Annotated in this window: 51 protein-coding genes and 1 tRNA gene; 21 read left to right on the top strand and 31 right to left on the bottom strand. The window is 39.3% G+C overall.

Features of this window, described 5'->3' with window-relative positions; all coding sequences use genetic code 11:
- The 5 genes from AWW67_RS02555 to prmC form a co-directional block, all read right to left on the bottom strand.
- Window positions 1–567 (bottom strand): hypothetical protein (locus AWW67_RS02555; protein WP_141655365.1); only part of this gene is annotated, 567 nt, incomplete at its 3' end.
- Window positions 564–932: a BlaI/MecI/CopY family transcriptional regulator gene (locus tag AWW67_RS02550; RefSeq protein WP_062300035.1), complete on the bottom strand. Its 369-nt coding sequence runs from the start codon at window positions 930–932 to the stop codon at window positions 564–566. The genes AWW67_RS02555 and AWW67_RS02550, both read right to left, overlap by 4 nt.
- 73 nt (window positions 933–1,005) lie before the next feature.
- Window positions 1,006–2,238 carry a DUF4934 domain-containing protein gene (locus AWW67_RS02545; protein ID WP_062300033.1) on the bottom strand — a complete coding sequence of 411 codons (1,233 nt, stop codon included), beginning with the start codon at window positions 2,236–2,238 and terminating at the stop codon, window positions 1,006–1,008.
- A gap of 63 nt (window positions 2,239–2,301) precedes the next feature.
- On the bottom strand, window positions 2,302–2,988 hold the full coding sequence (locus tag AWW67_RS02540) for an alpha/beta fold hydrolase (RefSeq protein ID WP_062300031.1): 687 nt from the start codon (window positions 2,986–2,988) through the stop codon (window positions 2,302–2,304).
- Window positions 2,985–3,845 (bottom strand): peptide chain release factor N(5)-glutamine methyltransferase, encoded by an 861-nt coding sequence (gene prmC, locus AWW67_RS02535; RefSeq protein WP_062300029.1) that lies wholly within the window; start codon window positions 3,843–3,845, stop codon window positions 2,985–2,987. The genes AWW67_RS02540 and prmC overlap by 4 nt, the downstream gene beginning before the upstream one ends.
- Window positions 3,846–3,978: 133 nt before the next feature.
- Here prmC and ribD point away from each other — a divergent pair, with 133 nt between their 5' ends.
- Both ribD and msrC read left to right on the top strand, forming a co-directional pair.
- Window positions 3,979–5,007, top strand: coding sequence for a bifunctional diaminohydroxyphosphoribosylaminopyrimidine deaminase/5-amino-6-(5-phosphoribosylamino)uracil reductase RibD (gene ribD, locus AWW67_RS02530; protein WP_375596902.1), 1,029 nt, complete (start codon window positions 3,979–3,981; stop codon window positions 5,005–5,007).
- 53 nt (window positions 5,008–5,060) lie between these two features.
- Window positions 5,061–5,543 (top strand): free L-methionine (R)-S-oxide reductase MsrC, encoded by a 483-nt coding sequence (gene msrC, locus AWW67_RS02525; protein WP_053222140.1) that lies wholly within the window; start codon window positions 5,061–5,063, stop codon window positions 5,541–5,543.
- Here msrC and AWW67_RS02520 read toward each other — a convergent pair.
- From AWW67_RS02520 to AWW67_RS02500, 5 genes are all read right to left on the bottom strand, one after another.
- The gene (locus AWW67_RS02520; protein ID WP_053222139.1) at window positions 5,540–6,202 is read right to left on the bottom strand and encodes a phosphatidylserine decarboxylase family protein; all 663 of its coding nucleotides are present in this window, start codon (window positions 6,200–6,202) and stop codon (window positions 5,540–5,542) included. The genes msrC and AWW67_RS02520 overlap by 4 nt on opposite strands.
- Window positions 6,203–6,217: 15 nt before the next feature.
- On the bottom strand, window positions 6,218–7,495 hold the full coding sequence (locus AWW67_RS02515) for a Glu/Leu/Phe/Val family dehydrogenase (RefSeq protein ID WP_053222138.1): 1,278 nt from the start codon (window positions 7,493–7,495) through the stop codon (window positions 6,218–6,220).
- 88 nt (window positions 7,496–7,583) lie between these two features.
- Complete coding sequence (locus AWW67_RS02510; protein WP_062300025.1) at window positions 7,584–8,396, bottom strand: phosphatidate cytidylyltransferase; 813 nt, start codon at window positions 8,394–8,396, stop codon at window positions 7,584–7,586.
- 2 nt (window positions 8,397–8,398) lie between these two features.
- Window positions 8,399–8,599 carry a putative signal transducing protein gene (locus tag AWW67_RS02505; RefSeq protein WP_053222136.1) on the bottom strand — a complete coding sequence of 67 codons (201 nt, stop codon included), beginning with the start codon at window positions 8,597–8,599 and terminating at the stop codon, window positions 8,399–8,401.
- Window positions 8,596–9,606: a CPBP family intramembrane glutamic endopeptidase gene (locus AWW67_RS02500; RefSeq protein ID WP_062300023.1), complete on the bottom strand. Its 1,011-nt coding sequence runs from the start codon at window positions 9,604–9,606 to the stop codon at window positions 8,596–8,598. Before AWW67_RS02500 ends, AWW67_RS02505 begins: the two co-directional genes overlap by 4 nt.
- A 35-nt stretch (window positions 9,607–9,641) precedes the next feature.
- On the opposite strand from AWW67_RS02500, the gene dusB reads away from it, so the two are divergent.
- Both dusB and AWW67_RS02490 read left to right on the top strand, forming a co-directional pair.
- Entirely contained in the window at window positions 9,642–10,640 is a 999-nt protein-coding gene (gene dusB, locus AWW67_RS02495; protein WP_062300022.1) for a tRNA dihydrouridine synthase DusB, read from the top strand.
- Entirely contained in the window at window positions 10,637–11,527 is an 891-nt protein-coding gene (locus AWW67_RS02490) for a DMT family transporter (protein WP_062300020.1), read from the top strand. The genes dusB and AWW67_RS02490 overlap by 4 nt, the downstream gene beginning before the upstream one ends.
- Here AWW67_RS02490 and AWW67_RS02485 read toward each other — a convergent pair.
- The 3 genes from AWW67_RS02485 to AWW67_RS02475 all read right to left on the bottom strand — a co-directional run bounded on the left by AWW67_RS02485 (window position 11,514) and on the right by AWW67_RS02475 (window position 16,816).
- Window positions 11,514–12,356 (bottom strand): endonuclease/exonuclease/phosphatase family protein, encoded by an 843-nt coding sequence (locus AWW67_RS02485; protein ID WP_062300018.1) that lies wholly within the window; start codon window positions 12,354–12,356, stop codon window positions 11,514–11,516. The genes AWW67_RS02490 and AWW67_RS02485 overlap by 14 nt on opposite strands.
- A gap of 174 nt (window positions 12,357–12,530) precedes the next feature.
- The gene (gene pafA / locus AWW67_RS02480) at window positions 12,531–14,162 is read right to left on the bottom strand and encodes an alkaline phosphatase PafA (RefSeq protein ID WP_062300041.1); all 1,632 of its coding nucleotides are present in this window, start codon (window positions 14,160–14,162) and stop codon (window positions 12,531–12,533) included.
- An 11-nt stretch (window positions 14,163–14,173) separates the two neighbouring features.
- A complete protein-coding gene (locus AWW67_RS02475) occupies window positions 14,174–16,816 on the bottom strand; it encodes a WG repeat-containing protein (protein ID WP_062300016.1) in 2,643 nt (880 codons plus the stop codon).
- Window positions 16,817–17,148: 332 nt separating this feature from the next.
- On the opposite strand from AWW67_RS02475, the gene AWW67_RS02470 reads away from it, so the two are divergent.
- A complete protein-coding gene (locus AWW67_RS02470; protein ID WP_053222131.1) occupies window positions 17,149–17,343 on the top strand; it encodes a helix-turn-helix transcriptional regulator in 195 nt (64 codons plus the stop codon).
- A 53-nt stretch (window positions 17,344–17,396) separates the two neighbouring features.
- Entirely contained in the window at window positions 17,397–17,900 is a 504-nt protein-coding gene (locus AWW67_RS02465; protein ID WP_062300015.1) for a DUF4920 domain-containing protein, read from the top strand.
- 69 nt (window positions 17,901–17,969) lie between these two features.
- Here the strand turns inward: AWW67_RS02465 and AWW67_RS02460 are convergent, their stop codons facing one another.
- The 4 genes from AWW67_RS02460 to lepB all read right to left on the bottom strand — a co-directional run bounded on the left by AWW67_RS02460 (window position 17,970) and on the right by lepB (window position 22,496).
- Window positions 17,970–18,986, bottom strand: coding sequence for a DUF4407 domain-containing protein (locus tag AWW67_RS02460; RefSeq protein ID WP_071387035.1), 1,017 nt, complete (start codon window positions 18,984–18,986; stop codon window positions 17,970–17,972).
- 565 nt (window positions 18,987–19,551) lie between these two features.
- Window positions 19,552–20,799, bottom strand: coding sequence for a M14 family metallopeptidase (locus tag AWW67_RS02455; protein WP_062300012.1), 1,248 nt, complete (start codon window positions 20,797–20,799; stop codon window positions 19,552–19,554).
- A 57-nt stretch (window positions 20,800–20,856) separates the two neighbouring features.
- Window positions 20,857–21,303, bottom strand: a complete 447-nt coding sequence (locus AWW67_RS02450; protein WP_062300011.1) for a hypothetical protein — start codon at window positions 21,301–21,303, stop codon at window positions 20,857–20,859.
- Window positions 21,303–22,496: a signal peptidase I gene (gene lepB, locus AWW67_RS02445; protein ID WP_062300040.1), complete on the bottom strand. Its 1,194-nt coding sequence runs from the start codon at window positions 22,494–22,496 to the stop codon at window positions 21,303–21,305. The genes AWW67_RS02450 and lepB overlap by 1 nt, the downstream gene beginning before the upstream one ends.
- A gap of 188 nt (window positions 22,497–22,684) precedes the next feature.
- On the opposite strand from lepB, the gene AWW67_RS02440 reads away from it, so the two are divergent.
- The 4 genes from AWW67_RS02440 to AWW67_RS02425 all read left to right on the top strand — a co-directional run bounded on the left by AWW67_RS02440 (window position 22,685) and on the right by AWW67_RS02425 (window position 25,511).
- Entirely contained in the window at window positions 22,685–23,320 is a 636-nt protein-coding gene (locus tag AWW67_RS02440; RefSeq protein WP_062300009.1) for an ABC transporter ATP-binding protein, read from the top strand.
- Window positions 23,317–24,570: an ABC transporter permease gene (locus AWW67_RS02435; RefSeq protein ID WP_062300008.1), complete on the top strand. Its 1,254-nt coding sequence runs from the start codon at window positions 23,317–23,319 to the stop codon at window positions 24,568–24,570. Before AWW67_RS02440 ends, AWW67_RS02435 begins: the two co-directional genes overlap by 4 nt.
- A 1-nt stretch (window position 24,571) precedes the next feature.
- Complete coding sequence (locus AWW67_RS02430; RefSeq protein WP_053222123.1) at window positions 24,572–25,033, top strand: hypothetical protein; 462 nt, start codon at window positions 24,572–24,574, stop codon at window positions 25,031–25,033.
- 70 nt (window positions 25,034–25,103) lie between these two features.
- A complete protein-coding gene (locus AWW67_RS02425) occupies window positions 25,104–25,511 on the top strand; it encodes a hypothetical protein (protein ID WP_053222122.1) in 408 nt (135 codons plus the stop codon).
- Window positions 25,512–25,513: 2 nt separating this feature from the next.
- Here AWW67_RS02425 and AWW67_RS02420 read toward each other — a convergent pair whose 3' ends face one another.
- Genes AWW67_RS02420 through AWW67_RS02410 form a run of 3 tightly spaced genes read right to left on the bottom strand, consistent with a single transcriptional unit; the run spans window position 25,514 to window position 27,164 of the window.
- Window positions 25,514–25,972 carry a c-type cytochrome gene (locus AWW67_RS02420; protein WP_062300006.1) on the bottom strand — a complete coding sequence of 153 codons (459 nt, stop codon included), beginning with the start codon at window positions 25,970–25,972 and terminating at the stop codon, window positions 25,514–25,516.
- Entirely contained in the window at window positions 25,969–26,613 is a 645-nt protein-coding gene (locus AWW67_RS02415) for an SCO family protein (RefSeq protein ID WP_053222120.1), read from the bottom strand. The genes AWW67_RS02420 and AWW67_RS02415 overlap by 4 nt, the downstream gene beginning before the upstream one ends.
- A 5-nt stretch (window positions 26,614–26,618) precedes the next feature.
- On the bottom strand, window positions 26,619–27,164 hold the full coding sequence (locus AWW67_RS02410; RefSeq protein WP_053222119.1) for a CopD family protein: 546 nt from the start codon (window positions 27,162–27,164) through the stop codon (window positions 26,619–26,621).
- A 130-nt stretch (window positions 27,165–27,294) separates the two neighbouring features.
- Here AWW67_RS02410 and AWW67_RS02405 point away from each other — a divergent pair, with 130 nt between their 5' ends.
- The gene (locus tag AWW67_RS02405) at window positions 27,295–27,762 is read left to right on the top strand and encodes a nuclear transport factor 2 family protein (protein ID WP_053222118.1); all 468 of its coding nucleotides are present in this window, start codon (window positions 27,295–27,297) and stop codon (window positions 27,760–27,762) included.
- An 11-nt stretch (window positions 27,763–27,773) separates the two neighbouring features.
- Here the strand turns inward: AWW67_RS02405 and AWW67_RS18945 are convergent, their stop codons facing one another.
- The 7 genes from AWW67_RS18945 to pgi all read right to left on the bottom strand — a co-directional run bounded on the left by AWW67_RS18945 (window position 27,774) and on the right by pgi (window position 33,329).
- A complete protein-coding gene (locus AWW67_RS18945) occupies window positions 27,774–27,935 on the bottom strand; it encodes a hypothetical protein (protein ID WP_176699984.1) in 162 nt (53 codons plus the stop codon).
- 220 nt (window positions 27,936–28,155) lie between these two features.
- Complete coding sequence (locus tag AWW67_RS02400) at window positions 28,156–28,554, bottom strand: hypothetical protein (RefSeq protein ID WP_053222117.1); 399 nt, start codon at window positions 28,552–28,554, stop codon at window positions 28,156–28,158.
- 64 nt (window positions 28,555–28,618) lie between these two features.
- The gene (locus AWW67_RS02395) at window positions 28,619–29,728 is read right to left on the bottom strand and encodes a glycoside hydrolase family 113 (RefSeq protein WP_062300002.1); all 1,110 of its coding nucleotides are present in this window, start codon (window positions 29,726–29,728) and stop codon (window positions 28,619–28,621) included.
- A complete protein-coding gene (gene lipB, locus AWW67_RS02390) occupies window positions 29,725–30,447 on the bottom strand; it encodes a lipoyl(octanoyl) transferase LipB (protein WP_062300000.1) in 723 nt (240 codons plus the stop codon). Before lipB ends, AWW67_RS02395 begins: the two co-directional genes overlap by 4 nt.
- A gap of 36 nt (window positions 30,448–30,483) precedes the next feature.
- Entirely contained in the window at window positions 30,484–30,672 is a 189-nt protein-coding gene (locus AWW67_RS02385) for a hypothetical protein (RefSeq protein ID WP_053222114.1), read from the bottom strand.
- A gap of 13 nt (window positions 30,673–30,685) precedes the next feature.
- The gene (locus AWW67_RS02380; protein ID WP_062299998.1) at window positions 30,686–31,675 is read right to left on the bottom strand and encodes a type I phosphomannose isomerase catalytic subunit; all 990 of its coding nucleotides are present in this window, start codon (window positions 31,673–31,675) and stop codon (window positions 30,686–30,688) included.
- Window positions 31,668–33,329, bottom strand: coding sequence for a glucose-6-phosphate isomerase (gene pgi, locus AWW67_RS02375; RefSeq protein WP_062300038.1), 1,662 nt, complete (start codon window positions 33,327–33,329; stop codon window positions 31,668–31,670). The genes AWW67_RS02380 and pgi overlap by 8 nt, the downstream gene beginning before the upstream one ends.
- A gap of 65 nt (window positions 33,330–33,394) precedes the next feature.
- Here pgi and AWW67_RS02370 point away from each other — a divergent pair, with 65 nt between their 5' ends.
- Entirely contained in the window at window positions 33,395–33,739 is a 345-nt protein-coding gene (locus tag AWW67_RS02370; RefSeq protein ID WP_053222112.1) for a YraN family protein, read from the top strand.
- Window positions 33,740–33,750: 11 nt separating this feature from the next.
- Here the strand turns inward: AWW67_RS02370 and AWW67_RS02365 are convergent, their stop codons facing one another.
- The 3 genes from AWW67_RS02365 to AWW67_RS02355 form a co-directional block, all read right to left on the bottom strand.
- Window positions 33,751–34,578, bottom strand: coding sequence for a toxin-antitoxin system YwqK family antitoxin (locus AWW67_RS02365; RefSeq protein WP_062299996.1), 828 nt, complete (start codon window positions 34,576–34,578; stop codon window positions 33,751–33,753).
- Window positions 34,579–34,705: 127 nt separating this feature from the next.
- A tRNA-Asn gene (locus AWW67_RS02360) sits at window positions 34,706–34,779 on the bottom strand.
- A gap of 94 nt (window positions 34,780–34,873) precedes the next feature.
- A complete protein-coding gene (locus AWW67_RS02355) occupies window positions 34,874–36,124 on the bottom strand; it encodes an NRAMP family divalent metal transporter (protein WP_062299994.1) in 1,251 nt (416 codons plus the stop codon).
- A gap of 203 nt (window positions 36,125–36,327) precedes the next feature.
- Here AWW67_RS02355 and AWW67_RS02350 point away from each other — a divergent pair, with 203 nt between their 5' ends.
- The 3 genes from AWW67_RS02350 (at window position 36,328) to amaB (ending at window position 40,089) form a co-directional block, all read left to right on the top strand.
- Entirely contained in the window at window positions 36,328–36,753 is a 426-nt protein-coding gene (locus AWW67_RS02350; RefSeq protein ID WP_053222419.1) for an Hsp20/alpha crystallin family protein, read from the top strand.
- Between the two features lie 156 nt (window positions 36,754–36,909).
- Window positions 36,910–38,397: a trypsin-like peptidase domain-containing protein gene (locus AWW67_RS02345; RefSeq protein WP_062299992.1), complete on the top strand. Its 1,488-nt coding sequence runs from the start codon at window positions 36,910–36,912 to the stop codon at window positions 38,395–38,397.
- A 141-nt stretch (window positions 38,398–38,538) separates the two neighbouring features.
- Complete coding sequence (amaB, locus tag AWW67_RS02340) at window positions 38,539–40,089, top strand: L-piperidine-6-carboxylate dehydrogenase (RefSeq protein ID WP_062299990.1); 1,551 nt, start codon at window positions 38,539–38,541, stop codon at window positions 40,087–40,089.
- Between the two features lie 181 nt (window positions 40,090–40,270).
- On the opposite strand, the gene AWW67_RS02335 is transcribed toward amaB, so the two are convergent.
- Window positions 40,271–42,028, bottom strand: a complete 1,758-nt coding sequence (locus tag AWW67_RS02335) for a tetratricopeptide repeat protein (protein WP_062299988.1) — start codon at window positions 42,026–42,028, stop codon at window positions 40,271–40,273.
- A gap of 165 nt (window positions 42,029–42,193) precedes the next feature.
- Between AWW67_RS02335 and AWW67_RS02330 the strand changes: the two genes are divergently transcribed.
- The 6 genes from AWW67_RS02330 to AWW67_RS02305 form a co-directional block, all read left to right on the top strand.
- On the top strand, window positions 42,194–42,883 hold the full coding sequence (locus AWW67_RS02330; protein WP_062299987.1) for a Fe2+-dependent dioxygenase: 690 nt from the start codon (window positions 42,194–42,196) through the stop codon (window positions 42,881–42,883).
- 36 nt (window positions 42,884–42,919) lie between these two features.
- Window positions 42,920–44,023 carry a type 1 periplasmic-binding domain-containing protein gene (locus tag AWW67_RS02325; protein ID WP_141655364.1) on the top strand — a complete coding sequence of 368 codons (1,104 nt, stop codon included), beginning with the start codon at window positions 42,920–42,922 and terminating at the stop codon, window positions 44,021–44,023.
- A gap of 1 nt (window position 44,024) precedes the next feature.
- Window positions 44,025–44,954, top strand: coding sequence for a methionyl-tRNA formyltransferase (locus tag AWW67_RS02320; protein ID WP_062299983.1), 930 nt, complete (start codon window positions 44,025–44,027; stop codon window positions 44,952–44,954).
- Between the two features lie 204 nt (window positions 44,955–45,158).
- Window positions 45,159–45,767 (top strand): phage tail protein, encoded by a 609-nt coding sequence (locus tag AWW67_RS02315; protein WP_053222101.1) that lies wholly within the window; start codon window positions 45,159–45,161, stop codon window positions 45,765–45,767.
- 23 nt (window positions 45,768–45,790) lie between these two features.
- Complete coding sequence (locus AWW67_RS02310) at window positions 45,791–46,399, top strand: phage tail protein (RefSeq protein ID WP_062299981.1); 609 nt, start codon at window positions 45,791–45,793, stop codon at window positions 46,397–46,399.
- A 120-nt stretch (window positions 46,400–46,519) separates the two neighbouring features.
- A partial coding sequence (locus tag AWW67_RS02305; protein ID WP_141655363.1) for a beta strand repeat-containing protein occupies window positions 46,520–51,943 on the top strand: 5,424 nt, incomplete at its 3' end.

Here is a 51,943-nt window from a genome sequence, read left to right as displayed (position 1 = left end):
TTGTTTTAAATGTAGGTTTTCATGTTCCTGAATCACAATCCATTCTGATTCAGAATAGTCTACTGACTCTGGAATGAAAATCCATTTCCAGAAGGAGAAAGGGTACTTTACTGAAGGATGGCTGATTACGTTCTTGCCTAAATCTCGCATTTCCGTACCTGTTAATCGCCAATAGGTGAGTTTTGCTAATTCGCTAAAGAAGACTAAAAGGCTTATAGCCACTCCTGTTAAATACACCCACCAAATAATATCTGAAGTGCTGTTTACAGAGGAGGTTTCGGTGACTAGGGCTTCTCCCGTTTTAGTTGACTTAGATGCAACTTCAGCCACAGGAGAAATCAATGATTCATCTAGTTTTTGGAACACTTGAGTAGTAGAGACAGGCTTTTCGCTGGCACTGAACTTTATCACAGGCCAAAGTAGGGCTGCTACTAAGACCGATAAGAGCAATGCTCGTTTTAGATGAAACTGAGTATTATTTCGGAACAAGAAAAAATAAACACCATACAAGAGGCTTAATAATAAGCCTGCTTTTAGACTCCAGATAAGAATAGGGTTCCACATCATTTCTGTTCTTTATTTTTTTCAATTACATCAATTATCTCATCGAGCTCTTTCAGGTCAATGTTCTTCTTTTCGGTAAAGAAGGAAACGAGTTTACTTAAAGAGCCTTCGAAATATTTACCTACCACATTGCTCAAAGCAAATTCACTGTAGGCCTCTTTGCTGACAAGGGGATAGTAGCGCTTGCTGTTACCGAGTTTTTCAAAATCGACAAAGCCTTTTTGTTCGAGCACGGTGAGTACGGTAGCCACGGTAGTGTAGCTTGGCGGTGTACCTTCAAACTGATCCAGAATTTCACGAGTAAAGGCCTTTTCTAGCTGCCAAAGCAACTGCATAACCTTTTCTTCGGCCTTAGTAAGTTCTTTCATACTATAAACATAGTAAATAAACTAAATAAATAGTAATACTTCTATAAAAATAGTAGAAAGAAATTTGGAGGGTCTATTTTAACTTGGCAATCATGACAATAGGATTGTCTTCGGGCTCAATGTTCTGGAGCGCCTGTAGGTTTTCAGGAAGAGAAGCGATTTTGTCGGGGTTGTTCTGAAACCATTCGTAGACTTCTTCAGCCGTGATTAGGCCCAACATCTCACCCTTTTCATTGATAGAAGTGGGGTAAAAGGGTACAAAATTATCAATGTCGTTTGTAAAGCCAGTCTTCTTATCACTGGTTGAAGGGTCGGAAAGAAAAGCTTCTTTCGTTTTTCGGTTGTAATATCCGTAGGCCAATTTTTCCTTAAAGGAAACATAATAGAAAACAAAATCTGGGCTTTGCAGAGTCTTATAAGGGAACATATATTCACTTCTCTTTTCACCTAAATTTTCTTGTTCAGCATAGGGTGGACTGAACTCCCCCAATTCATAGAGAATAGCTGGTTTCAAAGTGTCAACACCTACATTGAATACTGTATCATTGAAATTCTCTTTGAAGAATAACGCGTTATTGTAATTGTGGAAATCGGCACTTTCGATACTAATTCCATTTTTTCGTTTCTCGTAACTCTGGTGGTTTGGATATATTTTCAATACCTCACCATTAAAGTCATAAACTACTAACTTATAAGGTTCATTACCTTTGATGTTCATGAAATAGCCCACACCGAGTTCATCATCAATGATACCTTGTGAAGTGATTAAGCTCATGTCCATAAATGAAAGAGAAGCGAGCGCTTTGTCGAGCCCCTCTACTTTTGGTCCAGGAATAGTGTTCTCTAAAAGCCCATCACCTAAAGAGTATTCATACAAATCAAAACGCTTCCCTCTGGCATAAACTGTTTTATTCTTTGCATTAACACCGAGATCATAAAGCGCACTGGAAAAACCTTCAGGGTCGTCTCCTTTGTGGCCAATATCTTTGAGGTAAGTTCCTGTTTTCCTATCAAACAACGAGATTCGATCAGTCGACTTCATTAGAATCATTGAGTCTCCTAGTGTGCTTTTGAGGTAAATTGATTTATAAAAAGTATTCTCACTGGTCTCTAATCGAATGTATTCAATGTCTGAAGCAAAATCACTGATATTGATTGGTGCAGCATTGCTGTAGGCTTCTACCAAATTAATAGTGGTAAGGCCAGTCTCGATCTTCTTCTCCTTGCTACAAGAAAAAAGAGTCAAAAGGACTATGAATACGGTAAGAAAGGGAAAACCAGAGCTGATTAACTTAGATTGGGACATATAAAGATTATATCTAGATTAGAAATAAACTCTAAAGATATAAATTAATCCCTAATTCACTACTTAGATCAAAGTATTCTTAATAATTTCATATAGGGTGTCTAAATCCACTTTCTCCAAAGGGTGTGGCATATTGGGAATAGAGATAAACTTTCCGTTGGGAAGAATTGTAGCCACATTTTCACTTTCTTCTTTGCCTACCATAGTGTCATCAGCACCCAATAGAATTGTTACTTGATTGGTGATTAAAGGAAGATTTTCCATAGTGAGCAAAGGCTCATCGCCCAGTTCTAGCATCATGCCTGCGGTTTGCCAAATCACCTGTTTCCATTGCTTTTTACCATGACGCTCTTTCAAAAGCGCAGCATATTGCGGCACTTTCTCCTTCATTAACTCTGGGTTCAAGCGTGCAGTTTCTTCTTCTGCACCTTCAGCTGTCCAGGTTAATTTAGTGCCAAGGGTGACGATTTTACCTATCAAGTTCGGCTGAGAAGCCGCCAGATAAAGTGCCACATAACCGCCCATGCTGTATCCAAAAATATCTGCGCCTTCCAATTTGTGCTTGGTAATAAAGGCTTGGAGTTCTTCGGCAAAAACTTCGATTCCAAAGCCTTCTTCATTTACTGGTGCACCGCCATGCCCAGAGAAATTGAAAGCATGTACTTCAAAATCGCCTTTTAGATTATTTGTAAGGACTTCAAACATTGAGGCGCTACCAAGCGCACCGTGTAATAGAATCAATTTTTTCATTTCGAATATTTTTGTGCTTGTAGCATTCTATCTTTTCCTTGTAAATCTTTTTTGAGGAGCACTTTAGTAAAACCAATCTCCTCCACCAGTTTAATCATTTCTTCCCCAAATCTTTCATGAATTTCAAAGTAAAGCATTCCGCCAATCTTCAAATGCAGGAAGGCTAACTCGGCTATTCTTCTATAGAAAATCAACGGATCGTGGTTTTCTACAAAAAGTGCCAAATGTGGTTCGAAGGATAATACATTCGAGCTCATTTCGGCCTTATCACTTTCAGGAATATAAGGCGGGTTACTGACCACTATATCCAACAGATCAAAAGGAAAGTTGTTTTCAAGAATATCTAGATGCCGAAAGTCGACTTCAACTCCATTTTGTTTGGCATTCGCTTGCGCCAGTGTGAGAGCTTCTTCACTTATATCAACAGCAGCTACTTGCGCGTTTGGTATTGCCTTTTTTAGCGCAATTGGAATACAGCCTGTTCCGGTACCAATGTCTACAATGGAAGGGGCTTCAACCGTATTCACCGTCACAATCCAATCTACCAATTCTTCTGTTTCTGGTCGAGGAATTAAAGCCCGTTCATCTACCAGAAGTTCGCAACCATAAAACTCTACACTTCCTATAATATGCTGAATTGGCTTGTGTTGATTTAGTTCATCAATCGATTTTGCTAGGCCTTTTTCAGAGCCTTCAACCAACGAAAACTCATCATTCAAAATGATCGCCATTCTATCTAAACCATAAAAGTGACTTAGAAGTAAATTGGCCATGTTGGTGGCTTCACGTTCATCATAAACACCACTGAGTGCGTTAACAATAGATTGAATTTTAGCTTTGGGTTTTTCAAAAGGCATAAGCAAAAGTAGTGAGAAGGATTTGCATGTGGGTTAGCCAACCCTCCAAAAGTTGTCAACTAGCATTTGGAAGGTTTAGTCAATTAAAATAGGGGAACAAGGAATAGTATTACGCATTCGCTAAATTGCGCGGGTGAATAATGAGCAAGATTTGAAGTGGATGCAGCGTGCATTGGACTTAGCCGAATTGGGGCGAGGTCATGTTAGCCCAAACCCTATGGTGGGCTGCGTAATTGTTCACAATGATAAAATTATTGGTGAAGGCTATCATCAAAAGTATGGCGGCCCGCATGCCGAAGTGAATGCCATTAACGCTGTAGCCAATCTTGATCTGCTTTCTGAAAGTACTTGCTACGTTACTCTTGAACCTTGCGCACACTTTGGCAAAACTCCGCCCTGTGCCGATTTATTAGTGGCTAAAAAGGTGAAGAAAGTTGTCATTGCTTCAATGGATACTAATCCATTGGTGGGAGGCAAAGGTGTTCAGAAACTTAAAGATGCGGGAATAGAAGTCAGCACTGGAGTTTTAGAATCAGCAGCAAAAAACCTGAATCGAAGGTTTTTTACCATGATTGAAAAAAAGCGACCCTATATTTTGCTTAAATGGGCGCAAACGGCTGATGGTTTTATTGCTCGCAATAATTTTGATAGCAAGTGGATTAGCAGTGAACAATCGAGAATGATGGTGCACCAATGGCGGGCTGAAGAAGATGCCATTTTAGTGGGCACGAATACCGCATTGCACGATAATCCCAAATTAGATGTTCGCGATTGGCATGGCGAATCACCACTTCGCTTAGTGATTGATAAACATTTACGATTACCCACCGACTTTAACTTGTTTGATAGAAGCCTACCAACCATTGTGTATAATTTGAAAAAGACAGAAGAAAGTAAAAACCTCACTCTTGTTAAAATTGGAGAGAAGGACTTTCTTCAAAACATGTTGGCTGATTTGCATGAGCGCAAAGTGCAATCTGTTTTGGTGGAAGGTGGAAGTTTCTTGCTCAATTCTTTAATGGCTTTGGGCTTATGGGACGAAGCCCGCGTGTTCGAATGCCCTGTGTTATTCAATGAAGGCATTATGGCGCCAAGTTTAAAAGATGCACCATCGGAAACAATTCAGCTACAAATCGATGTGCTTAAAATTTACCGACATTAAGGAACCAACATTCACACAATTCTCTTTTAAATTCGCAATTCAGAATTAAAATTATGGCCGAAGAACTTATCATCTCGAACGACTTAAGCAAAGCAGAAAAGTACGAATCGCTTATTCCGCAAATTGAAGCCTTGGTTACTGGCGAACCAGACCAAACAGCCAATTTGGCCAATATTGCTTCGGCCCTAAAGTATGGAATGGGCTTCTTTTGGGTAGGTTTCTACTTGGTAAAAGGAGAGGAATTGGTATTAGGTCCCTTCCAAGGTCCAATAGCGTGTACTCGTATTCGTAAAGGAAAAGGAGTTTGCGGAACCAGTTGGGAAAAGGCTCAAACCATTCTTGTTCCGAATGTAGATGAATTCCCCGGTCACATTGCTTGTAGTTCGGCTTCCAAATCGGAAATCGTATTACCAGCCATGAAAAACGGGGAAGTCAACTTAATTCTTGATGTGGACTCTGATCAACTCAATGATTTTGATGAGGTAGATCAAGTACATTTAGAGAAGTTAATGCGGATAATTGAAGGCTTAATTTAAGCCAACTCCGCAATTACGGTTTGTCCGCCTTGGGTTACTTGTCCAATCTCAACTTTTACCACAGCATCTAGCGGTAAGAATAGATCGACTCTTGACCCAAACTTGATAAAACCGAATTCCTTGCCTTGAATCACAGATTGATTTTCTTTTACGTAGCACTTAATTCTACGGGCAGCTGCTCCGGCAATCTGACGGATTAGAATTTCTACTCCTTTATGGATTTCATAAACAAGTGTAGTTCTTTCGTTTTCAGTGCTTGATTTTGGGTGCCAAGCCACTAAATATTTGCCTTCGTGGTATCTGAAGTACTTGATAAGGCCAGTAACAGGATTTCTATTTACGTGCACATTAATTGGCGACATAAATATAGATACCTGAATTCTTTCCTTTCCTTTAAAGTATTCGTCTTCGGTGGTTTTTTCAATTACCACCACTTTTCCATCAGCAGGAGCTAGAATTTGCTTTTCGTTGATTTCAATTTTTCGAGATGGATTACGGAAAAACTGAAGGAAAAACAGGAACAGAATTAAGCTGACGGCACCAATAATTCCGATCCAAGGGCTAGGGATGTTCAGCAAAAAGAACAAGCCTAAATTTAAACCTAGTAATATGGAAAAGAGCACCGCTAGCAGTGCTCTTCCTTCTTTATGAATATTCATTAACTAATTTTCTGGTTAGAAACCACCTCTATACTTATAGGTAGAAGCAACTTTATCAATGGCTACAATGTAAGCCGCAATACGCATTGGTACATTATATTTAAGCGATGTTTCATATACTTTGTCGAAAGCATCTTTCATAATCCTGTCAGACCTTCTGTTTACTCTTTCGCGCGTCCACTTATAGCCTAAACGGTTTTGTACCCACTCAAAGTATGATACAGTTACACCACCAGCGTTCGCAAGAATATCTGGAGCAACCATAATACCTTTTTCGTTGATAATTTTATCTGCTTGGGCAGAAGTTGGTCCGTTAGCACCTTCAACAATAAGTTTTGCCTGTACTCTATCAACGTTACCTGAATGGATTACATCCTCTACAGCAGCTGGAACAAGAACATCTACTTTTAGCACTAGCAAATCAGAAGCATCGTCCATTAGCTCAGCGCCTTTAAAGCCTTCTAATGTACCATTATTGCTATCGCGATAAGCCACAGCAGCTTTGATGTTAATTCCTTTTTCGTTGTAGTATGCGCCAGAAATATCACTAATCGCAATTACAGAAGCTCCTCTTTCTTCAAGAAGTAAAGCTGCATGAGATCCTACATTTCCAAAACCTTGAACAGCTACAGTAGCGTGATAAGGGTTGATGTTTAGTTTTTCCATAGCGGCCAAAGCAGAAACCATTACACCACGTCCTGTGGCTTCGGTTCTACCTAAAGAGCCCCCAAGTACTAAAGGTTTTCCAGTTACCATGGCATTTACAGTCATACCATGAGCCCTAGAGAACTCATCCATCATCCAAGCCATTTCTCTTGGTCCTGTACCCATGTCTGGTGCAGGAATGTCTCGGTCTGGACCGAAAACATCTAGCATAGCATTGGTATATGCTCTGGTTAATCTTTCGATTTCACCAGCAGACATCTCTCTCGGATTACATTTGATGCCGCCTTTGGCACCACCATACGGGATGTCTACAACAGCACACTTCCATGTCATCCATGCCGCGAGTGCTTTTACTTCGTCAATGTGTACATCCATGGCGTATCTAACACCGCCTTTTGATGGGCCTAGGATATTCGAGTGAATTACCCTGTGACCCTCAAAAACACGAATAGAGCCATCATCCATAGTGATTGGAAGTGTCACAGAGACTTGTTTTGTAGGAGATTTGAGCACGTTATATACTTGCTCGTCCAATCCAAGTGCTTCAGCAGCAATGTTGAATCTGGACATCATTGACTCGAAAGGATTAGCCTTGTCCTTAATCGGAGCCGGTTCAATGTAACCCATAGAGAAATCTATCTTTGTTTAAAAACTTGGTCAAAATTAAGGAAATTTTAAAGTAATACGGTCTATTACTTGATGCTTATTTAAGATATTATGTGATGACCATCAAGTATAGCGTAACGAACGGAAGCGCGAACAGTAGTCCATCAAATCTATCGAGAAAGCCGCCATGCCCAGGAAGTGCGCTCCCAGAATCTTTAATGGCTAAATGGCGCTTAAATAGCGACTCAATTAAATCTCCATAACTACCAAAAACACTCACGATTATCGATAAACCAAACCACTCAATTGTGGTAAGATCGGTAAAGTATAAACTCCATATATAGATAATTCCTAGTGAAATCAGTACTCCACCAACGGTGCCTTCCCATGTTTTGTTTGGAGAAACACTCTCGAATAACTTTGTCCGCCCCATGCTTTTGCCCACAAAATAGGCTCCGGAGTCGTTTGCCCACTGGGCAATTAGCACGCCTATGATTAAGGCATATTCGTATGATTCATTCTTAAACACAATCAAATTGGCCATGCTTAAAGGGAAAGCAATATATATTACCCCAAATAAAGTGAGCCCTAATGAAATGATAGGTTGATGCGTTTTTTGACGATAAAGGGCAAACATGAAACAGATCACTAATAAGGAGGGTAATAACCATAAGTATTTAGTGTCTAGTTTTCCCGCAGTGGAAAGGTGTACTAAAACAAAGAGGCAAATACTAAAAAATGAACCCCATATTTTAAATGGTGTATTGCCCGAAGCGACAATAAGACCATAAAACTCTCTAAGTGTGAGAATCATGATGCACAAAAAAATCAAGGCAAAGGTCCATGAACTAAATACTATACCCGCTATTATCAGAGAAACTCCGAAAATGCCAGTGATAATCCTTAATAAGAGATTACTCATGATTAAAAGTTCAGGTCGCCTATAATCTTTAAGGCTTTGATCACATTAGATTGCTCCACTTTCACTTCTAGATTTCCGAAATGATAGGAAGAATCCTTTTGGTTAAGCAGCACTGCTTCAATGTTGTTATCTATCAACACGTCTTTCACAATCTCGGCTTGGTGCGGCATATTAGTTTTGAAAACGGTGTTCCAATTGCTCATCTAACTGATTTTGGTTTAAGATAGTAATTTCTGAATACGAACAGCAAAAAGGAAACGACTATCAGCGCTATTATTCCCGCATAACCGGGTAAAGAATCAGTTTCGTCAGGGTTAATATCTGTTACTTCTGTTTGATACATGTAAGCTACAATAAGCGCAAAGCCATTATTTGCGATGTGGGCAATAATCGGATACCACAAATTTCCAGACCAGACATATAAGTAACCAAATAGCGCTCCAAGGATCATACGTGGGAAAAGGCCATAGAACTGCATGTGTATAGCAGAAAATAAGAAAGCCGAAACCCAAATGGCGACATGTGCATTTTTAGACCATCGGTGCAGTGAGTTTTGCAATAAACCCCTGAAAAGAAGCTCTTCGCCTATTCCAGGAAGAATAGCCACTACTACAAAAGCCAAAAGGAATGTACCGAAGCTGTCGAAGGTGGTAAACATCTCAGTAGTTTCTTTCAGTGAGTCTTCCATCTGACGGGCGAGTCTCTCGAAGCCTGCCATAAATTCTGGAAGTTGAATATTTTCGTTCCATTCAATAATGTAACCATTAACAAACACAAAGGCGATGGTAACAAAAACAGCTAGAGCTAGAGGAAGAGATTCAGTTTTGGATTCACCAAAAACAACATTCATTGGTTTTCGAGCTAGGTTTTTCATATAAAACCAAGGCACCAAGAAAGTAAATACTACGGTATAAAGTGATTGTGAAATTAACAATTGCGATTGGCCAATCAGCTCAAAGAGTGCTTCGGGGTTCGATAAAACCTCAGTTCCTCCACCATTAATTAATACAAAAATTATTACTGCTATGGTGGCTGCAAACTGACCCACGAAAAAACCTGTAAATAACAGGCCCAGAACTACCCAAAAAGTCTTTTGAGGGTTTTCGTTATAAGTGGTTACGGTATTTAATTCTCCGTTTTCGAACTCCTTAATTACGTCTACTCTTTCTCCTCTCAAGGAAATATTAATCCCGTTGTCGATTCTCGCCATAATGACGTAAATTTACGCGATTTTTCGAAACGGGCATGGTTAAAATTGGGAACATAGAATTAGGTGAATTTCCGTTGCTTTTGGCACCAATGGAGGATGTTAGCGATCCACCATTTAGGGCTGTATGCAAAGAAAACGGTGCAGACCTGATGTTTACTGAATTTATTTCTTCTGAAGGGTTAATTCGGAATGCGGAAAAAAGTGTGCAAAAGCTCGATATCTATGATTACGAACGCCCTATTGGGATTCAGATTTTTGGAGATAAAATAGAGTCGATGCGCGAGGCAGCTTCTATTGCTGAAGCAGCTCAGCCCGAAATGGTCGACATCAATTACGGTTGCCCGGTAAAGAAAGTAGCTTGTAAAGGAGCTGGAGCTGGTATTTTGCTCGACATTCCTAAAATGCAGCAGATGACTGCTGAAATTGTGAAACAGGTAAGTTTGCCAGTTACCGTAAAAACCCGACTAGGTTGGGACGATTCCACCATCAGAATTTTGGAAGTAGCCAAAAGACTACAAGATGTAGGAATTCAAGCCCTCACTATTCATGGTAGAACCCGTGCGCAGATGTACAAAGGCGAAGCAGATTGGACAAAAATTGCAGAAGTAAAACATCATCCTGATATTCATATTCCGATTTTTGGAAACGGAGATATTGATTCGCCAGAAAAGGCATTGGACTATAAAAATCGCTATGAGCTTGACGGTATCATGATTGGTCGTGCGGCCATTGGCTATCCATGGATTTTTAATGAGGTAAAGCATTTTATTAAAACAGGAGAGCACTTGCCTGTTCCAGATATGAAAAGTAGGGTGGCCACTGCCAAGAAACATTTACAGTTTTCTCTTGAATGGAAAAACGAGCTTCAAGGCATTTTTGAAATGCGAAGACATTACACCAATTATTTCAGAGGAATACCTAACTTCAAGCCGTACAGAGCACGCTTGGTTGAATCTGAAAATCCAGAAGAGTTATTTAATATTCTGGATGAGATTTCGACCGTGTTCGAAGATGCTTATGCTTTGGTTGAATGAAAAATACGAACGTTTTAGCGTGGTCGCTACTTATCTTACTTGCTCTGATTTGGGGAAGTTCCTTTATCCTTATTAAAAGAGGACTTGCGGTTTTTAACGCTGGCGAAGTTGGTGCTTTACGCATTTTGGCTGCCTGTCTGTTTCTAATTCCAATCTCAATTCCAAAAGTAGGAAAGCTGTCGTTCAAGCATCTTAAATTACTCTTCATTATTGGTTTGGTAGGAAGTTTCATTCCGGCCTTTCTTTTTGCTATTGGCCAAACCCAATTGCCTAGCGGGGTTACGGGAGTATTAAATGCCCTTACACCAATTTTCGTTCTAATAATGGGTGTACTTTTCTTCAAACAAGAAATTACAAAAAGGAAGACATTTGGGTTGATTACGGCTTTTGTAGGAACTACTGTACTATTGGCGGCAGGTAGTACTGGTGGGCTCAGGGGTATTAATTTTTACGCACTCTTTATTGTATTGGCTACTATCTGTTACGGCATAAACCTAAATGTAATAAAGTATTATTTGGCGGATTTAAAACCGCTTGTAATTACATCTGTAAGCCTATTATTTATGGGACCCTTGGCCGGAATTTATTTGCTCACTTTCACTGACTTTTCGGTGACCTTGGCTACTGAAGAAGGGGCTTTGGAAGCCTTTGGTTATATTTCTCTTCTGGGGGTTATGGGCACAGCAATAGCGCTTATTCTTTTTAATAAGTTGGTGCAAATCACTAATCCACTATTTACAAGTACGGTAACGTATCTTATTCCTATTGTGGCGTTAATTTGGGGTTTTTGGGATGGTGAAGACCTAGGTTTAGGGCAGGTAATAGGAATGCTGGCTATTTTTGTTGGCGTCTATATTACCAACAGAAAGAAATCTATTTCAAAGTAAATTTAGCGTGGATCAGGTAATGATCTGAAACGTACAATCGATTTCTTTCAAAACGGTCGATGCCTGAAGTGGTCATTTCAAAGCCATCAGACTTTCTGTAAAATATATAGTCAATTCTGGGGCAGTTCTTTCCACCATGAAAACTGTGATAGGTACAGCCTTCGAATGGGCCTCCGGTATACGTGTCGGCATATTCTTCTAAAATTCGCTTAGTAACGATGTCGTCAGAAGGCACATTGAAATCGCCAACCAATAAGGTTGGGTATTGGTCTTTATAGTCTTCCAGTTTTGACAGAATCATTTCAATGCTGTTCAACCTAGATGATTCAGACCTATGATCTAGCAGGGTGTTTAATACCCGAATACGCTTCTTGTCTGTTTTGTTTTCTAATACCACAACGGTGGCAATTCTTGGTAGTGTATTTCCCCAGCTTTTAGATTCTGGTTTTGTAGGAGTGTCTGAAAGCCAAAAAGTTTCTTCTTCAATCAACTTCCAAGTTTTCTTGCTATAGAAAATCGCATTGGCTTTTCCGTCTCCGTTTTTGAGCCCTTGCGTTCTGTAAACTACATCTAAACCAGAAACGCCTTTGGAAATATCCTTGATTTGGGTTTCGTTTACTTCTTGTAAACAGATGATCCCGTCTTTGTATTGTTGAAGATTGGCAATGGCCCTTGATTTCCGTTTTTTCCAGGTATTTTCTAAATCGGCAGGAGTACCATAAAGCAAATTTAAAGATGCAACCTGAATCTCATTGACTGGGTCTTGCTCAAAGGACGTTGCATTTAAAACACCACTGAACAGAACGAGAAGAGAAAAAAGAAACTTCATACTCTAAAGTAGTATGAATTCCATGAGTAGAACAAGTTTTAAGCAGAAAAAGCGTGACCAACAACAATTAATAAGATGCAATAACTTATTATATGGCTTTTTATGGGGGTAAAAAAAACACCCTTGAGAAAATTCACTTCTCAAGGGTGTTTTCAGAGCTGCGTTTTGCAATTCTTATTTAAACATTTCTATAATTGGTGTGCCCGTGGCACCATTCGGAAGTCTCATATTCAATAACATACTTACAGAAGGCGCAATATCAGTAATATGAATTTCGCGAACAGAATTTCCTTTCTTAATTCCCCAACCGTAAAACAAAATAGGTACATGGGTATCATAAGTCCATGAATTTCCGTGACCTGTACCTTTACTGCCTCCAGTTTGCCATCCCGGATCCATTACTACCAATACGTCACCTGATTCTTTAGTGTGATAAGCATTTTGTAATAAGTTTTTAATGTTTTTAGTGTAGTTGTTGGTCACTAAATCACGAGCAGTGAGAGCAATGTAAATACCATCTTGCTCCATCATTTTAGCAGCAATAAAGCTTTGCATTTCATAAAGGTCAATGCCTTCAGCTTCAATCAATTTGTGATTTAAATGAATGTTGTTAGAAAAAGATTCAATCCAAGGTTTCGCTCCATATTTTGCACTCAAAGCCGCAGAAACGGCCTTTCTCGCATTACTGTTACTGAAGTTGTCAATTTTAAAGCCTTCATCTTTCATTTGAAGTGAATTTTCGGCCACTGCGTGATCAGCAGTTAAGAAAACGCTATAATTACCTTTACCTACTTTTTGATCGAGCGCATCAAATAGTTTTGCGAGTTCACGATCCAGTCGGATATAAGTGTCTTGAACCTCTTTAGATTGAGGGCCAAAGTTATGGCCTATATAATCGGTGCTAGAATAGCTCACAGCTAAGAAGTCAGGCGTGTTGTCTTGCCCTAACTTTTCGGCATCAACAGCAGAAATGGCAAACTCTGTTAATAGGCTGTTTCCGAACGGAGTACTTGAAATCAATGAGAAATTGCCATTGTCCTTTCTTAACTCTTTTAGGTTATAAGGAAATGTGGGAGTGTCTTTACCTTTAAACCCAGACTCATATTGAGAGTTGTCTGGACCGCTAATCGAATATTTCTCAATGGGCAAAAAAGTATCCCATGTCATGTTTAAATACTTGTCTACATGCTGAGCTGAGTTGAATGATTTCACCCAGTTTGGTAATTCTTTCATGTAATAAGTAGAAGTCATGAATTCACCAGTACTTGAGTCGTACCAATAAGAACCATCTGACAAGTGACCACCAGGAAGGGCTGAACCTCTATCTTTGATTGACATTGCAATCACTTTTCCTTGTTTCTGTGTGTATAGCTTAAGCTCGTCTGTAATTGTAGTAGAATAAAGATTCATTGGAGAAATAAGTCCGCTTTTGGCCGAGCCTCCTACTGCCACTACCGTGGTGTCTTCTGCGCAGTAAACGCTTCTGCCTAAACTTCTGCTATACCAACTGTTATTTACAATCCCGTGTACTGCTGGGGTTGTGCCAGTATACACTGATGCATGACCAGGGCCAGTATTTGTTGAAGAATAATTGTAATGCCCATTTCTGGCCATAAACCCTTCTTCTACAAATCTTTTAAAACCGCCTTCGCCAAAATTTCCGTAGAATCGGGTCAAATATTCTTGTTTCATTTGATCTACAACAATACCGACTACTAGCTTAGGCTTTTCATTTACGTTTTGCGCCTTTAATTGCATAGACGTTAGCAATGCAAGCATTAGAATTAAATAAGAAGACTTCTTCATTTGTAGTTTTTTCAATTTATAGGGCAAGCTATTTTAAAATATTCATCCTGTTTAAAAGTCTGTGTAAACAGTTTATTACCATTTTTGTCGAAGTAGATTACCACATAAATATTGGCTTCTCTTACGATCTTCACAGCAAAATAAATAGGATCATTCGCTGTACCTAATACTTTTATTTCATCGTAGGTTGCTTCAATAAATTCACCACGTGTATTACTGTAAACTCCCTTTCCATTTTCTGTAGTAATCAATAGTTTTTTCTCTTGAGAATTTTCTTCAAGCATTTTATAATTCAGAATTCCCTCATAATGTAAAGACTCATCTCGGATGTCATGTAAAAACCATTCGTTTTCAATTCTTGCTAAGGCTACGGTGTCGGTAAAATATTTAACTTCATCATAATCAAAAGCGCTTAATTCTCTGTTTTTTGTGGAAATAAAGCCTTTAAGCTTACCTTTGGTCGCCACCATCACTGTGTCGGAATAAGGTTCAATAAGCTTATCGTAAGAAGGTGGGATTTTAATCTGCTTTTCAATATTGATTACACCTACTTTTCCTTTATCTAAAATGCTAACATAACCGTTTGTGTTGGAGCCAATTCCATCATAAATAAAGTTCAATACATAGTTGCCTGTACTGTCGGTAAGGGCCGCATTTGTTTTCTGTAGACGGATTAAGTTAGGCCCTAGTGCCACTGCATCTTCCAGTGTGATGCTAAGAATTTCTCTTCCAAAACTATTGTAAATCTTCCTCGCTTTTTTTGGGCCAGTAAGCATTAAAAAGTCGAACTCTACTTTTGCTCCTGTACTCACATAACTCTGAGGTATCAGGAGTTTCGGTTCCCAACCTTTCTTAATGTCAAGTTGTTTGCCGTTGGAGAATAGAGCAGTGGTTTGCTCTTCTTTTTTCAACATAACTATGTTTTCGCCCCAAAGCCCTAATGAGTCGTAATTATATTTTGGTTGAAATTTTCCGGCCTGATCTAGCAAAGTCCATTTGTCATCTTTTTTCAGTCCAAGCCAACGCTCACTTTCAACCACTTTTTCGTAGTGGAGGTCTTTTAAGGATAAATACTTGTTATGTAATAGTTGAATTCCTTTATCGGATTTTAGTTGCCAACCGTAAGTTTTAGGGTATATTTTATAAGAGCCGAAGGGAATTAAAGTGTTGAGTTGAGCATCTAAAATAGCCTCTTGCCCATTTTTAACTACCCAAAAGTTTCCATCATCAAGAAGCTCAACTTCTTCATACATAAAGTCTAGGTCCACTTTGTCGCCATTGGCGGCTGGAAATAGCGTCTCAGTTTTTGCCAGTGCAATTCCTTCTTCTTTTTGAAGCCAAATGAAATTTCCAATGGTATCAATATCGATAAACTGATGGCTTAGCAGCGGCTTTTTATTAATGGTGGTTAAGCCATAAAAGCCGTTTTGTTCTGTTCTGATAAAATGCGAATTCAAAACGGCAATGGACGACATGGGCTGGTCAATAATCAGCTCACCCGATTTATGAACAAGCATAAAGCCTGATTCACTTTCTATTTGGATATAGCCAAAACCGACATCGGAAGCATTATCGAAGTCTCCTTCATAAATCACGGTTCCGTTTCGCGCAACGATTTGCTGTTTACCACCTTTTTCACCTAGAACAAAATCAGCCAACTGAGGCGAGCAAAGGCAATCCGAATCTACTTTATCGAAACCTGTTTTAAGTGTGGTTTCGGCTTTACTATTTATGAAGCTGATTTTTCCGTCCTCAATTTTAGGAAGCCAATAGCCCGCCTCTAATGCATTTACTTTTTCAATCGAATCCTTTGCCGTTTGAAACTTAAAATATTTGAAGAAATCTTGATTGGGGTACAGTTCCTTAAACAGTTGATAAAGTCTCGGGATGCTTTTTCTTGTAAGTTTTTGGTTTGGATATTTTTTTAGAAAACTGGTATAGTCTTCTATTTGGTTGGTGGCTGTAACAATTTCGTAAATGTTATTTTCTACCGATTCGTGATAAGGCGTTTCAGGATGTTCTTCTAAAAAGCTTGTCAAGCTTTCCAATTTGCCATCAGCTGTTTTTTCTTCAAAAAGCAGTTTTTCATAGAGGGGCTTGGCCTTTCCATAATCTTCTGCTTTCGGGTACTTCGTCATAAAAGCCAAATAGCTCTGCCATGTATGAACGGCCGCAGCATCTTCAAAAGCAATGTGATTTCTCAGTTGAATCGCATCAGGTATTTGGTCGGCATCAGCATGTTTATTTATAAACCAGTTGTAATCTGAAATAGTGTGTTTGGCTTTAATAACCTCAAACTTCAGCTTATCAATATTATCTTTTTGCTTTTGCAAAGCAGCTGAGTCAATGCCGAGTTCTTTTAAGTTGTCTAAATCTTTGCTGTCCTTAACGTGTTTGAAATTAGAAATGGCCTTATTCACAAAATGATAGGCAGAATCGATACTGTAACTTTTAAAAAGGCTATCGATAAAAATTTTTGAGTACAAAAAATTGCCTGCGGGATTCAGGCTGTCCTTCTCTAAAGATTTGTTCAGCACTTCAATGGCTTTTTCTGTATCTCCTTTTTCATATAAGCGAAAAGCACGAGTAGGAATCTCTAAACTGAAGAGAGATATTAAAATAACACCAACAAATAGCTGAATCCCTTTTGACATAGTGATTAATGAAAGGCAAAAATAACAAACATAAACGCAATACGGTAGGTTATCAGGTTCCTTTTAAGGTTAGAGAGCTCTAACTGGTTTCTGGAGTTGTAAACCTCAAGAAACGAAGCAGTTGTACCGATTGTCACGTTTCTTCAAGAAAATAATTACGGATCATAATTGTTGAATAATGGGTTTTAGGATGCTCTTCATGTTGTTTCAGCCATAATTCGAACCTTGATTTCTCATATTTGATGAGATTTATATAAAAGTATTGTGGAATTGACGTTAACAGTTAGCAAATTGCAACTAGAATTCTCTGAATTCTAAAAAACCTCAATCAAATGAATAAGATAAAAGCCGTTCTTCGGGAGCAAGGCCGTACTCAGGCGTGGCTATCCGAAAAAATTGAAAAAAGTTACGTAGTAACTACCAATTACGTAAACAACAAGACCCAGCCAAGTTTACATGTTTTGTACAAAATAGCTGAAGTATTAGATATAGATGTAAGAGAACTGCTGGTTCCGTCAAAGCCTTAAGTGCGTTGTTCCTTAACTAATCTGTTGCTATTTTTGCATTAAATAACGATATCATGAAGAAAATTAGCATACTATTACTTATCGCTCTTTTCGTTTTTTCTTGCGCAGGTAAGAAAGAAGAAGTTAAGTGGGACGAATCTATCGTAGTGGGGTATTACGGAGAAAAAATCAACAATGAAAACATCATCTCTGTAGAGGACATGATGAATCAGTTGAATGAAAGTGATTCTATAATGGTAAAAGTGGAAGGTGAAATTACTTCTACTTGTGCTATGAAGGGTTGCTGGATGAACCTTGTTCTTCCTTCTGGTGAAGAAATGAGGGTAACTTTTAAAGATTATGCATTCTTTGTTCCAAAAGAAGGAATGGAAGGAAATAGAGCTATAATTGAAGGTAAGGTAAAAAGGGTTATGACTGATGTAGCAACTCTAAAGCATTACGCTGAAGATGCTGGCAAAAGCGTAGAAGAAATTGCTGCTATTACAGAAGATAAAAACGAATTGGCCTTTGAAGCCTCGGGGGTTATTATTTTAAATAGTGAAGAGAAAAGTCTTTAAAGCTTATCCTTAAAAAATATGAGAAGCCATCTGATGAAAAACGGATGGCTTTTTTGTTTCACTATATTCCTAATTCCATGGAAACGTAGAATATCCCTTCACCTTTTCATAGGTGTTGTGATCCATTTCGGCTAATTTTTCTATGTTATGGTTTTTGTAGAAGTGTTCTCTGATTTCCAGCATTTCGTCATAAGGCCCACGGCCAGAAATGAGCTTGGCTAGAATAGGGGTACATTCTAATAAAATGAAAAGTAGCATAATGAAAATATCGGCAAAATGAATGGCTGTATTTTCTTCTCCCAAAATTCTTAATGCCTGTAATTGAGCCGCCATTCCGTTCCAAGGGTTACGTTTTAGGTTGGCAATTTCAGTTTGCTTGGCCTCGAAAAGGGTATCCCATTCTTGTTGTTTATCTGCAATCAATGGCAAGTTTAGGGCTTGTAATTCAGCCAGCTCTTTTTGCGATTGATCAGCATCTGCTTTTTTGATTTGATAAATAGGGCCGGCATTTCTTTTTCCCGAACCACCCGTGCCATCGGCTTCTTGCTGAGCCGCTTTGGCTAGTTCATCACGCTTTTCTGTTTTAGCAACTATTTCAGCTTTTAGACTACCAATTTGACCATCGATTGTCGCCAGTTGTGCGGTGTACCTTCGCTCTAAATCAATAATCTCTTTCTGATAAATTTCTTCTTCGAGTGTAATCAGTTTTCGATCGATTTCTTTAGAGAAAATTCGAAGTTCAAGGGGTTTTGAAATTACAATGGCCAGCATAATGGCCAACAATATTCGGGGAGAAGCGGTTAAAAATTCTCTTCCAAAACCCTTCTTGTTTTTCCGCATGGTAGAAACAATAAAGCGGTCGAGATTGAAAATGATGGTACCCCAGAGTAGGCCAAAGGCCAGTGCCCACCAAACATTTTCAAAAACGGTATGAAAGGCATAACCACCAGAAAGCGCGGCTAAAACGCCAGTGAAGAAAACGGCAGCGCCTATTCCAGTGTATTTTGAAGCATCGGTGGGACATCGGTTCAATAATGAGCGGTTGACCCCCGCACAGAACCAGAAAAATTCTTTGAGATGTTGCATGTTGTTTGAGTTGTTGACCTTTGGACTATTTGACCGTCCGGTTTTAGGTTGTTGGAAGAACAACGTAATGAGTATCAAATATGTTGTGTTGACCAGTACCTTTTTATACAAGGTAGTTGTTTTGAATATATTTTGCTAGAAAATGGCAATACCTTGCCCTATGTGCTAATGGGTTGGTTGTAGCCAATAACAGACGGATTCTTTCGGTCGAGTATTTCTCTATCGAGAAAAATTCTCTCTACGCCACCGCTGTAGCTAAGGCGTAAGCGTTCAGAATGACGTCAAAATGGACCATTACTCTGAGGAATGTGCCTTTTGGGGCCGTTCCGAAAGAGTCTGTCCGATGAATGCTCAAAACTATAGGTAACCTGTCCCCCTTAACCGAAAACATTAGAGTTGGGCAATGAAGATAATTGGAGGGGGCTAGGTGAAGGATTTCAGCTATGAATGAAAAACCAACACACCATTGTGTTCCTTACTAGATTACAATGGTCTTTTTACTTACAAGCTCATAAGAAGATGGGTATTCGCCACAGGCAAGCACCAGTTATACCCTTGATTACTTTTACCTCTCCCCATTATATTCCTCTAAAAGCAGTTTCATCATTTCTTGGGCGCTTACTTTGCCTTTTTCTTTGATCAAATTTCTGGGGGTGTCATCACCAATTTCGTAGGTAATGCCTTCGGCTTTAAACTGGCTATAAAACCAGTTTTTAGAAACGGCTGAACCCACTGCTGCTGGGCTTATTCTGCCTTGGTCTTGAGGCACACGTTCAAAAATATTCTCAATCCAGTCTTTAGAAAAACCTTGAATTACGGATTGAACGGTGTCGTGATATGTGTAATAAACATCGGAAAAAGTGGAATGGAAATCGAGCCCGAGTTTAACGTTACCACCAGAAGCATTTACTTTTTCAACAATGTCGGAACAGACTTGTTCTATTTCTGGCTGTCTGTAAAAAGCCCAATCGCGGTTTAAATCTACTCCACCAGTATTATGCCTCCAATGCCCTAAATCTACACCATCGGGGTTAAGCATCGGATAAACGATTAATCGGTATTGGTCTAAGAATTTATTGCTAAGCTCGCTATCGTTCACGATTTCTTCTAAGAAAGCCATCATAGCCAAGTTGCCCGTTACTTCTGGGGGATGTTGCCTACTGAGCACCACCACTATGTCTTTTCCTTCTGCGCTACCATTGGTAATGTCCATATTGAGCAGGTCGCGGCCTAATTTCGATTTCCCAATCACCTCGTGCTGAGTTTTGGCAGACGAGAATGACTTCGTCCATTCCAACATATCTGAAGAGTTGATAATTTCTTGAGCAGCAATGTAGAGCGTGTCTGCGCTAAGGTTTACGGTCATGGTAGCGCTTTTTCGATCTTCAGCCACGGTGAACGTTGTACTGTCTATTGCAGTCCAGTTTTCTCTGTCGGTACTTATTTTTGGCCAATAACGATGTCTTCCAAACCCATATTTGAGTGTAATATCAACGGTCTTTTCATCTTCAGAATAAATTCTAAAAGCAAACCAAGCACTTGGGTTTATGGGGGTGTTTTCTGGACTGATTTCTACTTGATAATGGTTTTTGCCAATCGAAGTAAAATTGTTCATTCGGGCACCATCAAATAAATTATCGGCTGTTACGCCTTCGTTTGTAAGGGAATAACTGCGCTTTTCCTGAGGAGCTATTTCTTTATCGTGGGTGTCGTTTTTTTGCGCGTAATTAAATTCAGTAAGTACATACTGCGGTTTGGTTTCACAAGAAATGAGGAATAAGGTCAAAACAGCCAAAGAAAAAAATGCTTTCATTTTTCAATATGTCTATTGAAATGAAAGCATGCAATTAAGTTCTTATAAGTGGTGTGTCTAGTCTTTTACTTCTTCTACCTCAACATCGTTGAGTATGTACATTAAGCGCAAAGGATCGTCTGAATTTAGGGTAAGTACCCCTGTTACTCTAACTTTCTTTTCAGTAAACTTTACCTCCTTTTTACTAAACACTTCGGCTACGGTTTCTGGGCCGGCACCACCGCAAAAAAAGCAATTGGCAAATGGCAAAGAAGACAACACAAAGTAGTTTTCGCCACGTAATTCATCCAATGGAATCATCCAGCCCTCAAGGCTGATTTTTTTCCCGTTAAGGGCTTTTACCTGGCTGGCAAAATTATAATGCTCGACATCAATACTCAGGATTTCATCAAAGCTCTTTTCAACGGTTACATTGGAAAGCGTCTTCCACATGTTTTTTTCTTGAGCAAAGGAAGAGGTAGTAATTCCTAAAATTAACAGTATGAAAATCAGTCTTTTCCGCATTATTTTATTAAATCAAATATTCTATTCCAACGAATGCTTTCGAAGAATCCAGCCTCAGGGTTGGTTCTATCCACAGACCAGAAAATGAACAATGGTTTACCTACAATATGATCTGCAGGTACAAAACCCCATGAACGAGAGTCTTCAGAGTTGTGACGATTATCACCCATCATAAAGTAGTAGCCTTGCTTGAAGGTGTACTCTGTAATTTTTTGTCCTTCAATAAATACTTCACTTCCTCTAATTTCTACATCGTCATTCCCTTCGTAATGCTCAATTGGAGTACGGTACAAATCTACGTTCTCTGGTGTCAGCTGAATGGTTTGCCCTTTTTCAGGCATGGTCAAAGGGCCAAAAGAGTCGATTGTCCAACCAAAATCCGTTACAGGGTTATAGGCAGTATATTCGGCCCCTAAATACTGTTGTGATTCAGGGAAAGCCGTGTAGCCTTCACCTTTTTTGTAAACTACTTTCTCAACACTGGTAACGAAATTCAGTTTAGCCAGTTCATCGGCTTGCTCTTGGCTGGTGTTCATATAAAAACCCAATTTTCCATTGTATTGGTAGTTTGGAGAAGCCGTAGTGGCATAAGTGTCCATCGGGTTATCATCGGTATAATCTGTTATACCTAATTCTCTCATATATCTTGGATGAATTCCGTTTTGAGTTTCCACAAAATAGCTGGTTTGCATATTTGGAGGGTTTTCCATTGGTTCTCCATTGATGTATACTTGTTGGTCGCGTACTTCTAAAACATCACCAGGAATGGCCACGCAACGTTTTACATAGAATGTCTTAATATCAGTTGGATATTTTAAGTCTGGCGGGTAGTTGAAAACTACAGGCTCACCTCTTCTTACTTTTCTAAAACCCGGTAATCTGTATTGCGGAAGTTGAATTCCGTCCCAGTAAGATGGAATTCCTGAGCCCCAAAAGTCTTGATGTGCCAAAGGGAATTTTATAGGTGTTTTTGGCGTTCGGGCGCCATAATGCAATTTGCTTACAAAAAGGTGATCGCCAATGAGCATGGAGTTTTCCATGGATCCTGTAGGAATAGCGTAGGCTTCAATAAATAAACCTCGGATAATAGTGACCGCTATTAACGCGAAAAGCACGTCATTGAAGAGTTCTCTAAAGAAACCTTTCTTCTGTTTTGGTGCCTTGTCTTTTTTCTTTTTAAAGAAATCCAACATATAAATCTTCAATTTTGAGTAAGCTGTAAAGGTATTATTTATTCTTAAAAATTCGAGACATTCAAAAGAGGAATGACTTTTATTGAAACGTAGGAGCGCTATAATGGTTATTCTGCCCAAAACTCCACCATCGGTTGCCATTTTTAAATACAAGTTGGTTACTTAGCATTTGAATTTTTGAAAGGGATATGATAACCATAGAAAACCTAAATTTCGGATATTCAGAGAAGCGACTTCTGTCCATTTCCCATATGGAAATTAAAGAGAAGCAGCATCTGATGATTCTTGGCAAGTCAGGAAGCGGGAAAACCACTTTGTTGCATATTCTTGGTGGACTCTTAAAGCCTGTTCAGGGCAAAGTGCTCATTGACGGCACCGATTTGTATAGTCTTTCAGGTACTGAAATGGACAAATACCGAGGTCAGAACATTGGACTAGTTTTTCAGAAAGCGCATTTAATTTCGGCACTTACCGTGAAAGATAACCTTTTATTGGCGCAGTATTTTTCTGGAATTCCTCAAGATAAGGGGCGTATCAAAGAAGTTCTAAACACCTTGAACTTGGGTGAAAAACTCAATTCTAAGGTAAGGCAATTGAGCCAAGGAGAGCAACAAAGAGTGACCATTGCTAGGGCTTTGCTGAACAACCCACGTTTGCTTTTGGCCGATGAACCTACCGCAAGTTTAGATGACGACAATGCGGACAGTGTAATTCAGCTGCTCAAAGAACAAGCCGAAAACCACAATGCTTCATTAATAATAGCTACTCACGACCAGCGCGTGAAAGATGCTTTTGATTTACAACTAAACCTGAACGAGCAATGAACCTGTTTTTACTTAGTTGGAAATATATAAAGGATAAACCCCTCAATACATTCTTAAATGTATTGCTCATGGGCTTAGGAATCGCCATTATTTTGGTACTGTTAATTCTCAATTCTCAGTTGGAAGAAAACCTATCCAAGAACAAAAGGGGAATTGATTTGGTAGTGGGGGCGAAGGGAAGTCCACTGCAGTTGATTTTAGCGAATGTGTATCACATCGATTTCCCAACTGGAAATATAAAATTAGATGAGGCGAAAGCATTAACTCGCAACCGTCAGGTAAAATCGGCAATTCCTCTGGCTTTGGGCGACAACTACCAAGGCTTTAGAATAGTAGGCACTAACCACGATTACGTAAAGCTTTATGAAGGAAGTCTGGCGTCTGGCGATTTGTGGAAATATAATTTGGAATGCACTATAGGCACGAATGTGGCCATGCAATTGGGGCTTAAAATTGGTGATGAGTTTTTTGGAGCACATGGCTTGAGCGATACAGATCTTGATCACGATGAGGCCAGCTATAAAGTAGTGGGCATTCTAGAGCCTAGTAATTCGGCTTTGGATAACCTCATTTTAACCAATATTGAAAGTATTTGGCAAGTACATGAACATACAGATGAAGAGGGAGACGAAGACCATGATAACCACGATCACGAACCAGTGTTGGGGTCTGCCTATGAAACAGGTTTGCCAGAAGGTGGCTCGGATGCTGAAATCACCTCAATGTTAATTCAGTTTAGGTCGGCTATGGGGGCGGTTGTTATGCCTCGAATGATTAACAGCGACACCAATATGCAAGCAGCGTCTCCTGCTTTTGAAACCCAGAGGTTGTTTTCACTTATGGGAATTGGGGTAAACATGATCAAAAGCTTTGCGTATATAATCATCGTAATTGCAGGATTAAGCATTTTTATTTCTCTTTACAATGCCCTGAAAGACCGAAAATACGATTTGGCCATTATGCGATCGTTGGGTGCCTCAAAAACCAAATTGTTTATTCATGTAATTTTTGAAGGCATTATAATTACCACAATTGGTGGTGTATTGGGCTTTTTGCTCGGTCATGGTTTAGTAGAATTCTTAACCGGGCTTTATGAGAAATCCGAAGCCATTGGTATTTCAGGAATGGTTTTGGTAAAAGGTGAATTCTACGTGTTATTAATTAGCGTGGGTGTAGGGGTGTTGGCCTCAATTCTGCCAGCATTCAATGCATATAGAACACAAATTTCGAAAGTATTAGCACAAGAATGATATGAAAAAAATATTGATAGTACTATTAGTCTCAGTTGTATCGGCAGGGCTTAATGCCCAAGAACCTAAAATTTCAGGAGCAAAATTATGGAAAACCTTAACGGAGGTTACCTATGAGATTTCTAAAGATGAATATGGCGATGTTTACCTTCCTGTTTTCAGTAAAGAAATTCAGGCGGTAGAAGGCCAAGAGGTTGAAGTGGATGGCTACATTATTCCTTTTGAAGGAATGTTCAAGCCTACCCAATTAATTATTTCTTCATTACCAATTAGTGAGTGTTTTTTTTGCGGGTCTGGTGGGCCAGAAACGGTGATGGAAGTTACCATGAAAGAGCAAATTAAGTACACTACCAAACGGATAAGAATAAGAGGTAAACTGGCATTGAATAAGAAAGACCCAGACAAGCTGATGTATATTTTGAAAGATGGGGTATTTGCTGGTTTAGCTTACGATAGCTACTAGTTTATTCTTTCTAAAATTCTTTGTGGCTTAGATTGCCAAAAGTTAGCTTTACGCCAAATTAATAATCGTTATGAAAAGAGCTTTTTCGTTATTCGTAATTATACTGTTCGTTTTTGCTTGCGAAAAGAAGGAGGATAAGTTTGATACTCTTAAAACCGAAGTTTTCGCCATTCATGATGAAGTAATGCCGAAAATGGGTGAGCTGATGTCGCTTAAAAAGAAGATACTCGATAAAGTGGAAGGCAGTGCAAACCCTGATGAACTTAGAGGCATCGCTTTGAGCTTAGAGAAAGCACAAGAAGGTATGATGAGTTGGATGAACGATTGGAGCAAAAACTCTACTCCTCATGTAAACAATGAGTCTACTGAAGAAGAAAAAATGACTTTTATTAATGCCGAAATCGTAAGAGTCAAAAAGGTTAAGGAAGATATCAACAGCAGTATAGCGGCAGCCAAGAAAGCTTTAGAGAACAATTAAAGCTATTCTTTCTCCGAAAGGCTGGTAATCACTTCTTCCGTGGTAAAGCTTCCTATTCCGTTTCCCCAGGTATTTCCTATATAGGTAAGAATCTCAGCTACTTCAATGTCAGTTAATTTAGGGTTAGCTGGCATTGGCTGGTTATACTCAACCCCGTTTACGGTAATTGGGCCATGCAATCCATATTTTAGAATTCTGGGTAAATCTGCTCTGTTTTTTGTCAGAAAATCAGATTTCGCCAAAGGCGGAATTAACCTACCAAGCCCTTCCCCATTTTCCATGTGGCAGTTTTGGCAAATGGATTTATATAGCCTTCGTCCGTTTGAATAGTATTGGGTTTCCTTATGGTCGAAGTCGCTCAGGGTATTATTTGGCACTTCGTTCTCAACAGCTTTTTTATTATCTGAGCAGCCCGAAGCCATGCCTAATATGACGGCTAATATGAATAGCTGTTTTTTCATTTCTTTTCGTATTCACTTAAAAGTCGGTCAATATCATTCATCAGTATATCAACATCAGCAGCAACTGTACCGTCATAAAAACCTCTTACTCTTCTTTCCTTGTCTACCAAAATAAATGCACCACTATGAATGTATCCGCCTTCTGCAGAGGCATCTTCGCCTACCTGAACCATGTAGCCAGCTGCTGTTCCTAAGTCATAAATCTCTTCTTTTTTACCCGTTACAAAATGCCAAACATCGTTATCCATAATGCCAATGCGTTCCGAATAGTCTTTTAAGTAAGCAACAGTATCATGGTCTGGGTCTATGGTATGCGATATAATACCAAACTCCGGGTTTGATTTGAAACGGTCATAAATACGGAGCATTTGCTGCTTCATTACTGGGCAAATAGTAGGGCATGTGCCGAAGAAAAAGTCAGCTACATAAACCTTGTTTTCGAAGGTTTTAGGGGTTACCTCGGCACTGTCTTGATCTACAAAACTGTAATCTGGAATCGTATGATAAACCGTGTCTATTTTTCCGTTTACTTCTACATAATCAGTTCTTCCTAAAATAGGGAGTTTATTTTTTTTCTGTGAGTTACATGCGGAAAATCCGAATGCAAAAATTAAAGTGATAACTGCCAATTGCTTTTTCATACCTACTACTTATCTCCTTTTTGATTTCTTATTCTTTTATAAATTCTAATACCCAACATTAAAAGTACTGCTACTAACACAAAACCAATGGTTCCCTTAATCCAGTTGAGTTCGTTTTTCAATACGATTAAAAAGACCACAGAGATTAAGATAATTGTGGCAATTTCATTGAATATGCGCAGTTGGGTTGAAGTGTATTTTATAATGTCGTTTTGAAGCTGCTTATAGAGCTTGTGGCAAGCGAAATGATACACATAGAGTAGCAAAACGAAACTTAGCTTAATCTGCATAAATGATAACGAAAGCATAGCAGGATTGCTGATGACCATCCAACTTCCAAAGAATAAAGTAAGTATTGCTGAAGGCCAAGTAATAATGAACCACAAACGGTTGGACATTAACTTTAATTGAGCCCCAAGAATGGATTTGTCTGGCTCTGGTTTTTCAGAAGCTTCAACCTGATAAATGAAGAGCCTTACAATATAAAATAGCCCTGCAAACCAGGTGACTATAAAAATAATGTGTAACGCTTTTATGTAAGGATCAGCCATTTCACTTGTTTGTGCAAAGGTAAACCGAAAACGTTTTCGACCTAAATATTATGCTAAGAAAGCGTCTAAATTGGTTATTGACGGTCGCGGTTTTTTAGTAGAATGTTTAACTTGTTGGAAAAGGAAGAAAATGAAAAAGATATTTACCTTAGGAGTTACCCTAACTATGTTGGTTTTAACTCAAACTACAACGCTCAAGGCACAGTCGGATGAAGTCATAATTAAAGAAACGATTATGACAATGTTTAACGGAATGAGAAAAGGGGATAGCACTATGGTGCGTTCAGCATTTGCTGACAAAGCTATTTTACAAACTATTAACAAAGACAGAACTGGGAAAGCTGTAGTGTTGGATGCTGGGTTGAAGGGTTTTCTGAACGCAGTTGGAACCCCACATGATCAGGTTTGGGATGAAAAAATTGAGTTTGGGAATATATTAATTGATGGAGATCTGGCCTCCGTTTGGACTCCTTATGAATTTTACCTTGGTGATAATTTTTCGCACTGTGGGGTAAATTCCTTTCAACTTTTTAAAGGAGAAAACGGCTGGAAGATTATCTATTTAGTAGACACCAGAAGAAAAGACAATTGTAAGTAGCTTTCAAAGTGTTATCTATTACGCTTATAATGGGCGTCAATGATATCTCTAACAGATACTCTTTTACGCACGATTGTTTCGGTAGTTAGAGGGCTATTGTACTTTTGAGAAATGGCTGTTGTTTTTTCTCTACCAGACTCATTCTGCTTGTGGTTCGGGCTAAATTGTTCCATTAGTTCTTTTTTTAACTACTGTTTAAAATTTAACAAACTGGTCTAGTCGAGTCTCAATCGAAAGTATGTAATTGGTAGCGGTAAACAAACTTTACTGACAAAAGTACTTTACTATCTTCGATCAGTTTAAAATAGATAATTTGTTTATACGCTTTACAGAATACTTACGCTTATCTTGGTTTATACCCTACCAAAAAGAGCTGGGCTTGTGTTAAGGTTTTTATTGGGCGTAAACTCCTTTGAGCCCAAGCTCTTCAATGTCTTGTAACTCGAATTCATTGAATGGAGCAATTATGAATTTTTTATCGAATAACTCACCAACAATATAATAGCTAATCCAAAACTCATTTTGGAATGAAAATACTTCAGGACTAATCATTTCAAAGGGAGCGGTACTTTGTGCTTCAATTGTTTCTAAAATATGCCTTAATGTAGATGTGTTTCTTCCCGTTCCATTGGGTTTTTCTTGACCTTTGGAAACTACTAGCACATCATTCAGTTCAATCAAGTTTTTGTTAATGATATAGGCATGCCATTCACTTTCACCTAAATTATTTGTGCTTTTGGCAATTGCTATTTTAACACCGGTGACTTCCGGAAATGAGATGTCTTTTTTCATAACAAGTTCTTGATGTGCTTTATTAGAAAGGCAAAACTAATAATCAAGATTGAAAACTCTTAGGTTATTTGAATTTAGCGAATGAATTAATAATCACTTGTTCTGCTTGCTTTTTCTGAGGGGTGAAATCAATATTGAATTCACTTGAATTTCGTGAGTTACCATAGTTGGGGTACCATTTCCAGATGTGTAAACCAGCAAACCAAGGTTCGTCCATTACTTCATCAAAAAGTGCTTGATACGCATTGGCTTGCGTTTCTTCAGAAAAAATCTTTTCTCTTTCTTCAGCATTTATTCTTTGCGGCCATTCCCAAGGGTCAATGCCAGCATCTTTGGTGCTTTTATAACCTACTTCGGTAAAAAGGATAGGTTTATCGTACTGAATAGAAAATTCTTCTAAATTTTTAAGTGGTATTGCCCAGCCTTTTCTAAGGTCGTCTACCGAAGGGTTCTCTTTGTCTGTTAACGGAAAGTAGCCTTGTACACCTATGTAATCTAGCGCATCCCAAAATTTAACGTCTTGGTATTCGTCCGAAAAGTTTGCAGCATAAGTGAGTTCTCCAGAATAGATGGTTCTTATTTTAGCAATAAGTTTTCTCCAATCCTTCTCTCGCTCAATGCAGGTTTGATGCAGTTCTGTGCCAATACAGAGCATTTCCATTTCAGCATCTTCTGCTACTCGAGCGTAGTGAAGTATAAAATCTTCATAATCTGAAAACCATTTTTGCCAGTCTTCTTCCGTTTTCATTTTGATTTCCCCACGCCATTTTCCTTCTTGGTCGCGAAGCCAGATGTGTGGTTTTAGTATCGTTTTTATGCCGTTTTCCTTAGCGTATTGAGTGGTTATCTTGAGTCCTTCATCTCTTTCTCCCCACCAACCGTTTTGTTCTTCTCTGCCATGATTCCCTCTCACTTCAGGGTTGTCATATCCACTTTGCCAGCCAAAAGGAGTTTGAGATATCCAGTTAATGTTTCTCCCAACCAGTGATTGTATTTCGGCTTCGGCTACTTCTCTAGAACTGGCTACCCAGCAAATACCACGGTGTTTTTCGTGATATGGAATATTTATTAAAGATTTTGGGGCAGATTTAGAATTCGAGAATGCAAAATACAAAACCGCAATCAAAAGGATTGGGGTAATGGTAATACCAAGTTTTTTGTAATGCTTTCTCAAAGAATCTCCATTTGGAATACTTCAGCAATATGGTGAATTAATTTTTGCTGAATGTCTGCCATATTTACGATATGGCCTAATTCTTTGTTTAAAGAGGTGACTTCTTTATCGTCAATACCACAAGGAACAATGTGGTTAAAGTAACTTAAGTCTGTATTAACATTGAGGGCCAAGCCGTGCATGGTTACCCACCGGCTTGTTTTTACCCCCATTGCACATATCTTACGTGGGTTTTGGGCGCCTTTTTCAAAGTCGACCCATACCCCAGTAAGCCCATCAATACGGCCAGTATTTAGGCCGTATTCCCGTAGAGTGAGGATTACTGCTTCTTCCAGATATCTCAAGTATTTATGAATATCTGTGAAGAAATTTTCGAGATCAATTATCGGATAAACAACTAATTGCCCAGGGCCGTGGTATGTAATGTCACCACCTCTGTTAATCCGATAAAATTTCGCGAAATGCTTTTCTAATCCATGCTCATCTAAGAGCAGGTTTTCCATAGACCCACTTTTGCCAAGAGTATAGACATGAGGATGTTCGCACAGAATAAGATAGTTGTCTGTAATAGTTTGTAATTCGCCTTTTTCAAGCTTTCTATTTTCAATTTTCCGATCGACCGTTTTTTTAAAAACAGTTTCTTGGTAATCCCATACAAGTTGGTAATCTTCTGCACCCAGATTGATTACTTCAACAGCCTTATTAGTTAGAATATTCATGTCTTACGCGAAACAGCTTTATACACACACACACTTTTAAGCCGAAACCTCAGGGCCTTCAACTTGGTCAACAGATAATACACGTACGTTTTTCGTGATTAATCGGTTGGCCTTGCGAAGTGCTGAAGTATGATTTCGCGCTGGAAACTCTTTCTTTACCACAGTCTCATCCTTTAGGTTTAAGAAAGTGGCTTCAAAGTTTTTCATATTCTTTTTTCCAGCCATGCCCAAAAGTAGCTTAAGGTAAGTAGGTTTCCAACATTTTGAAGCCCAAATTTGTTCTAATGTGTACTTCTGGAAACTTTTGTGGCACTAAAACTGCATTTCCCTTACTAATTTTTGCTGTTTGACCCAAAGTTGTAATTTCTGCTTCTCCTTCTAGACATACATATATTATGAATGAGTCTTTGTTGTAATGCTCACGGATAATACCAGTAGAGAATTCTAACAGGTTTATTTTAAAGAATTCAGACTCTACTAAAGGGACAACCTCGTTTAGTTTTTTTTGCACTTTTATTTTGTAGTCCGAATGTGTGTCATAGTCAAGCGCATCAATAGCTTCTTGTGTATGTAGTGTTCGTTTATTGCCTTTTTCATCTTTTCGGTCAAAATCATAGATACGGTAGGTAACATCTGATGACTGCTGTATTTCGGCAATTAAGAGTCCTTTACCTATTGTGTGTACTCTGCCAGCGGGTAAGTAAACTGCATCACCTGCTTCTACAGTTTCTTCATTTAGGATGTCTATTAAAGTTCCATTATTTAAATGATCTAGGTACTCTTCTTTGCTGATGTCTTTGTTAAAACCGCTAATGATTTTAGCGCCTTGGTTGGCCTGTAGAACATACCACATTTCGCTTTTACCCAAAGAATTATGTCTTTCTTTAGCAAGCTTGTTATTCGGGTGGACTTGGATACTTAAGTCTTGTGCGGCATCAATAAACTTAATGAGTAAAGGGAAATTGTTACCGTATTTTTTGTATACTTTTTTACCTACAAACTCTTCTTTAAACATGTTAGTGATTTCGGGAATGGTCATGCCTTTAAGTGGTCCCTCGCTTACCTTTGAGAGATTGCCTTCCACTCCAGATATTTCCCAGGTTTCTCCACAATTTTTTAGGGGAGAAAAGTCTTTACCTAGAACATCTCTAATTTTTGTTCCTCCCCATATTTTCTCTTTAAAAATGGTATCGAATTTTAATGGATAGAGGTATTTCTTGTCAGTCATTGCCTAGAGTCATTTTCTTGTATGTATTTATTAACCCATTGGTAGAACTATCGTGACTTTGTACTTCGCTTTCATCTTGCAATTCGGGGAGAATTTTGGAGGCTAATACTTTGCCCAACTCTACACCCCATTGGTCAAAGCTGTAGATATTCCAGATAATTCCTTGTACAAAAATCTTATGTTCATAAAGCGCAATGAGAGAGCCTAATGTTTTTGCATTAAGTTTTTTAACGAGGATAGAGTTTGAGGGTTTATTGCCTTCAAAAACTTTGAACGGGGCTGTTTTATTAATTTCAGTTTCTGATTCTCCGGCTTTGGTTAATTCATTAACAACCTCATCATACGATTTGCCATTCATAAGCGCTTCGGTTTGTGCAAAGAAATTCGATAGCAAAATGGAATGGTGATTACCTATCGGGTTTTGGCTTATGGCCGGAGCAATAAAATCACAAGGGATTAGCTTTGTACCTTGGTGAATAAGCTGGTAGAAGGCGTGTTGTCCATTTGTGCCTGGTTCTCCCCAAACTATTGGGCCAGTTTGGTAATTGATTTTCTGTCCGGAACGATCCACTGATTTGCCATTACTTTCCATATTCCCTTGCTGAAAATAGGCGGCAAAACGATGCATGTATTGGTCGTAGGGTAGAATTGCCTCACTGTCGGCTCCAAAGAAATTTGCGTACCAGATGCCCAGCAAGGCTAGAATTACAGGTGCATTTTTTTCGAAAGGCGTTTGCTGAAAATGTTCATCCATTTCAAAAGCTCCTATCAATAACTGCTCAAAGTTATCGTAGCCGATGGTGCAGGCAATGGAAAGTCCAATAGACGACCAAAGCGAATAGCGGCCACCTACCCAGTCCCAAAAAACAAACATATTGTCTGGGTCGATACCAAAATCCACTACCGATTCTTGATTGGTAGAAATGGCAATAAAATGCTTAGCAATGTCAGTTTGGTTTCCTCCTTGGCTTAAAAACCATGTTTTGGCCGTATGGGCATTGGTCATGGTTTCTTGAGTAGTGAAAGTCTTTGAGGCAATCATGAATAAGGTTTCCTCCGCATTTACCTTCTTTAACACTTCAGAAATGTGTGTGCCATCTACATTTGAAACAAAATAAGTCTCAATGCCAAAAGTATTGTAGTTCTTTAACGCTTCCGTAACCATCACTGGGCCTAAATCTGAGCCACCAATACCGATGTTTACAATTTGCGTAATTGGTTTTCCGGTGTACCCAATCCACTTGCCAGCAGTTACTTTGTTGGCGAAAGTCTTCATCTTCGACAAAGCAGCTTTTACCTCTGGCATTACATCTTCCCCATCTACCATTATGGGTTTGTTCGACTGGTTTCTGAGTGCAGTATGCAGTACAGCTCGGTTTTCCGTTTGATTAATTGCTTCACCCGAAAACATTAAATCAATTGCTTCTTTCAGCTGGCATTCTTCCGCCAAACTGAGTAGTAATTTGATTGTTTCTTCTGAAATACGGTTTTTAGAATAGTCAATTAAGATGTCGTTGAATTGAATAGAGAATTTCTCAAACCTTCTGGGATCTTCAGAAAACAGTTGCTTCATATGTACATCAGCTGTTGCGCTGAAATGTTTGGAGAGCGCAGCCCATGATTTAGTCTGGGTAGGGTTAATAGATTGAAGCATCATTGTGTTTTTGAATTGACATCACCTTTATAATGCCTAAATTAAGGAGGACTTGTTTTGATACAATGCAATCGTTTGGAAAAAAAGGAGAAGATTTAGCCGTAAGCTTTCTGAAGAAGAAGGGTTATCGAATTTTGCATCGGAATTTCAGATATAAAAAGTCTGAGATTGATATTATTTGTTCAAAGGCTGGTTTGTTAGTTTTTGTGGAAGTGAAATCTAGGTCAAGTAAGGCTTTTGGTCAACCAGAGAGTTTTGTTTCAAAAAGCCAAGAGCAAGCAATTTTAAAGGCCTCTGAGGCTTTTGTTTTGGACGAAGATTGGCATGGTGATATTCGCTTTGATATTATTGCGATTTATAAAAATGGCCAAATTGAAGAGATTGAGCATTTTGAAGATGCCTTTTATTAGAAGGGCAGGCCTTATTTTATTTTTGGTGATTCGTATAATACATTGGCAAACCTGTCTGATTCTTTTCGAATATAGGTTCTGAAATGTTTTTGGTAAGGGTCTGGAGGGAATTGGATTTCACGCTTTGCAATAACCCGAGTGGTGTTGTTATAGTATTCGGTCCAAACACCGACTTTCTTATCAAACTCATAATAACCGCGCACGGCTACTCGGCCATTTTCATAAAAGTAATAATAGGTGCCTTCTTTTTTTCCGTACTGAATGGGGATCACTTCTTTTACTTTGGTCTTCTCGGCATCGTAATAAGTGATTTCCGAATCTCTATACCAACCTTTTGAATAGTGTTCTTTATCGGTGAGCATTTGATCTCTTGTTAAGCTTATCCATCTCTCATGCTTCACCCCATGAAAGTACATACCTTCTTCTACTATTACGTCATTTATAAGTCTTTTGTATGGGCCGTGAAGCACATTTTCTATCAGTCCAGCCCTCGATTTCGCATCTGCAATTTGCCTTTTGTTGTGGTCGTAAACATAAACAATAGGGGCATAGGCGTCTACTTCAACGGCTTCTTTCAATACATAGAATTCTTCGATTTGATTTCGGCCTTGTACTTCCGTAACAGTCCACCTTCTTTTGGTTTTTTCACCATAGAAAGTGTTTTTTTTAACCTTTAAGTCTACATCGGTCAGTGTGTCTTCAGCATCTAAGTCGATAGAAATGTTGGGCTTCTCTATTACCTCGGTTTTCGCCTTTTCGTTCTTCTTCTCTTTTTTGCTTTGTGCAACGAGAAGTGCTGGAGAAGCCATTAAGAATATGAAAAGAATGAATTTTTGCATTGCCCAAAAATAACGAAAAAAGTATGGGGGTATTTCTTTAAATGGTCAAAAGAACGACATGAGTTTCTTTGAATGTATTCATAAAAGAAAAGGGTCAACATTGCTGCTGACCCTTCTGATTTTTAAGCTCCTCCTCTTGGGCTCGAACCAAGGACCCTCTGATTAACAGTCAGATGCTCTAACCAACTGAGCTAAGGAGGAATTTGTGGTTTGTTCCACTCTTCTTGCGAAACGGAGTGCAATATTAGTGGTTGGTTAAATATATTCCAATACCTTGTTGAGATTTTTTTTCAGATTATAGAAAGAAATACACGGCAATGTAAATGATAGCGAAGACTGTAAGGAAAACAATGCCGCTTTTGGCCAATAGGAGCAATTTTTTTCCGGGTTTATAGTCTTCCGGAATTTGTTTAGAGGTAATTACTCTATAGTTAATAATTGCAATAACTGGAGCGATAACAAAGGATAGCGTGGTGGCAAGATCAACTAAGTCTTTTAAATTAGATGAAAGCAGCAGAATAAACAAAAATGAAATAGCTGATACAATGATCATCATCCATTTATAAGTGTTTTTAGCATCGGCTTTTTTAAAGAATAATAATCGTGTTGTCTCTCCCATTGCTCTTCCAAAACCATCTACAACCGTGATGGTAGTGCTGAACATTACGCTGAAAGCTGCTGTGGCAATAATTAAATAAGCCCAATTGCCTAAGGCGGACGTATAAAGCGTAACTACTTGGTCTGAGAAAACCGTGGAGTTATTAGAAAGCTCAATACCTGTTCCGTACATCACTTTTGCACCTAATGTAAGAAAGCAGATGGCCAATACTGCTGTAACGATGTACCCAAAATTGAAATCGGCTAGAATCTCTTTTAGTTTAGGAACATAGCCAGTTTGCTTCATTCTTTCAATTGTCCAAAGGCTATTCCATGTAGAAAGATCAACCGCAGTTGGCATCCAGCCCATAAGTGCAATAATGAAGATAATGCTGTCGCGTTCGAAGATGTTTTTAGGAACAAAATTTTCGACAGGAGTTACTTGTCCTTTAGAAAGGGCTCCAAAAAAGGCCACCAAGGTTGAAATTAACAATACTGAGCCTATTACTTTCAGCAGAGTGTCGAGTATGCTGTATTTTCCTAACGCTAAAATTAGGGTGCATATGGCTAGAATGATTCCTGAAACATAGGCGGGGTCTAAGGTTACTCCTGTAAGGTTGTTGAACATTCCGGCAGTTACAAAAGTAACGGCAGCTGTAACGGTGAACATGGAAGCCAAGCTCAAAATAAAATAGACCCACAGTACCCACTTTCCTTCCGCTAAGTAGCCTTCTAAAAGGTTCTTTTTGGTAGCTGCGGCAAAGCGAGATCCAAACTCGAAGAATGGATATTTAAATAGGTTGGCCAATAGTATGAAGGCAACCAGTTGAAAACCAAAGTCGGCTCCTGCTCTAGTAGATTGAACCAAATGTGAAACGCCAATGCAAGTGCTGGCAAAAAGTATTCCTGGGCCAAAAGCCTTTAGCTTATTACTAATGTCTGATTTCATAAACTCGCAAAAGCTAAAAATAGATAATCTTTTCGTATCGCCATAACCGCTAAAAAAATGAAAACTACAGACATTATGACTTGATTCTGGTTGATTTTTAAATAAAAGCAGACATAGTGGCGTAATTTTAGTGAAAAAAGGGATTGGTATAGTTTTGAATTATAGGGATGGAAATGAAACAGAAACTTAAAAATAAAAACGATATGAACTTAGTTAAGAGAAATCCCGAATGGTATGGTCCCGCATCAGTTGATGCTTTCTTTGATCGATTCTTCAATGATTCTTTGCAGAAAAATTACAGCGGTTTTTCACCAAAGGTAGACATTGCTGAAACTGCTAAGGCGTTTGAAATTCAGGTAGCAGTACCGGGTTTTAACAAAAATGATTTCAGCATTGATTTAAAAGAAGGTAAGCTAAGCATTACCGGAGAGCGAAAGCTAGAAAAGGAGAATAAAGAGAAGAATTTCATCTCTATTCAAACAGAATACGGAAAGTTCTATAAGAGCTTCCAATTGCCAGATAATATTGATGAAAAAGGAATTGAAGCTGTTTACGAAAATGGTATTCTAGAATTAAGAATTCCTAAAGATGAAACGAAGAAAGTGGAATCAAAAATTGCAGTAAAATAGTTTGAGTTTGGTTGTGTTGATTGAAGGGCCTCGATTTATCGGGGCTCTTTTTTGTTAAAAGGGGTTAATTCTTGACGTAAATTAAATAAATTAGAACACCAGTATTCAAATTGCGTTAGTCTTTTTCGGAAAAGGTAAATCTTAAAGTCATGTTTTATGAGTAAGAGACAGTTTATTTTGGGCATGTTGGCTTCCTCATTGCTGGGTGGTCTGGTTGTTTTGTTGGGGATTAGTTTTTTGGGGGGTACAGAAACCGTTAATGGCTCTTTTTCATTAAACCGTTCCAATTCAGTGGCTACAAGTTTTGGGACAATTAGTGACGAGCCTCACGATTATTCAGTGCCAGCTGGTGTTAATTTTATTGAAGCCTCTAGAAAAATTGTGCCTGCTGTAGTTCATATTACCAATAGAGAAGAGATAAAAGGCACTTCCAGTCGTTGGAGAAGGCTGTTGCGAAATGGAGTTAAGTTTAGGGAGTCCACTGGCTCGGGTGTGTTAATCTCTGAAGACGGTTACATCACTACCAACTATCATGTGGTAGAAGGAGCAGATGAGCTTGAGGTAAGATTAGATGACAATAGAAGGCTTAAGGCAGAAATAATAGGTGCAGACCCTGATACTGATTTGGCATTAATCAAGATAAATGCCAAAGGAATGCCTTATATAGACTTTGGTAATTCAGATCAAGTAGAAGTAGGAGAATGGGTTTTAGCGGTAGGCAATCCTTTCGATTTAAATAATACAGTAACCGCAGGAATTGTAAGTGCTAAGGCAAGAAATATAAACCTGATTACTGGAAACACAGATAACCGATACGGAATTGAGTCCTTTTTACAAACCGATGCGGTAGTAAATCGCGGCAATAGTGGAGGCGCTTTAGTGAATCTTCAGGGTGAGCTTATAGGTATTAATACGGCTATTGCTACAAATACAGGGACTTTCAGCGGTTATTCCTTTGCGGTACCATCAATTCTGGTTAAAAAAGTAATGGATGATTTACTTGAATTTGGCGAAGTGAAAAGAGGCCTTTTGGGTGTTACTATTCGAGATGCAGACGGTGTGGGTACAGTAGAACTGTCCGGTGTTAGAATTATGGGGGTTTCTCCTGGTGGCGCTGCCGATGAGGCTGGTTTGAAAGAAGAAGATGTAATTACAGGTGTGGATGGAAAGGAAGTAAAAACTACCAGTCAGTTGCAGGAGTTAATCGCTCGAAAACGGCCAGGAGATGCGGTTTCTATTAGTTACAAACGTAAAGGTAACGACAGAGAAACCTCCCTTAAACTTCAGAATAGGGAATCTTTAGCGGCTATAGATCTTGCCGAGCCTGAGCTTATTTTCGAAAAAGAAGATGGTGTGTCTGAAAACACACTGACCTACGAAATAGCTGGAGCCGTATTTGAGGATTTGTCTAGTCAGTTGAAAAAAAGCCTGAATTTAGAAGGAGGTGTACATTTGTCGCAATTGGGCGGAGGGGCTTGGAAGGCCAGCGGTGTGAAAGAAGGCTTTGTAATAACCAAAGTTGGCGATGATGATATAACCAGCTTAGAGCAGTTTCAGAAAATAATCGATACCAAGACGAAAGACTTCTTTGTAATGGGGAAATACCCTAACGGAGAAAAAGAATATTACAGAATTACTTGGTAAGGATTATTTACCTGTCGTTTACAAGCCAAACCTTTAAGGGTTTGGCTTTTTTCGTTTTATTCTGAATTAGTCAATGGCTTTTTTGCAGTCCTTTGAAAATTCCCGTAACTATGAATTCTATTAATTGACAGATAAAATATTATGAATATTCAAACTGAATTTGGTCTTACAGAGGCCCTAAAAAACCTAGGTGTAGCAGCTGAAAACAACGGAACCTCAACAGGTTTGCAGTCACATGGTGGAGATAGCTATATAGAGTCTTACTCTCCAGTAGATGGTGCACTAATAGGTAAGGTAAGTGTGACAACACAAGCTCAGTATGATAAGGTAATCGAAACGGCTCAAGCTGCTTTTAAAGATTGGAGAAGTACTCCTGCGCCTTTAAGAGGAGAGATTGTTCGTCAATTTGGTCAAAAGTTAAGAGAGCATAAAACGGACTTGGGTAAGTTAGTTTCCTATGAAATGGGTAAATCTTACCAAGAAGGTTTGGGCGAAGTACAAGAAATGATTGATATCTGTGATTTTGCTGTAGGGCTTTCTCGTCAGCTCCATGGATTAACTATCAAATCTGAACGTCCACTGCATCACATGCAAGAGCAGTATCATCCATTGGGTATTGTAGGTATTATTTCAGCTTTCAATTTTCCTGTGGCTGTATGGTCGTGGAATACCGCTTTGGCTTGGGTTTGCGGAGATGTTTGTGTTTGGAAGCCTTCTGAAAAGACTCCATTAACAGGTGTTGCCTGCCAAAATATTATTGCAGAAGTATTAAAAGAAAACAACCTGCCAGAAGGCATCAGCTGTTTAATCAATGGTGATTATAAGGTGGGTGAGTGGATGACGCAAGACCACAGAGTTCCATTGATTTCGGCTACAGGATCTACCCGAATGGGTAAAATCGTTGGGCAAACTGTGGCGGCTCGTTTAGGAAAATCCATCCTTGAATTGGGTGGTAACAATGCCATTATTGTAACCCCAGATGCTGACATAAAAATGACAGTGATTGGAGCTGTATTTGGCGCTGTAGGAACTGCTGGCCAAAGATGTACTTCAACCCGCAGGTTGATAGTTCACGAAGACATTTACGATAAGGTAAGAGATGCAGTTGTTGGTGCTTACGGGCAGTTGAGAATTGGAAACCCATTAGATGAAAAGAATCATGTTGGGCCTCTTATCGACAAAGACTCTGTAAATAACTATAACAAAGCCATTGAAGCAGCAAAAGCTGAAGGAGGTAAAATATTGGTTGAAGGCGGTGTGCTTTCTGGTGAAGGTTACGAAAGTGGCTGCTACGTAAAGCCTTGTATTATAGAGGCGAAAAACGATTTCGAAATCGTTCAAGCCGAGACTTTTGCGCCAATCTTATACATCATTAAATACAAAGGCGATGTGCATGATGCCATTGCAATTCAAAATGGAGTGGCACAAGGTTTATCTTCAGCCATTATGACCAATAGTATGCGAGATGCCCATCAGTTCCTTTCAGCGGTAGGTTCTGATTGCGGAATTGCAAACGTAAACATTGGTACTTCTGGTGCCGAGATTGGCGGTGCATTTGGTGGTGAAAAGGAAACTGGCGGAGGTAGAGAGTCTGGTTCTGATGCATGGAAAGCTTACATGCGCAGACAAACCAATACCCTAAATTACTCTACTGAACTGCCTTTAGCGCAGGGTATAAAGTTTGATTTATAAGGGATGATTTAGAACACGATGGCAATGTAAGCCATCGTGTTTCTCCTTTGCACTTATAATGTAATATAGATGGTGTGTTAAACCCACTATTGTAAGGAGTATAAAGCAACTCATAACTGCTTTCCTAACCTTCTTACTTAAAATCAGGAGTAATGGGGGGCTTCAGAACGTTATTCTTATCCTAAATAAGTTTAGGGTCTTCAAACCAAATTTGAGTATCCGTGTAATTTACTATCATCCGTAACTTCTGTCCCGATTTGCCATATAGAGGTTGTGGAAAGAAGGAAATTGCTTGCCCCCAATGATTATCTTTTCTGCCTGGAGCACTGCTCAATTTAATTTTATCATCCATCAATAAAATAAACCAAAAAGCTACTCCATGTATTTGTTGGTCAGAATTTACTTCAACGTGAATTTCAAATCTTCTACATTGATTAGGAGCAATTGCCGGCCAGGGATTCTCAAAGTCTACATCAATTATTTTGAACTCTTCTGAGCAAAATTCATGGGTAATATAGGCAAGATTTTGAGTGATATACTCTTCAGGAATTCTGAACTGATCGAAACCAGAAAGATCAAAGCCAGAGATTTCTTTTATCGGATTCACAGAGCCCAACTTTGGCGCATAAAGGAGCTTTCCTTTTACTTCTGCAGCTTTAGGAATCACCTTTGTATTCTTAGAGCATAGGTTTTGTAAAGCATGCCGGAAAGAAGGGATGGCATGCTCGCCTAAAAGGCCAGAGTCAAAAATTTCAGCTACTATAACATTGGGTTTTGGGTCAAGGTCTTCATTGGTAAGCTGTGTAGATTTAGACTGAAAAAGTTGAATTTTGTCCTTTAGGGCATTCTTTGTTATATTTTCTAGTGCTGCGTCTGCTATATATTTCGACTGTTCACAAGCGTAGACCTTTTTAGCTCCAGATTTTGCCGCCATCATGGCTAGAAGTCCAGATCCTGTCCCAATATCTAAAACTACGGATTCCTCACCAACTGTATTCTTAATAGCCTTCTCGAAAGCATCATTCCTCTCATGATCGGCTAGCATTTTCAAATGCCATGGGGGTACAAATCTTGAAGTCACCCTGCTGAGATTTTGTCTTGTGCCTAGATCATTTGGGTTAATGGTCAGTGCTTTTTTGTAGGAGTTAATTGCCTTGTCAAAATCACCAATTTCTTGATAAGCATTACCAAGGTGAACATGAACGCCCCAATCGGTAGGTTGAATTTCAGCCGCTTTATTTAAATGTGCCAATCCGTTTTCAACTTGCCCATTACTGCTCATAAACCGGCCTAGTTCTAGGTTTGCTTGAAAGTGAAAAGGGGCTTTCTCTGCAGCATTCTTAAAAAAGGATAAAGCCTCTTTTGTATTTCCTTCTGTCTCTAAAATTGAACCCAGATTAATCATTGCTTCTGGTAAATTAGGGCTCTTATCCAGAAGTTCTCTCAGTGTTGCTTTGGCTCCGGGGAAATCATTACTTAAAAGCTCCAATTGTGCATACATTAAGTATGCATTTGGACTTATTGGAACACTTTCCATAAGGGGAGCGAGAATCTCTTTTGCCCCGCTAAGGTTTCCTAGATGTGTTCTTATTTGAGCAATTTGAAGACATATATCGTCTCTTTCTGGGGCAACCTTATGCGCAGATTCCAGATAAGGGAGAGCTGTATTAAAATCTTGAAATTGAGAATAAACATAGCCTAAGTTGCTTAAGCTTTCTATGTCGGTTGGATTTATTTTTAAGGCCTTTTGCCAATTGCTAATCGCATTATGCGCATCCCCTTTCATAAGGTATAGCATAGCTAGGCTAGAAATAGCCTCTAATGAATTAGGGTTGTTTTCTAAGGCTTGTTGATAAAACTTTTCTGCATTGACTAAGTCACCTTTTTGTTGAAGTGATTTAGCCTGTACTAGTAGTGATTCGTCCTTTGCAGTATCCATTAATTGTGGTTTATGATTCGAAAGCTATTTAATTTATGCTTACGTATCAAGAGTTGGTAGTATTGCTTTCTATTTTATTAAAAGTGTATTGAATATTTTATATATGTTTTTTTTAATCTCTTAACAATGGTTATACTTAGGTGAATTTTGAATGTACGTAATTCTATGATAATAGAAACTGGAAACTACTTAGAGTTAACACAACTGATAAACCCAAGCGAACTCTCTAGTATTCTCAATTTAATTGAGCAGTCAAACTTTAAAGATGGGAAAAGTACTGCTTCTGAAAATGCGGCAAATGTTAAAAACAATTTGCAGATAAACAGCGAAAATAATTTTCACGCTCAACAGATTGGTCAAATTGTGCATCAAGCCATTTCTAAAAATCGCAGGATTCAATCGGCCATTCTCCCTAAGGTTATCCTTCCTCCGCTCGTTAGTCAATATGAATCAGGAATGCATTATGGTCTTCATGTTGATAGCCCACTGATGGGCAATCAATTTACTATAAGGACAGATGTGGGAATGACTCTATTTTTATCAGACCCTAGTAGTTATGAAGGAGGAGAATTAGAGATAATGACAGAGTTTGGTCTACAACGCTTTAAACTATCAGCAGGTAGTGCGGTGATTTACCCAACCACAAGGCTGCATCAAGTATTGCCTGTTACTCAAGGAAAAAGATTGGCTGTAGTTACTTGGATGCAGTGCGCTATCAGAGAAGCAAATAAGCGTGAAATTATTGATCAGATTAATCAGGTACTCAATGAACTATCGGCAACCGACCATAAGGAAAGTCATCTTATGCTTCAGCAAATTTACAGTAATTTAATCCGCATGTGGGCAGAAATATAATTGAACCATCATAACACATCGTACCAAAACAAAAGTATGCAAGAAATTACTATTGGAATAATGATACCTACTTCAGGTATATTGCCTATGGGCAAGCAATTTGACAAGGCTTTTAAAAAGGCCATAAAGTTAGAGCTCTCTAATACTGATTGTGAGCTTGAAATTATTACCGAAATGATTGGACAGGGAAATCCTGTGATGATAGAGAAATCTCTCGATAAATTTTTTGGGTACCATGATGCTAACTTAGTTACAGGTTTGTTCACCAATCATGCCATGGGGAGCTTTGTCGATAAATTTGAAAAGCGGAAGGTTCCTTTAATTATCAATAATTTAGGAGAACACCTTATACCGAGTAAAGGCTATAATAGTCAAGTCTTAATCAACTCAACTCACCTTTGGCAACACTGTTGGGCAATGGGGCAATATGCAGCTCAAAACCTGGGTAAAAAAGGTCTTATTCTCAGTTCTATGTTCGATGCCGGTTATGCTTTTTTGAATTGCATCCAGTTAGGTTTATACTCAGAAGACGAGAATTTTGATCATGACCTAAGGCTGTTGCCGCTACCACAACCAGGTAAGTTATCTCAAGTTAAAGAGGCGTTTGATAACATTGATATGAGCGAATACGACTTTGTATTCCCTCTATTCTGTGGAGAGGAAGCCACAATCTTTCTGGAAGAGTTTCACTCAAGAGAACTCATGAGTAAAACCAAATTAATCGGGTTGCCTTATTTGTTAGAATTGAAGGAAAAGGATTTATCAGGTTTAGAATTGATTTCCACAGCCCACGAAAATCAACCTAAGGGAGATTTGTTGTGGAAAGGTATTTTTGAAACCATGGGAAAAAACTGCGGACACGCTGTTGGAAGAGTAATTGCCAAGAATCTGGAAAATATAGATGCAGAAGAGCTCATCAAAGAGATGTTGGCAATAGATGGTGGAAAAGAATACGACTCTACTAAAATTCCATGTTTAAAGGAAAAAATACGACTAGTAAGGCATAAGGTGAAGGCGGGTAATCAGGTGGTATCTGAAGATATTATTTCAGTTGATATCGATTTAAAGAATGATGAAAAAATTAGACAATCAAGAGATGCTATAAGTAGTTCTTGGATGAACTCATATTTGGCGGTGTAAAATGAAGACCTTAATACTTACCAATTCAGACGCTCTTTCTGCACCAACAATTAAAAAAATGCTGGAAACTGGCTCAGTAGAAGGTGTGGGAATCCTAAAGAAAAGCAGACCTCAAATAGAGCCAGTGCTTAAAAGTATTGGACTGAAAGAAGATCAAATTCTTTCCTTAGAGCGAAGAAACTGGGTGTCTGAACTTAGCCAATTCATACGTAAAAATGAAATAGAGGTAGTTTGGGTGCTTACTTTTCCTTGGATCATTCCTAATGAGCTTTTCAATACCGTTCCTAAAGGGTTTATTAACTTCCATTTTGGTATGCTTCCTAAATACAAAGGGGCTGACCCTATTTTCTGGCAGTTAAAGAATAATGAGGAAATTGGAGGCGTGACAATTCACCTTATGAATGATAAAATTGACGAGGGGCCTGTGTTGATGAGAGAAGAATTAAGAATTATTCCAGGAGAAAATTATGGCTTGCACTGTAAACGTCTGGGAGAATTCACCTCTACTCTAACTGAAAAACTTATTGAAAAGCTGTCAAATAATCAGAACAACTATTTAAAGCTAGATTCTGAAATTGAGACCTATGAGAGCAAACCAAGCATTGAAGATTTAACCATTTACTGGAACAAACAAACCGCAGAGGAAATTGAATGCCTTATTAATGCAACCAATCCAAAATATAGCGGTGCCAATACCAAATTGGCAGGTTTTGAAATGAGGATTTTAGAGGTAACCCCAGTAACCATGCAAGGCGCTATACAGGCCGAACCAGGTCAAATAGTGCATGCTGATGTAGTTTATGGTTTAGTGGTGGCGTGCATTAACAATGAATTTCTGAGAATCACTATAGCCCAAACGGGTGAAGGTTTTTTGTCGGGGGTAAAATTGTTTAACCTTGGTTTTTTAACAGGACATCAATTTACAAATTAGATATCGTGCGAGCGAAAGAGTACTTGAAAGTAATAGTATATTCGTTAATGGGGTTCTATTTTTTTTTCAGAGCTACTTTGAAAGTAATAGTCTTAAAACTTATAATCTTTCAATATTATTTTTAACTTCAACACAATTTAATTAGAATTGCCTTAAAAACAGAGTACAGATAATTTTTTATAACCCTACAACTATTAAAACATCATGGAAGGATATTTAGCCGAAATCCGCGGTTTTGCGGGTAATTTTGCGCCTCGGGCATGGGCATTTTGCAGCGGACAATTACTATCGATTGCTCAAAATCAAGCCTTATTTTCATTATTAGGCACCACGTATGGAGGTGACGGAAGAACTACTTTCGCGCTACCCGATTTAAGGGGCAGGGCGCCTATAAGTGCTGGGCAAGGGCCAGGGCTCAGTAATCACAATCTAGGTTCAAGAAGCGGAACGGAGACGGTGACTTTAACTGCTTCTCAGATGCCTTCGCATTATCACGTTGCTGCAACTACCAACCCGATGGCTGTTATAACTTCTATGACTGCTAAAGATGGGGCTGCAACTACCGATACACCTGCTGCAGGTCTGTCATTGGCCAAAGGTAATACTGAGGTGAACTTTGCCGCTACCCCCACTAACATGTATGGAAGCACGGGTAACAATGTAGTCCTGAGTTCAGGTTCCTCTCAAATACCTGCTGGGCAGTCAGTGACAGTAGGAGCTACAGGAGGAAGTCAATGGCATACTAATATGCAGCCCTACTTGACTATCTATTGGATTATTTGTATGCAAGGTTTGTTTCCATCAAGAAATTAAAATTTTACTTAAAACTAATTATTATGGAAGGAACTATAGGAGAAATTAGAGGATTTGCAGGTAATTTTGCCCCACGATCATGGGCCTTTTGTGCAGGTCAATTAATGTCAATAGCTCAGAATACTGCATTGTTTTCAATTCTGGGTACAACCTACGGTGGAGATGGTAGGACAACATTCGGCCTACCAGACCTAAGAGGTAGAATACCCATATCTGCTGGAATGGGCCCTGGGCTGAGCGATCATCGGTTAGGGTCAAGAGGTGGGGTTGAGACCGTTACACTGAATCTGTTACAGCTACCCTCACATCATCACTTTGCTACAACTGCAAACCCGATGACAATTACAACTTCTATGACTGCTAAAGATGGGGCTGCAACTACAGATACGCCAGCTGCGGGTCTGTCATTAGCTAAAGGTAATACAGAGGTGAACTTTGCTGCTACTCCAACTAACATGTATGGAAGCGCAGGAAATGATGTAACTTTGAGTTCAGGAACCTCTCAAATACCTTCTGGACAGCCAGTATCAGTGGAGCCAACTGGAGGTAACCAATCCCATACCAATATGCAGCCTTACTTGACGATCTATTGGATTATCTGTATGTTTGGAGTATACCCTTCAAGAAATTAATATTGTATTTCTTTGTGTTAAAAAAATAAAATGATACCCACTTGGGTGTCATTTTATTTTAGTTTATTGTTTATAGTAATTTATATACTCTAACGTATTGTTAATTTAATCTTCCACCCGATGAATTTGGTTCATATTAAATACAAGGCTTTTTCTGAAGTTTTTAATAAGCGATTCTTTTTGGCTCTCCCTTTTTTCTTTTTTCTCTTTTTGAATGGGAGTAAGGCTCAAACTACAGGTAGTGTTATTACATTCGAGGCCGGCTCAGCAAGATTGCTTACGGGGGCATCTACGAATCCCAGTGCTACAAATATTGATGGTCACGCTCTAGGAGTTTCTGCTGTTACTTCTGGTAATATTGTCAATATTACAGTAAACAATACAGTTACGGGTATATCTGGCGGATCAGATTTGGCAGTGATTATGACAGCTACAGGTACAAATGTTACATCTTTTTCTTACAAATCGGATAATGCAGCAAATAATTTTGGAGTAACAAGCTTTGCTTTTGCAGTGGCTACAGGAACAACCCAGAATATAACCGTTCAAGGGTATGATAACGGTAGTGCAGTTTCAGGGGCAATTACTAAGACCATATCTTCTCCGGGAGTTACCAACTTTACAGTTACTTCAGGAGATGTTTCGGCTTCATCAGGGTGGGGTAATATTGATGAAATTAGAATGACAATGAACACACCTGCGCCAGCAAATTTTGCAATAGATGATGTTTTGCTGGCGGCAGCTGTAGCCTCCAACAACGCCCCAACCGCTTCTTCTTTTACAGCAAACCCTTCTGAGAATTTGACCTATACCTTTTCTGCCAGCGATTTCGGCTACAGCGATGGTGATGGCGATCCGCTCAGCAGTGTTTTGATTGAAGCTTTACCTACAAATGGAACCCTGTATCTAGATGCAGATAATGACGATGTATTTGATGGAGGTGAAGCAGTTTCAGTTTCGCAACAAATCAGTGTAGCCAATATAAATGCAGGTAACCTACAATACATTCAGAATGGTTCTTCAAACACTTCTTTTCAGTTTGAAGTGAATGATGGTACGGAAAACAGCAGTGGTAATTATATAGCCACTTTGACAATGAGGGCAGTGCCAACGGTTACATTGAGTATTACACCTACTTCTAAAAGTGAATCAATCACTACTGCAAGTATAGTGACAGCCACACTATCAAATGCATATGGGGCAAATACTACGGTTAACCTGTCGTTTTCAGGATCAGCAACTGGTAGTGGGGTGGATTATACTATTTCTTCTTCATCTATTACTGTTGGCGCAGGAAATACAACAAATTCCATTGTGCTCACCAACGTGCCAGATGTGCTTTATGAAGGGAATGAAACCGTGATAATAGATATTTCTTCCGTTAGCAATGGAACAGAAAACGGTACTCAACAACGAACATTTACGATTATCGATGACGACTCTCAGCCGAATGCAACATTGGAAGTGCTGCCAATTTACAATCCAATAACCGATGAGAGTGGAGGGCAAGCCTACATCCGAGGTAAAATTGATGCAGTAGCAGGAACAACTGTAACTATACCTTTGTCATTCAGTGGAACAGCAACTGGTGGCGGAACAGATTATTCATTGACTGGTACTACTATTACACTTTCTCCAGGAGAAATTATGGATAGTGTTCGTGTTACTTCACAATTTGACGGCATTGAGGAAGGAAGTGAAACCATAATTGTTGATATGGGTGCACCAACCAATGCAGTAGAAAGTGGGACTCAACAGGTTACAATAACCATCAATGATGAAGACGCAACCTACCCTTCAACTACAATCACAACAGGAGCTGGTAACCCAACAAATTCTTCTCCATTCTCTGTAACCATAACTTTTAGTGAGTCTGTCACAGGCTTTGCCGTTGGAGATATTACAGTGAGCAATGGGTCGGCTGGTAATTTTGCTGGATCAGGAACTACTTACACGGCAGATATCACCCCCACAGGGGATGGTGCTGTAACTGTTGATGTGGGGGCAGGAGCTGCACAAGATGCCTTTGGTAATAACAATACAGCTGCTACACAGTTGAGCCGAACTTATGATGCGACTGCTCCTGCTACCCCAAGTGCTCCAAACTTGACAGCTAACTGGGACACTGGGACCTCAAATTCTGATGATATTACTTCTAATACCCAACCAAGGTTTAGTGGTTCAACAGAGGCCAATGCTTCTATAAAAATAATTTCATCAATTGATGGTCAAGTGGGTACTTCCACTGCTAATGGTAGTGGCAACTGGCTTCAAACAATCAGTGGAACCCTTTCTGAAGGAACCCATAACATAACTTTCACAGCTACCGATGCCGCAGGCAACGAAAGTGCTGCCTCGGCTGCCTTGTCAATTGTAGTAGACACTTCAAACCCAACTTTAAGCTCTAGCAGTCCCGCTGATGACGCAACTGGGGTAAATACAAGTGGAAATATTACTCTTACTTTCAATGAAAATATTGCCTTTGGAACAGGAAATATTGAAGTAATTGACGAGACCAATGGTTCGAATTCTTTCACAATAGACGCAGCTTCTCCAGGTACACAAGCTTCTATTAGTGGTGCCGTACTGACCATCAACCCAAGTAGCAATTTGGATTTATCATCTAATTACTCTGTTAGAATTGCCGCTACAGCTATAGATGATATTGCTGGAAACAGTTATGCAGGAATCACAAACGGCACAGCCTTGAATTTCGGAACAAATAACGCCCCAACGGTAACTGTAAATACTGGCCTAACCTTAAACGAAGGGGCCACAGAGCTTATTGATTCAGGGAAGTTAAACGCCAGCGATACAGAGGGAGGAACACTTACTTTTACGATTACAACGGCCACTACCAAAGGCACCCTGTTTATAGATACCAACCCAAGCAATACTTTTAATGCAGGCGATACGGAACTTGTATTGAATGCCACTTTCACTAAAAACGATCTTGACAGTGATAGAATCAGGTATGTCAGTACAACCGACAATGATATTTCCGACAGCTTTGTGTTTAAAGTAAGTGATCCAGATGGCGGAGAATTAACCAATCAGACCTTTAACATTACGATTACCCCAGTGAATGATGCCCCAACAGCAACTGGTGTTCCTACAGATATAACTGTGATTGAAGATGCTGCGAGCAACTTTGATCTATCGGCTGTTACACTAGTTGATCCTGATGGAGATGCACTTACTGCAACATTAGCGGCTTCGGCAGGTACTTTTACTGCAACCTCGGGTGGAGGCGTGACCATTGGTGGTTCAGGTACTGCTTCTCTTACTTTGGCAGGTACAGCCGCCAATATCAATACTTACTTTGATACCCCAGCCAATATTAAATACACTGGAGCTTCAAACGTGAGTGGCGATAATGCCGCAACATTTACCTTAAACGCAAATGATGCTACGGTTAATCCTCAAGTGGGCAGCGGAAATATAGATATTACCGCAGTTAATGATGCGCCTACTTTTACGATTGGTGCAAACCAAACCGTAGCTCAAAATGCTGGAGCGCAATCAATAAACAGCTTTATCACAACATTTGACGATGGTGATGCAGAGGCAACCCAAACTGTGCAGTTTAATATCACCAATAATACTAACGCTACTTTATTTACATCTGGACCAGCCATTAGTGCTACAGGTGTTCTGACCTTTACGCCAGATGCAACGAAATTTGGCAAAGCAACCATTTCGGTAACCATTTCAGATAATGGAGGTACAGCCAATAGTGGTGTAGACACTTCACCAGCGCAAACCTTCGATATTTTTGTTACTCCTACGAATATTAAAATCAATGAAGTGCATGCTGGTGCAGGCCCGGATGCTGAATTTATTGAAGTGTATAATACTGAAGCTAATGCCACTAGTCTATCAGGTTTAGTAATGGTTTGGTTTAACGGTGGTGATGATTTAGCATATAAGGATTTTGATCTTACAGGGTCAACAAATGCCAACGGGTTTTATGTGATAGGCGAAACAGCTTTTGGAAGCAAAGACCAAGATTGGGGTGCTTCACCCGACCTCCAAAATGGCCCAGATGCAGTAGCACTGTATGTTGGAAGTCAGAACGACTTCACTGGAGCTTCGGCACCAACTTTAGACGGTTTAGTGGATGTAATAGTGTACGGGAGCTCTGATGATGCAACTCTTAGAGCCGCTTTAGGAAATCCTGCTTTACAAGTAGCAGGTGATGCGAGTAATTCTATATCTCGTAGTGCTGACGGAACTGGAGGTTTTGTAGCTCAAACTCCATCTCCACAAGTCACTAATGATGTTACCTCCCCAACAGTAACGAGCGTTTCCGTCCCGGCGAACGCAACATACATTGCCAGTCAGAATTTAGATTTCACGGTTAATTTTTCTGAGAACGTAACCGTAGTGACAACAGGCGGAATTCCCCAATTGGCGATAACGGTAGGTTCTACCACCCGTCAGGCAGTGTACCAGAGCGGTTCAGGAACAAGTGGCTTACTCTTTAGATATGTTGTACAGTCTGGAGAAGCAGGTACCGATGGTATTTCTGTAGGAACCCTTGCCGCTAATGGAGGCACTTTGAAAGATGCCGCAACCAACGATGCTAATCTTACCTTAAACTCAGTAGGAGCCACTACGGCTGTTTTAGTAGATGCGGTAGCCCCAACAGTAACAAGCGTTTCCGTTCCCGCGAACGCAACATATATTGCCGGGCAGAATTTAGATTTCACGGTTAATTTTTCTGAGAATGTAACGGTTGTAACTACAGGCGGAATTCCTCAATTGGCAGTAACAATAGGTTCTACCACCCGTCAGGCAGTGTACCAGAGCGGTTCAGGAACAAGTGGCTTACTCTTTAGATATGTTGTACAGTCAGGAGAAGCAGATACCGATGGTATTTCTGTGGGAACCCTTGCCTCTAACGGAGGCACTTTGAAAGATGCAGTAACCAACGATGCTAATCTTACCCTAAACTCAGTAGGAGCAACTACAGCTGTTTTAGTAGATGCGGTAGCCCCAACAGTAACAAGTGTAAGTGTACCAGCAAATGCTACTTATGTAGCGGGTCAGAATTTAGATTTCACAGTTAATTTCTCTGAGAATGTAACAGTTGTAGACGCTGGGGGAACCCCACAACTAGCAATTACTATAGGCTCTACTACTCGCCAAGCGGCCTATACGAGTGGTACAGGCACAGGAGCTTTATTGTTTAGGTATGTTGTACAATCAGGTGATGTTGATACTGATGGCATTTCTGTGGGAACCCTTGCCGCTAACGGAGGCACTTTGAAAGATGCCGCAACCAACGATGCTAATCTTACCTTAAACTCAGTAGGAACAACTACGGCTGTTTTAGTTGATGCTGTAGCCCCAGTAATTACCAGCTTAAGTCTACATAATGGAAATACTTTTGTAGAGATTTTTGCGAGTGAAGGACTTTACAGCACGAATGGAGGAAGTGGCGCTTTGGAGATAGCAGATATTGCCATTTCAATTTCTGGCGGTACGGCCACCAGTCCAGTAATAACCAGCTTGAAAAAAGTAGATGGTACTACAGACTTA

Origin of the sequence: Roseivirga seohaensis (genome assembly GCF_001592945.1) — a bacterium.
GTDB classification, from domain to species: Bacteria; Bacteroidota; Bacteroidia; order Cytophagales; family Cyclobacteriaceae; genus Roseivirga; species Roseivirga seohaensis.
This window is presented reverse-complemented; position numbering and strand designations above follow the sequence as displayed.

What these genes read in the sequence shown, in the direction of transcription:
- AWW67_RS02550 (WP_062300035.1), bottom strand. Translation starts at nt 932, where the DNA reads ATGAAAGAACTTACTAAGGCCGAAGAAAAGGTTATGCAGTTGCTTTGG.
- AWW67_RS02545 (WP_062300033.1), bottom strand. Translation starts at nt 2,238, where the DNA reads ATGTCCCAATCTAAGTTAATCAGCTCTGGTTTTCCCTTTCTTACCGTA.
- AWW67_RS02540 (WP_062300031.1), bottom strand. Translation starts at nt 2,988, where the DNA reads ATGAAAAAATTGATTCTATTACACGGTGCGCTTGGTAGCGCCTCAATG.
- prmC (WP_062300029.1), bottom strand. Translation starts at nt 3,845, where the DNA reads ATGCCTTTTGAAAAACCCAAAGCTAAAATTCAATCTATTGTTAACGCA.
- msrC (WP_053222140.1), top strand. Translation starts at nt 5,061, where the DNA reads ATGGCCGAAGAACTTATCATCTCGAACGACTTAAGCAAAGCAGAAAAG.
- AWW67_RS02520 (WP_053222139.1), bottom strand. Translation starts at nt 6,202, where the DNA reads ATGAATATTCATAAAGAAGGAAGAGCACTGCTAGCGGTGCTCTTTTCC.
- AWW67_RS02515 (WP_053222138.1), bottom strand. Translation starts at nt 7,495, where the DNA reads ATGGGTTACATTGAACCGGCTCCGATTAAGGACAAGGCTAATCCTTTC.
- AWW67_RS02510 (WP_062300025.1), bottom strand. Translation starts at nt 8,396, where the DNA reads ATGAGTAATCTCTTATTAAGGATTATCACTGGCATTTTCGGAGTTTCT.
- AWW67_RS02505 (WP_053222136.1), bottom strand. Translation starts at nt 8,599, where the DNA reads ATGAGCAATTGGAACACCGTTTTCAAAACTAATATGCCGCACCAAGCC.
- AWW67_RS02500 (WP_062300023.1), bottom strand. Translation starts at nt 9,606, where the DNA reads ATGGCGAGAATCGACAACGGGATTAATATTTCCTTGAGAGGAGAAAGA.
- dusB (WP_062300022.1), top strand. Translation starts at nt 9,642, where the DNA reads ATGGTTAAAATTGGGAACATAGAATTAGGTGAATTTCCGTTGCTTTTG.
- AWW67_RS02490 (WP_062300020.1), top strand. Translation starts at nt 10,637, where the DNA reads ATGAAAAATACGAACGTTTTAGCGTGGTCGCTACTTATCTTACTTGCT.
- AWW67_RS02485 (WP_062300018.1), bottom strand. Translation starts at nt 12,356, where the DNA reads ATGAAGTTTCTTTTTTCTCTTCTCGTTCTGTTCAGTGGTGTTTTAAAT.
- pafA (WP_062300041.1), bottom strand. Translation starts at nt 14,162, where the DNA reads ATGAAGAAGTCTTCTTATTTAATTCTAATGCTTGCATTGCTAACGTCT.
- AWW67_RS02475 (WP_062300016.1), bottom strand. Translation starts at nt 16,816, where the DNA reads ATGTCAAAAGGGATTCAGCTATTTGTTGGTGTTATTTTAATATCTCTC.
- AWW67_RS02470 (WP_053222131.1), top strand. Translation starts at nt 17,149, where the DNA reads ATGAATAAGATAAAAGCCGTTCTTCGGGAGCAAGGCCGTACTCAGGCG.
- AWW67_RS02465 (WP_062300015.1), top strand. Translation starts at nt 17,397, where the DNA reads ATGAAGAAAATTAGCATACTATTACTTATCGCTCTTTTCGTTTTTTCT.
- AWW67_RS02460 (WP_071387035.1), bottom strand. Translation starts at nt 18,986, where the DNA reads ATGCAACATCTCAAAGAATTTTTCTGGTTCTGTGCGGGGGTCAACCGC.
- AWW67_RS02455 (WP_062300012.1), bottom strand. Translation starts at nt 20,799, where the DNA reads ATGAAAGCATTTTTTTCTTTGGCTGTTTTGACCTTATTCCTCATTTCT.
- AWW67_RS02450 (WP_062300011.1), bottom strand. Translation starts at nt 21,303, where the DNA reads ATGCGGAAAAGACTGATTTTCATACTGTTAATTTTAGGAATTACTACC.
- lepB (WP_062300040.1), bottom strand. Translation starts at nt 22,496, where the DNA reads ATGTTGGATTTCTTTAAAAAGAAAAAAGACAAGGCACCAAAACAGAAG.
- AWW67_RS02440 (WP_062300009.1), top strand. Translation starts at nt 22,685, where the DNA reads ATGATAACCATAGAAAACCTAAATTTCGGATATTCAGAGAAGCGACTT.
- AWW67_RS02435 (WP_062300008.1), top strand. Translation starts at nt 23,317, where the DNA reads ATGAACCTGTTTTTACTTAGTTGGAAATATATAAAGGATAAACCCCTC.
- AWW67_RS02430 (WP_053222123.1), top strand. Translation starts at nt 24,572, where the DNA reads ATGAAAAAAATATTGATAGTACTATTAGTCTCAGTTGTATCGGCAGGG.
- AWW67_RS02425 (WP_053222122.1), top strand. Translation starts at nt 25,104, where the DNA reads ATGAAAAGAGCTTTTTCGTTATTCGTAATTATACTGTTCGTTTTTGCT.
- AWW67_RS02420 (WP_062300006.1), bottom strand. Translation starts at nt 25,972, where the DNA reads ATGAAAAAACAGCTATTCATATTAGCCGTCATATTAGGCATGGCTTCG.
- AWW67_RS02415 (WP_053222120.1), bottom strand. Translation starts at nt 26,613, where the DNA reads ATGAAAAAGCAATTGGCAGTTATCACTTTAATTTTTGCATTCGGATTT.
- AWW67_RS02410 (WP_053222119.1), bottom strand. Translation starts at nt 27,164, where the DNA reads ATGGCTGATCCTTACATAAAAGCGTTACACATTATTTTTATAGTCACC.
- AWW67_RS02405 (WP_053222118.1), top strand. Translation starts at nt 27,295, where the DNA reads ATGAAAAAGATATTTACCTTAGGAGTTACCCTAACTATGTTGGTTTTA.
- AWW67_RS18945 (WP_176699984.1), bottom strand. Translation starts at nt 27,935, where the DNA reads ATGGAACAATTTAGCCCGAACCACAAGCAGAATGAGTCTGGTAGAGAA.
- AWW67_RS02400 (WP_053222117.1), bottom strand. Translation starts at nt 28,554, where the DNA reads ATGAAAAAAGACATCTCATTTCCGGAAGTCACCGGTGTTAAAATAGCA.
- lipB (WP_062300000.1), bottom strand. Translation starts at nt 30,447, where the DNA reads ATGAATATTCTAACTAATAAGGCTGTTGAAGTAATCAATCTGGGTGCA.
- AWW67_RS02385 (WP_053222114.1), bottom strand. Translation starts at nt 30,672, where the DNA reads ATGGCTGGAAAAAAGAATATGAAAAACTTTGAAGCCACTTTCTTAAAC.
- AWW67_RS02380 (WP_062299998.1), bottom strand. Translation starts at nt 31,675, where the DNA reads ATGACTGACAAGAAATACCTCTATCCATTAAAATTCGATACCATTTTT.
- pgi (WP_062300038.1), bottom strand. Translation starts at nt 33,329, where the DNA reads ATGCTTCAATCTATTAACCCTACCCAGACTAAATCATGGGCTGCGCTC.
- AWW67_RS02370 (WP_053222112.1), top strand. Translation starts at nt 33,395, where the DNA reads ATGCAATCGTTTGGAAAAAAAGGAGAAGATTTAGCCGTAAGCTTTCTG.
- AWW67_RS02365 (WP_062299996.1), bottom strand. Translation starts at nt 34,578, where the DNA reads ATGCAAAAATTCATTCTTTTCATATTCTTAATGGCTTCTCCAGCACTT.
- AWW67_RS02355 (WP_062299994.1), bottom strand. Translation starts at nt 36,124, where the DNA reads ATGAAATCAGACATTAGTAATAAGCTAAAGGCTTTTGGCCCAGGAATA.
- AWW67_RS02350 (WP_053222419.1), top strand. Translation starts at nt 36,328, where the DNA reads ATGAACTTAGTTAAGAGAAATCCCGAATGGTATGGTCCCGCATCAGTT.
- AWW67_RS02345 (WP_062299992.1), top strand. Translation starts at nt 36,910, where the DNA reads ATGAGTAAGAGACAGTTTATTTTGGGCATGTTGGCTTCCTCATTGCTG.
- amaB (WP_062299990.1), top strand. Translation starts at nt 38,539, where the DNA reads ATGAATATTCAAACTGAATTTGGTCTTACAGAGGCCCTAAAAAACCTA.
- AWW67_RS02335 (WP_062299988.1), bottom strand. Translation starts at nt 42,028, where the DNA reads ATGGATACTGCAAAGGACGAATCACTACTAGTACAGGCTAAATCACTT.
- AWW67_RS02330 (WP_062299987.1), top strand. Translation starts at nt 42,194, where the DNA reads ATGATAATAGAAACTGGAAACTACTTAGAGTTAACACAACTGATAAAC.
- AWW67_RS02325 (WP_141655364.1), top strand. Translation starts at nt 42,920, where the DNA reads ATGCAAGAAATTACTATTGGAATAATGATACCTACTTCAGGTATATTG.
- AWW67_RS02320 (WP_062299983.1), top strand. Translation starts at nt 44,025, where the DNA reads ATGAAGACCTTAATACTTACCAATTCAGACGCTCTTTCTGCACCAACA.
- AWW67_RS02315 (WP_053222101.1), top strand. Translation starts at nt 45,159, where the DNA reads ATGGAAGGATATTTAGCCGAAATCCGCGGTTTTGCGGGTAATTTTGCG.
- AWW67_RS02310 (WP_062299981.1), top strand. Translation starts at nt 45,791, where the DNA reads ATGGAAGGAACTATAGGAGAAATTAGAGGATTTGCAGGTAATTTTGCC.